The following is a 54,839-nucleotide window of genomic DNA, read 5'->3' on the forward strand; positions in this document are numbered from 1 at the left end:
CGAGCGCCCGACGCTTGCCGACTTCGACTGGCGCTTCAACCCCAAGCTGCCGCGCGCGGCCTGCTTCGAGCTGCACACCCTCAAGTTCCTCGGCGACGGCGCCAACGCGCTGATCATCGGCAAGCCCGGCACCGGCAAGAGCCATGTGGCCAAGGCCGTGGCCTACCAGGCCACGCTGCAGGGCTTCGACGTGCGCTACGTCGAGGCCGACACCGAGTTCGCCCACTACGCCCTGGCCAGCTCCCCGGAGCAGGCCACGCTGCTGCGCGCCTGGGCTGCGCGCGGCAAAAAGGGGTAGATGGGCAGCGACGCCTTGTGTGCCCGTCTGCTCATCCACTCGGCGATAGCCGGCTCTCTCCTTCTCATCGGTCATAGCCTGGGCAGGGCAACCCTCAGAGCGAATCAAGGCGACTGACTGGACCTCGGCCTGGCAGACGCTGGGCGCCATCTGGTCCGGCGGCGGCAATGCACGAAGCAGCGGCCGCGGCATGGCCTTCCAGAACCTCAGCGAGCGCGCACAGGGCAGTCACGTCCTGCGGACCAGCGAGATCGTAGCTGTCTTCGAGCTAGCGGGAAGGCCGGCGCCGGTGCATGCCTTCGCCCGGGGCGCCGAGACGGTGATCGTCGCCCGGCGCTGACGCCATGCTGCGCCCTCAGTCCGCTTTGCGATAGACCTGGGCGAAGCGCGACTGTGCGGCAAGACCGAAATCGCCGGGAGCGTACTGCAGCAGCCAATCGCCAGGCTTTCCCTGCAGGCGATCGCCGCCGGCGCAGCGGGCGATGCTGAAGGCGTGCTCGATGCGCTTGGCCAGCACCGGAATCGGGCGCGCCTGATAGGCCCCGTCCTGCCCCATCGCGGTCGGGGGCACGGGCTGGTACTTGTGCTCGAAACGCTCACGCGCGACGCTCCAGCGGTTTCCGCCCTGAGCGCTGACCAGGGCATCGCCTGCGCGGTATCGGTTCGGTCCCTCCAGGCTGAGCAACTCGCCGTCCTGCAGTGCGAATTGCACACCCACGACTTCCGTCTTGATGTACCTCGCTGCATCCGGGTCGGCGCGCAGATCGACGTCGTTCAGTTCCACCATCTTCCGTTCAACCATGAGGTTCTTCGCCACGCATCGCTGCACGACTCGATGCCCGAGGCCAAGCGTAACAGCCGACGATGCGGCCTTCTCCGGCCCTGCTACTGCGTCGCCACGATGGGCCGGATGGAGACACGAAGTGCCCGTATGCGCGCAGATGGTCGGCGGGAGTCAGCCCTGGGCGCGTGAAGAGCCCAGGCCGTCAGCGCGGCCCTCCGCCAGATCAGGTGACTGACCGGATATCGGCTCAACGGTCCATAGGCATGGCTTCCTGTGGCGACGGCTTTGCCACACGCAGCGGTCAACCGCACGTGAGCGGGTCTGAGCCGTTCGCCTGCGACGCGCAGCAATGGCCGCCAGGCCCGTCCCGTTGATTTCGCCTGGCAGTCTGCTCTCCTCGCTGAATGGAGCCTCAAGCGCAGGGCCCGTGTGTCAGCGCACGGTCGCCAGGGAGAGTGCCACCGCGTTGCAGTTTTATCTGTTGTGTGCAAGCATTCGACCTGTTATACGACGCAGGCCTCACGGAAGCCGCCCATGCACAAGACGATTGACACTCCCAACGCGCGCCGTCTGATGCAGGCCGGCGGCCTGCGGGGCGCCAGCCTGGTGGGGCAGCCAGGAGGCTGGTGCGTGCTGCTCAAGATCGGCATGCAGGAAACCCCGCTGGGCACCCAGCGCACGGACAAGCCCCGCACTTGGTCCAGCCTGGACACCTGCATCCAGTATCTGCGCGATGAACTCGGGATCGTCCGCATCGACAGCATCGATGCCAGCAACTACAGCGCGGCGGCGGCGCATCGACCACGGCGCCCGGATGCGGCCGCGCAGATGCGCCGCGCGCACGAGGCTGCGGGGCACGATGCCTGGTTCCGCGCGCAGGTGCAGGCCAGCATCGACGACCCGCGTCCGAGCGTGGGCGACGAGCAGGTGCGCGCCAGCTTCGCCGACCGCAAGGCAGCGCTGCGGCAGTCGGCGAAGTGACGCGAGTCGCGTGGCGTCCCATGGCGCTGGAAGATCGGGAAGCCATCCTCGAGCACATCGCCCAGGACAACCCGATCGCGGCCTGCGAGATCGACGATGAGATCGAGGCGAAGGCTGAGCAGGCTCGGCTGCATCCAACTCTCTACCGCGCCGGCCGCGTACGAGGCACCCGCGAGGCTGTCGTTCGACCGAACTATGTCCTGGTCTATCGCGTCGAGGGCGAGGAAGATGACTTGGTGATCGTTGTGCTGCGAGTGCTTCACGCTGCGCAGCAATGGCCGCCAGGCCCGTCCCACTGATTTCGCCTGGCAGTCCTGCACTCCTCGCTGAATGGAGGCCCAAGCGCAGGGCCCGTGTTTCAGCGCACGGTCGCCAGCAGCGCCTTGAGCTGCGCCGCGTCGTGCGGCGTGCCGAGGAACATCTGCGCGTGGCCGGCCTGGCCGCGCCAGACCATCATCGGGAACGCGAAATAGGCGCCGGCGGCCTGCAGGACCTTCAGGTTGCGCGCCAGTTCCTCGTGCGTGGCGGGGCGCACGCGCGCCGCCGGCACGAGGCCGCCTCCGGAGCCGGCACGCGGGTTCTGGCCATAGTCGTCCTCGTTGCGCGCCAGGGCCTTGCGGGGGTCGGCGGCCTGCAGCATGGCCGCCGCCTTGCCCTCGCTGCTGGGCGCGAGCACGGCCACCGGGATCCAGCGCAATCGCAGGCCCTGCCTGCCCACCGAGGGCTGCAGGTCCTCGTACAACTCGTGACAGTAGGGGCAGTTGGGGTCGAAGAACACGTCGACCACGCGTGGGCCAGCGCCCAGGCTGATGGCGGTGGTCCGGGCCATCTGTCCCAGCATGGCAGCGGCCAGTTGTTCAGGGCTCGGCGCGGCATGCGCCGAGGTCCAGGCCGCGCAGGCCGCGACGAGCGCCGCGGCTAGGGTCCGTCGGATCATGGTGGGTTCTCCAAGGCCTGGGGGCGATCGAAGCGGGACTCTTTCGGCGGCGCGCAGGGGTTGGCGCCCTTCTTGCCGCCGGGTGAGCAAGGATTGGCCGACACCTTCCTGGCCGGGACTCAGCCAGCGCGGGGGCCGTTCCAGGAACGAGCAGCGCCTGCCACATGGGAGAGGGCCGCCCCGGGCGCGCCCGCCGAGGCCAGGCTCATCGCGATGGGCGAAAGCGCGGTCAGCACGCCCGGGATGGAAAGAATCACGACGGCCGCGACCGCGATTCCCTGCTTCAAGGCCGTCGCCGGGTTGCCAAGGGTATTCATGAAAGTCTCCTCTGGATCGTAATGTCTCGATGGACGCGCGCAAGCGCCATCCATGCCCCTTGGTCGGCAGCGACGGCCATTCCTGACAAGCCGTACGGCGATGCGGCGGCGGTGTCGCCAGGGTGCCCGGCAGCGGGTAGCCGAGACGCGATCGGGGAGGCGGCCCGTGGCAATGCGGGCGTGCAGCGCAGCAGCGACGGGACCATGGCCAGCACGGTCCGACGCAAGCGCCAGATGTCACCTATGGACTGACGGAGACGAGGGCGGTGAGGGCCGCGAGGATGTCGGCGACCTCGGTGCGGGCGGTGTAGTCGGATTGGACGTCGACAAAGCGTACCGTCCGGCTACGGTCGACGATCAGCACGGTGGGGCGGGGCAAATAGGTAGACCCTTCGGCGTTGACCTTGGCGAGATCAAGGCCGAGCTGGCGCTGGGCGCCAAGAACCTCGTCAGACTGCTCGAAGGCGATTCCGATTGCCCGAGCGACCCGGCTACCCGGGTCCGAAAGCACCGTGAAGTCCAAGTTCGCCTTTTCAGCGGTCGAGAGGGACTGGCCAGGGCTCTGGGGGCTGATGGCGACCAGCTGGGTGCCGAAGGCATCGAGTAGCGGTAGCAGTTCCTGCTGGTAGGTACGCAGCGCCAGGTTGCAGTAGGGGCACCAACCGCCGCGATAGAACACGATCACCACGGGCCCGGCGTCGACCAGTCGATCAAGACTGACCTGCTTGCCGGAGGCGTCATCCAGCGTGAATGATGCAATCCGGTCGCCAGCCTTGACGGCCTCGGCCGGGACGCCCTCGGCCCGGAAGCCCATGACACTTCGATCGAATATCTCGAGGACCTCGGGCGGGAGTCGCTTGCCGGCAGCGGCTTTGAATTGATCGGATTGCTCGCGGATCGTGGGGGGCATCGAGGAACTCCAGGGGCGGAAGGCAGGGCTTGAATGGACTGTGTGGTCCAGTTCATTGAATCAGCCAAAGAGTGGACTGTCAAGTCCAGTTCGGCGACAATGTGCGGATGGGATCACTACCGACCACCGAACGAGGACGTCAGACCCGTCGGCGCATCGTGGACGCTGCGACACAAGTCGTGGCCGAGAAGGGTGCGCTGGCGGCCAGCTTGGACGATGTCGGGGAGCGAGCCAGGGCGTCACGCAGCCAGCTCTATCACTACTTCGACGACAAGACCGACCTGTTGCTGGCGGTGGCAGAGGCGACCAACGACGCCGTGCTCGGCGCCCAAGCCGATTTGTTCGCCGCTCTCGATACGTGGGGCGGTCTGGTGTCCTGGGCCGACGCGATCGTTTCTTTTCAGGAGAGCGCCGGTGGGCTGAAAGGTTGCCCCATTGCCAATCTCCTCGGCCAGATGGCTGAGCGTGACGACGGCATTCGCGCTCTTCTTGCCGAGGGTTTTGATCGATGGGAGGCGCACATTCGAACCGGCCTCGCCGTCATGGTGAGGTCTGGCGAACTCCGCGGCGACGCGGATCCGGAATGGTTGGCCACGTCGACCCTGGCAAGTCTTCAGGGCGGGCTCGTTCTCGCGCACGCGCGCCGCGATGCCCGGCCGCTCCGCGCAGCGCTGGACGGCGCGCTCGCGCTCATCGCCATGTATCGCACCTGACTCGGGCAAGGGGGCCATCCTGAGCGAGTGCAGACGCGCGTCTCGAACTCAAAGTCCAGGGTCATGACGGAGCCGAATCGCTACTGCAAGTGCGGCTTCAAGACATCTTCAATCCACTTCATGAACGCTCGGACGCGACGCGACAGGTTGCTCCGATGCGCTACGACCAGGGACACCGCAAGCGCACGCCGACGATGATCGGGCAAGACCTCCACCAGTGACCCGCTCGCCAGGTACTGGCCAATCCCCAGGACAGGCGCCTGAATCAGGCCAAGCCCGGCAAGGGCCGCGGCCTCGTAGGTCTGCGCGCTGTTGACATGCAATGGGCCGGGCAACTGGAGCGTCGCGAAGCTTTCCCCGTCTGGGTATTCCCATCCAAGCGGCTTTGCGCCCAGCATCGTGGAAAAGTGGATGATCCGATGCCCCTGGATCTGAAGGTCTTCCAGTGACCGAGGGGTCCCATGGCGTGCCAGGTAGCTCGGGGCCGCTGCATTGGCCATGCGCAACAGACCCAGTGGACGCGCAATCAGCGTCTCGTCCCGGATGGTGCCCAGTCGCAATACGCAGTCGAACCCCTCCTGGACCAGGTCGACTTGTCGATCCGTACTCGACATCTCCAGCTCGAGCTCAGGGTGCATCGCCAGGAATTCCGGCAAGGCCGGCACGATCGTCGAGCGGGCGATTTCGGTGGGCAGATCCACGCGTAAACGGCCACGAAGCGGAACCTGCCCGCCCGCGAACATCGAGTGCAGGTCATCCACCTCGGCCAGCAACGAGCGCGCCCGCGCTTGAAAGGCGCGTCCGTCATCCGTCAGTTGCACGGTTCGGGTGGTTCGGTGCAGCAGTCTGACACCGACGTCTTCTTCCAGCTTCCGCACGGCGGTCGATGCTCTTCCCTTCTGGATGCCAAGGCGACTCGCCGCGAGGGTGAAGCTGCCCATTTCCGCCACCGTGATGAAGATGAGGATGGGATCGAGGTTGCGCATCCATGCCCCTCACATTGTTTTGAATAAAGAGAACAGTTAGTTCACTTTAGCAGCCTTTATCTCGCCGGTAGGCAACAGTAGGCTTTACGCACTGGAAGCTCTCATCGGAGATTGAAAAGTGTCTGAAGCCATGACGTCTCGACCCGCCCTGTGGGCGGGAAGGATCGCGAGCGCGATCGTCGTCGCTGTCCTCGTGGCAGACGGTGCTGTTCAGCTGTTCGCCCCGGCACAGATCGCAGGACTGCTGAGGGAAACGGGGTTCGCAATGCAGCTGACGCGTGTCCTGGGGCCGATCGCCCTGGTCAGCGCCTTTCTTTACGCCTTTCCTCCAAGCGCCGCCCTCGGCGCGATCCTGGTGACTGGCTATTTGGGAGGGGCCGTCTGCGCTCACGTACGCATCGGCGAGTGGGGGTCACCGCCGGAAGTGATCTCGCTGTTCCTGGGTGTCATGACCTGGGGCGGTCTCTACGCGCGGGTGCTCCGTATCCGAACCATTCTTCCGTTCATTCGTTGAACCCCTGGGGCGCGGCTCTGCCCCTCAAAGTCAGGAGAAGACCATGTTTTTAGTTATGGGCATCACAGGCAAGGTTGGTGGCGCAACGGCACAGCATCTGTTGGCCCAAGGCAAAAAGGTGCGTGCACTCGTGCGCAATCGTGAGAAGGCGGCCGTCTGGGCGAACCAAGGCGTGGAACTTGTGGATGGCGACTGGAATGACGCTCTGGTCATGGAGCAAGCGCTGAAGGACGTGGAGGGCGCGTTGGTCATGCTGCCGTCTGTCTGGGCCCCCTCGCCCGATTTCCAGGAAGCGCGCGCCGTCATCGCAAACTATGTCCAGGCGCTCGCCAACACGCCGCCCGCACGCATCGTCGCTCTTTCGTCCATGGGGGCAAATCGCAGCAGCGGCATCGGCATGATCCGGGCCTTGTCGCTGCTGGAGGAAGGTCTTCGTGAGCTTCCGTCGCCCGTCGCATTTTTGCGCGCAGGTGGATTCTTCGAGAACTTTCTCTATGGCTTGCAGCTCGCCAGCAGCGGAACGCTACCCGTCTTTTACACGCCGACCCGCCGCAGATCGACCATGGTCGCGACCAGGGACGTCGGGAAGGCGGTTGCGAGCCTCTTCACGGGCTCGGCATGGTCGGGTCAGCGTGTCGTCGAGGTCGGCTCGATGGTCGCCGCAGACGAAGTCGCGCGGCAGTTGGGCGAGGTCATGAATCTCCCCGTGCAAGCCTTTGCAGTTCCTCGTGACGCTTGGGCGGCGACCTTCGAGCAGTTCGGCATTCCGAAGGGCCTCACTGGGCCTGCCGAGGAAATGTTTGATGCGGTGAACGCGGGATGGATGGATCTCGGAGGCGTGGGCACCGAGCACATCGTGGGCACAACTTCAGCCCGAGATGTTTTCGCTGCGGCTCAGGAGGCCTTGACGGCGTGACCCCGCTGGTCGGTCCGAGCACGCGGGGAGGCCAAAGGAGACTGACGGGACCTCGCCCAGAACGGCTATTGGCCACGGCTTGCGGCCGCGATCGCTCTGCTGTTGCCAACGGTCCCACATAGCGTCAGCCTCAGGCCGATCAGGTCAGGGCAGCAGCAGCCTGATCTTCGCGCCCACGTCGAGCGTTCAAGGGCGTCATTTCTTCAGTGCTTCCTTGGAACTTCTGCGCCTCGACTTACACAAGCTCAATCTGCACTTTGCGGCCGACAAGGGCCGCGGCGCGTTGTAGCGTGGATAGGGTGACATCGCGCGTGGGGTCAAGCAGTCGATCGACTTGCGAGCGGCTGGTCTTGAGCATCGTCGCCAACTGCGTCTTGGTCAGCGAGCGCTTCTGCATGGCCTCGGTTAGCTGCCAGACCACCACTTCTTTGACCGCGAGGGCCTGGGTTTCCTCGAAGACACCTTCGTCCTTCAGGAAATCATCGAGGCTCGATCCGTGATGCCTCTTGCTCATGACTTCAACTCCTTCTGGCGCTTGCGCGCCAATGCCAACTCGTCGTCCGGCGTCTTCTGCGTCTTCTTGATGAAGGCGTGCAGGGCGACGAGCATACCGTCATCGAGGTACAGGAACACTCGTGCAATCCGGTTGCTCGGCAACACGGTTCGTACTTCCCAAAGCCCCTGCCCCATCGGGCGACACAGCGGCATGCCGATCGGCCAGCGCCACTGCGCGCGCATCAAGTCCTGCCCGACGGCCAGCCTGTCGGGCGGGTCGAGCCCCTTGAGCCACTCGCGAACGGGTTCCTTGCCGCTGTCGCCTTGATAGAAGACCAGCGGTGTCTTCTTTGGGGTTTCTTTGCTCATGCCTTACCATGCGCTGAACGTACCATAAAAAGTGCGTCCATGCAGGAGCGTTCAGGGCGTCGCCGCCGTGGGCGCGAAGGTCCGGCTGCGGGCGCCGGCCACCGCATCCCTAATGCACCGCTAAGGGAGCGTTGGTAGGTTCGGCGGATCGAGTCGAGCGACCACTTCACAGAACCTGCGATGCGTACAACGAGTCTGGGCAAGATCCCCGCGATCGGCATGTCGTTCTGGCTGCTCAAGGTTCTCGTCACCACACTGGGCGACCTGTCGGGCGACCTCCTGTCCATCGCCCTGCACCTGGGCTATCGACTGGCACTGGCCGCCAGTGTGCTGGCCATGCTGGCCTTGCTGGTCGCGCAGCTTCGATCGACGCGACCGCGGGCATGGCTTTTCTGGGCCTTGATGCTGGCCAGTTCGACAGTCGGCGCGGAGGTCTCGGATGCCATGGCCCGGGCCGTTGGCTGGGGTACGGCGACCACCGCGCTCGTGCTGCTCGGGGGGCTCGTTGCCATCTTGCTGTCGTGGGCCATGTGCCGTGGTCTACCCGCGCCGGGGTTCATCGGCAGCCGGCGTGACGAAGTCTGGTTCTGGGCAGCCGCGCTGGCCGGCAATGGCCTCGGCTCGGTGCTCGGGGATCTGCTGGGTGACCGCTGGGGCCTGGGGCTGGCGGCGAGCAGCGCGCTGTACGCGGCCATGCTCGTCGCGCTCTGGGTGCTGGGCCGCGCGACACGGTTCGACCGACGCCTGCTGTTCTGGGCAGCCTTCGTGCCGAGCCGGATCCCGTTCTAGGGTTCGTCCGCGCCGATTGCGTGCCCGCCGGGCAGATCGACGCGCACGGCCAGTCCTTTGCGCTGGTCGTCTCGCTCATGCAGCGAGATCCGCGCGCCGATGCGCCAAGCCGCCTCGCGGGCAATGGCCAGTCCGAGGCCGGTACCCTCGACCTCCTGGCCCGCCATGCGGTGGAAGGGCTTGAAGGCCTCTTCACGCTCGCTCGGCTCCAACCCGGGGCCGCTGTCGATGATTTCGCAGCGCGCACCATCGCCGAGCGCCGCGATGCGCAGCGTGACCTCGCCCCCGGCAGGGGTGTACTTCAGGGCATTGTCGATCGCATTGCCCAGGATGGTGCGCAGCAGCCGCGCGGAGCTGCGCACCGACGGCACGTGGCCGGCCTCCATGCCCAGATCGATTCCGCGTTGTTCGGCGATCGGGAAATGCATCGCCAGCAACTCGCGCCCCAGGGCCGCGAGATCGACGCTTTCGCTTGGCGCATCGCCGCTTTCGATGCGGGCCAGGTCGAGCAACTGCTCGCTGAGCCTGCGCGCGCGCTCGATGCCCTGCTCGAGGGGAACCAGGCGCAGCCGGGCCTCGTCGAGGGACTTCGCATGACGCAGGTTGCGAGCCTGCAGCGCCAGCGCCGTCAAGGGCGAACGCAGTTCATGGGCGGCGTCGGCCACGAAGCGCTGCTGCTGGCGCATCAGCTCGCGCGTGCGTCCGAGCAGTCCTTCGATGGCATCGACAAAGGGCTGAATCTCGGCCGGCATGCCCCGCAACTCCACAGAGGGCTCCTGCAAGGTCTCGAGCGCCTCCAGGCGCCTTGCGGCTTGCACGACGGGCTCGAATTCCCGGCGCACGCCGCGGCCGATCAGCCAGATCAGCAAGGGCGCCAGCAGCAACGACGGCAGCAGCGCGCGCAGCGCCCCGTTCCAGGCCAGTTCGTCGCGCGCATCGGTGGCCTGCGCGACCACCGCGGTGTAGGGCCCCTGCCGCTGGACGAACACCCGCATGCGGCCCGCGCGGGTGTCGAGCGTGCGCAGCCCGGAAGTCATGACCGGGCCCAGCCATGCCGGGGGCGGATCGATGGGCAGCATCGCCACATGGATGAGCGAATCGTGGTCGTCGATGCCCCCGCGCCCCGGGGTGGACATCTCATGCCCGGGGTGCAGCAGCGCGAGCGTGGCGACCTGTCGCAGCATGTCGTCCTGCGACTCGCGCAGCTCGCGCCAGGCGAGCACGAACTGGGCCGCCGCAGCCAGCAGGCCGAGGCCGACGACGGCGACGCCCAGGTGCAGCACCAGTCGACGCTGGAAGGAACTGGTCATCGCGCCTTGTCCACCATCCAACCCGCCCCGCGCACGTTCTTGATCACGTCGGCCCCGAGCTTCCTGCGCACGCCGTGGATCAGAAAGTCGATCGCGCTGCTCTCGACCTCCTCGTTCCAGCCGTACAGCCGGTCCTCGAGCTGGGCGCGGGTGAGGATGGTTCCCGGGCGCAGCAGCAGCGCGTGCAGCAGCGCGAATTCCCGCGCGGTCAACACCACGCGCAGGTCGCCGCGCCGGGCCTCGCGGGTGGCGGGATCGAGCCGCACGTCGCCGTTGCCCAGTTCTGCCGCGGCCTGGCCGGACTGGCGGCGCACGACCGCGCGCATGCGCGCCAGCAGTTCGTCCATGTCGAAGGGCTTGACCACGTAATCGTCGGCGCCGAGGTCGAGCCCGCGCACCCGGTCGGCCGCCGCGTCGCGGGCCGTGATCAACATCACCGGCACGCGCTCGCCGCGCTCGCGCAGGCGCTGCAGCACACTGAGGCCGTCGCGCCCGGGCAATCCGATGTCGAGCAGCACGATCTGATGCTGGCCGTCGCGCAGCACATGGTCGGCGGTCTCGCCATCGCGCACGAGGTCGACCGCGTAGGCGGCGTCGCGCAGCGCGACTTCGATCGCCGCGGCGATCATCGGATCGTCCTCGATCAGCAGCGCGCGCATCGGGCTTGCCCTGCGGCTCAGTGCGCGGCTGCCGCGGCGCGCTGCGGCAGCAGGCGAAGCGCGATCACCATGCCCCCGAGCAGAACCGCCGAAGCCGCGAACCGGCTGAGCTCGAGCCCGCCGGCGGCGATCGGCTTGTCGAGGAAGTCCCCCAGCACGGCGCCCAGCGGGCGCGTCAGGATGAAGGCGGCCCAGAACAGCGCGGTGCGCGATGCGGCGGTGCGCCAGTACAGCCATGCCACCACGGCCAGCGCGGAGCCGAACACCAGGGCAGCGCCCTGGTAGCCCAGTCCCGCCGTGTCGGCGCTCCAGTCGCCCAGGGCGGTACCGAGGGTCTGCGAGAACATGATGGTTACCCAGTAGAACATTTCAGCCTTGCCCGATTGCACACTGCCCACCGCGACGCTTCCGGTGGAGCGCCGCCACAGCAGCAGCGAAGCGCCGAGCAGGAGCAGCAGCAGGCTGGTGCCGCCAGCGTAGCCGATGCCCAGCGAGCGGTCGGCGAAATCGGCCAGGGTCGTGCCCACCGTGGTCGTGGCGATGATGGTCGACCAGTACAGAACGGGGTGGAAGCGCATGGCGCGCATTTGCGCGAAGACCAGTGCGGCGAACAGGGCCGCGAAAACTCCCGTGGCCGCCAGGTAGCCCAGGTGCAGGGACATGGAGACCGCGTCCCCGGCGGTCTCGCCGAGGGTCGTGGCGGCGATCTTGACCAGCCAGAAGGCCAAAGTGGCTTCGGGGACCTTGGCAAGGACGGATTCAACGTTTGGTGTGTTCATGGAGCGACGAGTGATCGAGGCAGGGGGAGGGCCCCGGCCTTCGCCGGGGCCGCTTCGGGGTCAGTCCTTGTTGGGCCCATCGACGCTGTCCTCGAGCACCTTGCCCGTCCTGGCGTCGACGCCGAGTTCCCGCTCGCCCTGGGGCGTCTTGAGGTCGAAGGAATAGCGCAGTCCGCTACCGCCCTTTTCACGTTCGAGCTCGCGATCGGTGATGGTCGCGCCGGGAACGGCCTTGAGGGCGATCTGGGAAGCCTGCTCCATGGTGATGGCTGCGTCCTTCGCGTACTTCTGGCCGTCGTAGGCATGCGCCGCGGTGGCGGCCATCAGGGCTGCGCCCGCGGCGCCGGCGATGAGCAGGGTCTTTTGCAACTTCATGGAAACACTCCTGAGGATGATGGGCCCGACGACCCGTTGGCCGGGGGCAGCGCCGATGCAGCGCATGAGCAGGAGTGTGCTGGGGCAGATTTAGCCCACATTTAGCGCGGGGAGCGCGGTCGCCATGCGCGACGGTCCCGCGGGTACGGCCGGGCCTGCTATGTCTGCGCTAAGAATGGGCTGGGACACTCCGTGCGTCGCCTACCGTACTTGACGATGCACGCGATCCAGAACCTCAATCACACCCTGTTCCTGCTGGTCAATGCCGGCGCGACCACGCCACGCTGGTGGATCGACCTGGCGGTCTTCGTCGCCAATGACATCGTCTACGGCGTACCGGTGCTGCTGATCGCACTGTGGCTTGCAGGTGGTCCGTCGCGTCGCGGCGCCGCACTCCTGGCCTTTGCCATCGCCATGGTCGCCCTCGGAGCCAATCAGCTCATCGGGCTCGCCTGGTACCAGCCTCGCCCCTTCGTGATCGGGCTGGGCCACACCTGGACGTCCCACGTGCCTGACGCATCGTTTCCCAGCGACCATCTGACGCTTTTCACCTCCATCGGGCTGGGGCTGCTCTTCGGCGGGCTCCAACGCGTCGGCGCGGCGACCCTCGTCGTCGGACTGCTCGTCGGCTGGGCGCGGGTCTACGTCGGGCTGCACTTCCCGCTGGACATGGCGGGGTCGTTGCTTGTGGCCGCGGCCTGCAGCGCGGTCCTGGTGCCGCTGTGGCGCCACGTCGGGGCGGGCCTGACCGCCCGGGCGGAGGCAAGCTACCGATGGCTGTTCGCGCGTCCCATCCGCAGGGGAATTCTTCGCGCCTGATCAAGGCGTTGCCGCAAGGGCCCGAGGCACAATGCCAAGGGAGGGCATGATCTCGCGCCATCAACGCTCGATCGAGCGGTGCTCCACTCCAGGCGCGAGCCCATGATGTCGGCCTAAGCAGATGAAGCCATCATCCATGGCGGGTTGAGCGACGCGCAAGTCGCCGAGCGGATGGCACGCGGGCAGGTCAACCGCGTGCGTTCGCCGCTCAGCCGAAGGCTGCGGCAGATCGTCGGCGGGCGGGCCCGTTGTCGTGCCACCGCGGTGGGCGAGGCGGCATGGATCCAGGGCCTGCAGCGGCAGGCGAGGCGTTTCAACCTCGCCCATTCCGAGTTGCGCGCGGGAATCGACCGCATCCTGCGCGTCGTGGGCTGGGCGCTGTTGCCCACCGCCACCTTGCTGTTCGTCACCCGGTTCGCGCTCGGACTGCCCGCCGGCGCGGCGCTGTCGTACGGGGCGGCCGGGCTGGTCGCCATGGTGCCGCAGGGGCTGGTGCTGCTGACCAGCCTGGCGCTGGCGGTGGTGCGCAGAGCCGCGTTGTCCTCGGCACGCAAATGGAGCGGCGGCGTGCTCGAAGGGCTCGGCACCTGGCTGCTTGGCGCTCCCGACGTGCTGCTGGCGAAGCGCGGTTCGGTCGATTCGCCCCATCCCGTCCTGGCTCAAACGGCTCAATGGGCGTCGGACGGCTTTCGCGTGCTTTTGCTCGCGCGCGCTGCAGGTGAACCGGACGTGAGCCATCCGCCCATGGAAGTCCGGCCGGTGGCGTTGATTCTTCTGTCCGAACAGATCCGCGCCGACCGAGCGCCGCGGCACTGGCGGTCAGCGCTGCAGGATGTCTTCCAGGGTCTCGCCCGGCTGCCAGGGGCGGCCGAGTCGGTGCTCGATGTACTCCCGGATCAACTGACGCACCACCTGGGACGGCGTCTGGTCCTCCAGGGCGCAGAAATGCTCGAACACCGCCTTCTTCTGCGGATCGATCAGAACGGTGAGGCGGGATGTGCGCTGTTCCATCTGGATGCAAACGGGATTACCATCTACGCACATCTTATGCGAATCAAGCATTCATGCAAGCCTCCATGGATCACCTCGCCCTGTTGCCCGCGGCGCTGTGCGTGATCCTGCTCTGGATGGGCTTGGGTGCGGCCGGGCTGGCAGCGCCGCGCGCCACGCGTTTCGTCGCCCACGGGCTGTTTCCGATCGGTGCGGCCGGCTGCCTGGCCATGGCCGCCATCGGCCTGACGGCCTTGTTCGCCCCGGCGAGTGAACTGCTCCTGCCGATCGGGCTTCCCGGCCTGCCGATGCATTTCCGGCTGGACGCGCTTGCCGCCTTTTTCCTGCTCTTGCTGGGTGCCGCCGGCGCCGGCGTGTCGGTGTTTTCGGCGGGATACTTCCGGGAGGGCGAGGGCACCGCGCCGGGACTGCTCGGCATGCAGTACCACGTCTTCCTCGCGGCCATGGCCGCGGTGCTCCTGGCCGACGACGCCTACACCTTCATGGTGAGCTGGGAGGTCATGGCGCTGGCCTCGTATTTCCTGGTGGTCAGCCAGCACCGCATCGCCGAGATCCGTCGCGCGGGCTTCGTCTATCTGGTGCTCGCCCATCTCGGCGCGATCGCGCTGCTGTTGTGCTTCGGGGTCATGATGTCCGGGGGCGGCCCCGGCCTGAGCTTCGATGCCATGCGCGCCCACGCCCTGTCGCCGGCGTGGGCCAGCATCGCCTTCGGGCTCGCGGTGGTGGGCTTTGGCGCCAAGGCCGGCCTGGTGCCGCTGCACGTGTGGCTGCCCGATGCGCATCCGGCCGCTCCCTCCCCGGTGTCCGCCCTGATGAGCGGGGTGATGCTCAAGACCGCGCTCTATGGCTTGATGCGGGTCAGCCTGGACCTGCTGCACGCGCCGCTGTGGTGGTGGGGCCTGCCCTTGCTCGCGCTGGGCCTGTTCGGAGGCCTGTACGGCGTGCTCTTCGCCGCGGTGCAGACCGACATGAAGCGGCTGCTCGCCTATTCCTCGATCGAGAACATCGGCATTGCCTTCGCGGCGCTGGGTCTGGCGCTGGTGTTCCATGGTGTCGGCATGCCCGTGCTGGCGGCGCTGGCGCTGGCCGCGCTGCTGCTGCACCTGCTCAACCATGCGCTGGTGAAGAGCCTGCTGTTCCTGGCCACCGGTTCGGTGCTGCATACGACGCGCCAGCGCAGCCTGGGGCACCTGGGTGGGCTGCTGCGCCGCATGCCCTGGGTCGGATGGACGGCCTTGGTGGGGGCGCTGGCCATCGCCGGACTGCCGCCGCTGGGCGGCTTCGTCGCCGAGTGGATGCTGCTGCAAGCCTTCCTGTTCACGCCCGACATCCCGCTGCCCTTCGTCAACATGCTCGTCCCCCTGGGCGCGGCGTTGCTGGCGCTGACCGCGGCGCTGGCGGCCTACGTCATGGTCAAGTTCTACGGCGTGATCTTTCTGGGGCAGCACCGTGAGCCGGCCTTGGCGCATGCGCACGATGCGGGCCGTCTGGAGCGTCTCGGCCTGGGCTGGCTGGCCGCGGGGGCGGTGCTGATCGGGCTGGCTCCGGGCCTGGTGCTGCAGGCCCTCGAGCCCGTCGTCGCGCCGCTGGCGGGGGCCTCGCTGCCCATGCGAGGCTGGTTCCATCTCGCCCCGCTTTCGGAGCAACGGGCGGCCTACGCGCCGGTGGCCGTGCTGCTCGCAGCGGTCGGCATGGTGATGCTGGCCGCCCTGTTCGCGCGCCGGGTGTACCCCGGACGGATTCGCCGGGCCGACCCCTGGGACTGCGGCTCTCCCGGGCTGACCCCGCGCATGCAGGACACGGCCGAGGGATTCGGTCAGCCGATCCGCCGCCTTTTTGCGCCCTTTTTCGAGGCCCACACCGAACTTCCCCGCCCGGACGACGCTCTGCCGCGCTACCGCGTGGAGGTGGCCGACCGCTTCTGGCGCGCGGTGTACCTGCCGCTGGCCGCCGGCGTGCAGCGCCTGGCCCAGTGGGCAGGCCTGCTGCAACAGGGGCGCATCGCTGTGTACCTGCTGTACAGCTTCGCCACCCTGTTGGCCTTGCTGATGATGGTGATGCGGTGACCCCGTCCGCACTATTCACCCAGATCTTCGCCGTCCTGGTGGCGGTTGCGCTCGCGCCGCTTCTGTCCGGATGGGTGGCGCAGTGCCGTGCCTGGCTGTCCAACCGCAGCGCCCCGCCCATCTGGCTGCCCTATGCGCGGATTGCCAAGCTCATGCACAAGGACGCCGTGGTGGCGCGCGATGCGTCGCCGTTGTTCCGCGCGCTGCCCTATCTGCTGTTCGGCACGATGGCGACCGCGGCGGCCATCGTGCCCTCCTTGTCCACCGACTTGCCCTTTGCCGCGGTGGCGGACGCCATCGCCCTGGTCGGCCTGTTCGCGTTGGCGCGGGTGTGCATCGCTCTGGCGGGGATGGACATCGGCACCGCCTTCGGCACGATGGGGTCGCGACGGGAGATGATGGTGGGCTTCCTCGCCGAGCCGGCCTTGCTCATGGTGCTGTTCACCTCATCGCTGATTTCGGGAAGCACCCTGTTGCCCGAGATCAGCGCGGCCCTGCAGTCCGGCGCGCTGGCGATCCACGCCAGCCTGGCCTTCGCCGGCGTGGCCTTCGTGATGGTGCTGCTGGCCGAGAACGGTCGCATTCCGATCGACAATCCCACCACCCACCTCGAGCTGACGATGATCCACGAGGCCATGGTGCTGGAGTATTCGGCGCGCCACCTGGCGCTGGTGGAATGGGCCAGCAGTCTGAAGCTGTTCACCTACGCGTGTATCGGTTTCGCGCTTTTCCTGCCCTGGGGCATGGCCGGGCGCGCCGATGGCGTGCTGTGGCTGCTGCCGGCGCTGCCGCCCCTGCTGCTCAAGCTGGCGGCCGCGGGCGCGGGTATCGCGCTGATCGAGACCCTGAGCGCCAAGCTGCGCATCTTTCGCGCGCCGGAGTTCCTGGCCACCGCGTTTCTGCTCTCGGTGCTCGCGCTGCTGGTGCGGCTGATGCTGGGGACCTGAACATGCATGCGAGCATCTCCGTGGCCGCCGCGCTGCCGCTGACCGTGCAGCTCATCGACCTGTTCGCGGCATTGCTGCTGCTGCTGGCCTTCGCGATGCTCGCACAGCGGCGGGTGATGAACCTGGTCAACCTGTTCGCCGCACAGGGGGCGCTGCTGGCCGCCAGTGCCGCGCTCGTGGCCTATTCCACGGGCCATGGCGAGCTCTATGCATCGGCCGCGCTCACGCTGCTGCTCAAGGTCCTGGTGTTGCCCTACGTGCTGCAGGGCATGATCCGCCGCCTGCACGCCGAGTGGGACGCCGAAACCCTGGTCAACATCCCGACGCTGCAGATCATCGGCATCGTGCTGGTGATCTTCGCCTTCGTGCTGGCCCAGCCGATCTCCGGGTTCGCGGGTGCCGCCACGCGTAGCACGCTGGGCATCGCGGTCGCGCTCGTGCTGCTCGCCTTCCTGATGATGATCGTGCGGCGCAAGGCCATTGCCCAGGTGGTGGGTTTCCTGGCGATGGAAAACGGCCTGCTGTTCGCCGCAGTCACCGCCACTCAGGGCATGCCGATGGTGGTCGAGCTCGGCATCGCGCTGGATGTGCTCGTCGGGGTGTTCATCCTGGGGGTCTTCTTCTTCCAGATCCGCGAGCAGTTCGACAGCCTGGACCTGCAGCACCTGGAAACCATGAAGGACGAGTGAGGTGTTTCCCGCCATTCTGTTCGCCGTCATCGCACTGCCCGTGCTGGGAGGGGCGCTGCTGGCTCTGTGGGGCCACCGGCCCTGGGCGCCGCATCTCAACCTGGGCGTCGGCGTCGCGACCTTCCTGGCAGCGCTCGCGCTGACCCTGATCGTCGTCGCCGCCGGACCGGCCACGGCCTTTGCCGAAGCGTTTTTCGTGGATCCCTTCAACGCCTTTCTGGTGACCCTGACGGCCTTCGTGGGCATGACGACCGCCGCGTTCTCGCGGCCCTACATGCGCATCGAGCTGGAGCACGGCAGGGTCAACGCGTCCCGGTTGCGTCTGTATCACAGCATGTACCAGCTGTTCATGGCCACCATGCTGCTGGCGCTGACGACCAACAACATGGGGGTGCTCTGGGTGGCCATGGAGGCCGCGACGCTGACCACCGTGTTGCTGGTGTCGTTGTACCGAACGAAGGCCAGCCTGGAGGCCGCGTGGAAATACTTCATCCTGTGCGGCGTGGGCATCGCTCTGGCACTGTTCGGTACCGTGTTGCTGTATTTCGCCGCCCAGCGCGTGCCCGGCGTCGAGGGCATGCGCGCCTTGCTCTGGACCCATCTGGACGCGGTCAAGGGCCAGCTCGAGCCCAGCATCCTGGGCATCGCCTTCGTGTTCCTGCTGGTGGGCTACGGCACCAAGGTCGGACTGGTGCCCTTGCACAGCTGGCTTCCCGACGCGCATGCCGAAGGGCCCACGCCGGTGTCGGCGGTATTGTCCGGGCTGCTGCTCAATGTCGCGCTGTATGCGGTGATCCGCAGCAAGGTGCTGGTGGAGGGCAGTCTGCATGCAGCGTGGCCGGGTCGCATGCTCATGGGATTCGGGCTGCTTTCCGCGCTGATGGGCGCGCTGCTGCTGTGGCGCCAGAAGGACGTCAAGCGCATGTTCGCGTATTCGTCGATCGAACACATGGGCCTGATCACCTTCGCCTTCGGCATGGGCGGCCCGGTGGCGAATTTCGCCGGCCTGTTGCATATGACGGGCCATGCGCTGACCAAGAGTGCGATCTTCTTCACCAGCGGACATGCCTCGCAGAAGGCCGGCACGCAACGCATGGATGCGATCCACGGCCTGTACCAGCGAACCCCGCTGATGGGCTGGGGACTGATGCTCGGCTCCCTGGCCATCGTCGGCCTGCCGCCTTTCAGCATCTTCGCCAGCGAGTTCCTCATTCTCACTACCGCGATGCAGGTGCAGCCCTGGGCCACGCCGGTGCTGCTCGCGGCGCTGGGGATCGCCTTCGGCGCCATTTTCCTGCGGGTGCAGGGCATGGTTTTCGGCGACACGACGCTGCGCCGGCTGCCGCACCAGCCGGACATGTTGCCGGTGTATGTACACCTGGCTCTGGTGCTGATGCTCGGCTTGTGGGTGCCTTCGTTCCTCGCCGGCTGGTGGCACGGTGCGGCGCTCATGATCGGGGGCTGAGCGATGAATGCCGTGTGCTCCGTGTTCGCGCTCGACGTTCACGAGGTCGACGCGCTGCAATGGGATGCGCTGGCGCGCGCACTGCACGAGCGCGGTGCGCGGCTGTTGAGCCTGTGGGGCGAGGATGCGCGCGCCCATCGAGGCCGCTTCAGCGTGTATGCCTGTTGGCTGGATGCGGCCGGCGCGGCGCTGACACTGGTTCAGCATGATCTGCCGCAGGGCGCTCTGCATTACCCCGGCCTGCACGACTTCTTCCCTGTCGCCGAACGGCTGCAGCGAGCCGTGCGCGACTTGTTGGGATTGGAGGCGCAGGGCATGGACACGCGGCCATGGCTGCGCCATGCGCGTTGGGGAGAGCAGGAGTATCCCCTGCGCCGTGACAGTGACGTGGCGGTGCCGTTGGGGCCGCCACAGCCGCAGAGCTATGCCTTTGTTCCCGTCGACGGTGAGGGCGTGCACGAGGTCGCGGTCGGCCCCGTGCATGCCGGAGTGATCGAGCCGGGCCAGTTCCGGTTCTCGGTGGTCGGGGAGAAGATTCTTCGACTGGAAGCGCGCCTGGGCTTCACGCACAAGGGAGTGGCGCGGCGTTTCGAGCAGCTCGCGCCCGCCGAGGGCGTCCGGCTCGCGGCGCGGCTGAGCGGGGACAGTGCCGTCGCCAACGCCTGGGCCTACTGCATGGCGCTGGAGGCGCTCGCGGACGCGACGCCTCCGCCGCGCGCGCTGCACCTGCGCGCGCTGCTGCTCGAGCGCGAGCGCCTGGCCAACCACCTTGGCGACATCGGGGCCATCGTCAACGACGCCGGCTTCGGCTTCGGCCTGGCCCAGTTCTCGCGCCTGAAGGAGGACCTGCTGCGACTCAACGCTCAGGTGTTCGGCGCACGCTACCCCTTCGACGCGGTGCAGCCCGGGGGCGTGAGCGTCGATCCCGAGCCGGCCGCGCTCGCGCTGGTGCGACGGCAGACCGAGGTGTTGACCGGGGAGCTCGCGCGCCTGCGCGAGATTCTCGACGCGCACGAAGGCCTTCAGGACCGGCTGCAGAGCACCGGCCGCGTCGTGCCCGAGCTGGCCCGACGGCTGGGCATGCTGGGGCTTGCCGGGCGCGCCAGCGGGCAGTCGCTGGACCTGCGCGGCAACCCGGCCTTCGCGCCCTACGGCGAGCTGTCCCCCCGCATTGCGGTGGAGCAGGCCGGCGACGTCGCCGCACGCCTGACGCTCAGGCTGAGCGAGGCGCAGGAGTCGCTCAGGCTTTGCCGCGAGCTGTGCCTGGGCATGCCTGCGGGCGCCGTACGCGCCGAACTTCCCGAGGACATCGCGCCCGGACTCGCGTTGGGGTTGGTGGAGGGGTGGCGCGGTCCGATCCTGATCGCGTTGCGCGTCGACGCGCAGGGGCGCATCGCGCGCTGCCACGCGCACGACCCCTCCTGGCAGAACTGGCCGGCTGTCGAGTGGGCCGTCATCGGCGACATCGTTCCCGATTTTCCCTTGATCAACAAATCGTTCAACCTGTCGTACTCCGGGCACGACGGCTGAGGGAGCTGGATATGTGGAAGACGCTGCGTCAGATTGCGCGTGTGGGCCGCATCAGCGAGGCGCCCGTCGAAGCCCGCGAGGGTGTCGTCGAAGCGGACGCGGAGTCGCGTATCCGCATCGAAATGCTGCGCGTGCTCGGGCGCGCGCTGACGGTGCGCCTGGTCGACGCCGGATCGTGCAACGGCTGTGAACTGGAAATCAATGCGCTGTCCAACCCCTACTACAACCTCGAGGGCCTGGGCATTCAATTCGTCGCGAGTCCCCGGCACGCCGATGTGCTGCTGGTGACCGGGGCCGTATCGGCCAACATGGAACTCGCATTGCGCAGGACCTACGAGGCGATGCCCGAACCGCGACTCGTCGTGGCCGCCGGCGACTGTGCGGCGAACTGCGGAGTGTTCGCCTCGGGCTACGCCATCGTCGGGCCCGTGGCGCGCATTCTGCCCGTGGACGTCACCGTGCGCGGCTGTCCGCCCACACCTTCCGATTTGCTCTGGGGCCTGCTTCGGGCGGTGCGACGAGACCTGCCCGTCCTCGACTCCGCGCATCAGGGCGGCCAGCCCAGCTAATCCCGCCCGAGCCGGATCCCCCGCGCGGTCCGCACCCATCCGCCGGCGGGGGACTCACTGGATGTCGAAGCGAAACTCCTGGGTCACCGTGACGGCCCGCGTGCCCTGATCGCTGCAGCGGTAGTCCAGCATGGCGCGCCTGACGGCGGCACGGAACACCGAGGGGCCGGAGACGATGGTCACGCTTCGCACATGGCCGTGCTGCACCACGGCACGCGCCAGCACGGTGCCGCCCATGCCTTGTTCGATCGCCAGGTCCGGAATGCGCGGGCGCCTTTGCTGCGGGCAGAGCAGGCCCACGCTGGGGGGCGCGGAGGCGGGCATTTCGGCGCCCCGGGCCATGGATGGCGGCGTTGGGGTTGTCGGTGCCGGTGCCCGGGCCGGCCCAGGCGCGCTTGCGCGATCCGCCCGGGGCAGCGGCGCCGAGACCGCCGCAGCGGAGGCCGCCACGGGCAACGCGCGGGGTCGGGCTCGCGGCGCAGGTGGCGGCGGCGCGGCAGGTGTCGAATGCCGGAGCGCGTCAGCCCGGCGAGGGTGACGCGGTGGCGCGGGCGGCCGCCGGGCCGCCGGCACCGGCGCGGGCCGGGCGGACTGTTCGACGCGCTGCGGCACCAGGCGTGGGGCCGGCTCGGGCGGCGGCGCCGGCGCCGTCAGGATGGACAGAACCATCTCCGGCGGCAACCGTGGCGTCCGCTCCGGCATGCACAGTCCGCGCCCCAGTGCACACAGCAAGCCCAGGTGCAGCACAAGCACGCACACCAAGGCCAGCGCGCGCCGCGGCAGCGCATCGGCGAGGTACGGCGCTTCGCGGGCCGCGGGCGCAGCGGGGTGCATCAGCGCTCTCCATGGGCCGCCTGGACGATGCCCATGCGAGTCACACCCTCGCGCCGGGCCGTGACCAGTACGCGAGCGAAGGTGTCGTAGCTCGCGCGCGGATCCGGATGCAGGTCGAGCTGCGCCGGAGGATCCTCGGCCGCCGCGGCGTGCAGCAGCCCGCGCAGGCTCCGATCGGAGCTCACGGGAACGCCGTTCCAGCGCAGGAGCTGGCCCGGTCCGATGCTCAGGTCGACGATCCGCGAAGACCTCGGCGCGGCCGGCGCATCGTGCGGCATGCGCAGTACGACCGAGCCGAGTCGGATCGGGATGGTGACGATGAGCATGATCAGCAGCACCAGCATCACGTCGATCAGCGGCGTGGTGTTGATCTGCGGGCTCGCCACGTCGTCCTGGCGAGCCTCGCGGCGCATGCGTCGGAGCCTTGACTTCATGGCGTCGCGGTCCGGGTCCGGGTGAGAAAGCCCAGGCTGGTGATGCCGGCTTGCCGGCACGCGTCGACCACCCGGCCGACGGGGGCGTAGCTTGCCGCGCGGTCCGCGCTGATCTGCACGCGAGCCTGCGGCTTGCGCGCGGCCAGCGCGCGCAGGCGCAGGCGCATCTGGGCGCCGCCGGCCAGCGCTGTGCCGTTCCAGGCCATGCGGCCGTCGCGGGTGATGGTGATGACCACGTCGGCGGCTGCGGGCCGGGGCGACGCCTGCTGGCGCGGCAGGTCCACGCGGGTGGGATGGCGGATCACCGGAACGGTGATCAGGAAAATGATCAGCAGCACCAGCATCACGTCGACCAGCGGCGTGGTGTCGATGCCGGACAGCGCCTGCTGCGCGTCCGCGGGGTCGGGCAGGTGCAGGGCCATCGTGGCTCAGGCGGGCGGCGACGACAGCATCACCGCCTGCAGTTCGCTGGAGAAGTCGCGCACCTCGCCGAGCAGTACGGCGTTGCGGCGCAGCAAGGCGTTGTAGCCCAGCACCGCAGGCACCGCGGCCGCCAGCCCCAGCGCGGTCATGATGAGGGCCTCGCCGACCGGGCCGGCCACGCGGTCGATGCTGGCCTGGCCGCTGATGCCGATGGCGGTGAGGGCGTGATAGATGCCCCAGACGGTGCCGAACAGGCCGACGAAGGGCGCGGTCGATCCCACGGTGGCCAGCAGGCTCAGGCCGCTGGACAGCCGGCGCTGCACCTGGTCGGTGGCGCGGAGCAGGCACAGGTCCATCCAGTCGGCCAGCTCCACGCGCGCGTGCAGCCCCTGGTGGCGACTGCTGGCCTGCAGCGCGGCCTCGGCGATGCGGCGAAACGGGCTCGACGGCGCCAGTGCGGCCGTGGCGGCGGCCACGTCCGCGGCCTGCCAGAAGCCAGCCGCGGCCTGGCGTCCCTGGCGCCAGGTCCACGATTGCTCGAGCAGCTTGCAGACCATCACGTACCAGCTGGCCATGCTCATCAGCACCAGCAGCACGAGCACGGCGCGCGCCACGCCGTCGCCGTGCTCCCACATCGACCACAGGCCGTAGGGGTTCGAGGCGCCTTGGGGAGCGGCCTGGGAGAGGGTGGCCAGGGAGACGGCGGCCAGCGCGCCGCGGGGCAGCGCCGTGCCGAGCACGGCGGCGCGCGCCAGGCCGCGCGCCCAGGCGTGGATGCGGGATACGGGGAGATCGGGGGGGCTCATGCTGGGTCTCCTGCGTGGATGGCGTGGAGGGCGTGGAGGGAGCGCAAAGGCAAGGACATGCCGCCGGCCGGCTTCAGAACTCGCGCGTGATGCTCGCTCCGGCGCTGAAGGCGCGCCCGGGCGCGCCTTCGTAGTACTGGTTGCTCGAGCTGTTGACCACCACGGCGCCGACGTAGCCGCGGTCGGCCAGGTTGTCCACGCGAAGGAACTCGGACAGTTTCCAGGGGCCGCGTCGCTGTTCCACGCCGGCCGCCCAGTTCAGCGCCACCCAGCCGGCCGCCGGCGTGGCGTGGTTGCTCGAATCGACGTACACGTGGGAGCGCCCGAGCAGGGAGATGCGGGTGTAGAAGCCGCGCAGGGCGAGGGAGGACAGGAGCGGGCGCCAGGTCAGCGCGGCGTAGGCCTGCTCCTGCGGCGCGCCGGGCATGCTGGCGCCGTCGTAGGGGCCGCCGACGAAGCGGATGTGCATCAGGCTGAACCCGGCGCTGGCCTGCAGGTGGCCGGGCAGCCGCGCATCCAGGCTGAGCTCGGTGCCGTAGCGCCGCGTGCTGCCTGCGTTCATGTAGGTGGTGCGCCCGCCGGTGTTGGTGTCGACGACGATCTGGTTGTCGGCGGTGATGTCGTACAGCGCGGCCTGCGCGCGCAGGCGCCCGAAGTCGACGCGCCAGCCGAGCTCCCGGTTGTTCAGGTGCATGGGCTGCAGCCCCAGGTTCAGCCCCGGCTGGTTGCCGGGACGGTAGGCCAGCTGGTAGAAGGTGGGCGTGACGAAACCGCGGCCCCAGTCGGCGTACACCCGGTTGGCGGCGTCGAGCTTGTACAGCAGGCCCAGCACCGGATCGGTGGCGGCGTAGCGCGCGGTGCCGCCGGTGCCCGAAGCCAGCGGGGCATCGGCGCCGGGGGTGGACTCGAAGGCGACGCGGTCGTGGCGCAGCCCGCCGCTCAGCGACAGCGCCGGCGTGAGCTTCCAGTCCGCCTGCGCGAACACGGCCGTGTTGTCGACCACGTTGTACTGGTCGTTGCGCAAGGCGCCCTGGGTGCCGAGGTCGTTCACGTAGCCCTTGCGGAACTCGTTCTCGCGCCCGTAGTCCAGGCCCGCGGCCAGGGTGTAGGGACGCGATGCGAGCAGTCCCTGGTGCGAGTAGGTGGCGCGGGTGCCGCCGAAGGCGTCGTCCAGCGCCACGACCCCGCCCGCGGACTGGGCGAAGCTGCCGCTGAAGGCCAGGTACTGGGTGATCGAGCGGGATCCGCCATAGGCGCTGAGCTGCAGGGTGTCGGCGGCGTCGAAGCGATGCTCCCAGCTCAGGCCGCTCTGGCGTGCGCGCACGCTCTTGCGCGTGTCGTAGCTCAGCGACGACGCGGCGACGCCGCGCGGGTTCGCCTGGTACTCCGCCAGCGTTTGCCCTCCGGGGTCGAGCCCCTGCTGGTCCAGAGCGTTGAACACCAGCCGGTAGCGGTCGTCGCCGCCGTCGCCCCAGCGCAGCACGGTGTTGAACTGCTGCCGCGATGCGCTGGCGTGTTCGCGCCAGCCGTCGGTGCGGAAGTCGCTCAGCCCGGCCACGGCGCCGAGGTCGCCGCTGCGGGCGCCGCCGATGAGCGTGCTCTGGCGGCTGCCCCAGGGCCCCAGCCAGGCGGCCAGACTGGCCGCGGCGGGATCGGGGGCGTCCTCGGTGTAGGCCTCGATCACCCCGCCGGCGGAGTTGCCGTACAGCGCGGCGAAGGGGCCGCGGATGATCTTGATGGCGCCGATCATCGGCAGGTCGATGAGCTGCGACTGGCCCTGGCCGTCGGGCATGGTCAGCGGCACGCCGTCCAGGCTCATCTGCACGCCCTGCACGCCGAAGGGCGAGTCGGCGCCGAAGCCGCGGATCGAAAGCTGCATGTCCTGCGCGTAGTCCTGCCGGTTGTTGACCACCACGCCCGGCACCTGGTTGAGCGTCTCCGACAGGTTGACCTGCTGCTGGCCCTGGACCAGGCGCTCTCGATCGAGCACCGTGGCCGTCGACGGCAGGTGGACTGCCTGGGCGCCGTAGGCCATGCCCTGCACGGTCACGGTCTGCAAGGCCTGGGGCGCGCTGGCCGCCTCCGGCGGGGTTGCCCGCGCCGAGCTGCAGAGCGCCCACAGCGCCGCGCCGCACAGCACGAAGCCGGCTTGTCGTGAAGCCACGACGCGGCGGGGTAGGCGCATGTCTCGGGGGCGAATCATGTCTCAGCTCCAGGAGTAGCGCAGGCCCAGCCAGGCGCCACGCGGAGCGCCCGGCGCGACGAACTGCGCGCTTTGCCAATCGGCCGGGTTGGTCGCGTAGCTGCGGCCCGGGCCCGTGAAGACGTTCGTGCCGAGTTGGCCGAAGTCGTAGTAGCTGCGGTTGAACAGGTTGTGCACCGACACATCGAGCTTCCAGTGGCGATCGATGCGGTAGCGGGCACCGAGGTCGAGCACCGCGAAGGCGGGCAGGCTGCCGCGGGTGTCCTGGTTGTTCTCGTCGCCCTGCGCGTAGCGCCGGCCGAAGGCGGTCAGGCGCGTGCGCAGCGCCCAGCGCTGGTTGGGCGTGAAGCGCGCCGAGGCGGCGGCGGTCCAGGCCGGAATGTCGGGAATGCGGGCGCCCGGGTCGACCTGGATGGTGCCGTTCGCGTTCGCCGAGGAGTTGGCGGGGCTGGGCACGAGAAAGCCGGATTCGTAGGTGGCCAGGGTGCGGCTGATCGACGCCGTCCATTCCCAGCGCTCGGAGCCGCCGGCGAAGTCGACGGTCGCGCTGCGCATGAGCTCGCGCGGGATGTTGGCGTAGTAGCCCTGGCTCATGGTCGCCAGGCTGATGAACTGCAGGGCGTTCGCGAGATCGGTGTGGGTGAGCAGGGCGCGCACGCGCAGCCCCGCCAGGTGCCATGCCGCGCCGGCCTGTGTCGTGCGCGCGATCTCGGGCTGCAGCGCCGGGTCGGCGACCAGCACGTTGGGCAGCGTGCACGGCGCGGTGGGGCTGGCGCAGCTCAGCTCCACGGGCATGGGCACGCGCATGCCCTGCGCGTAGCGCAGGAAGTACGAGCCGGTGCGCGTGGGGTGCAGCTCCAGGCCCAGGCTCGGGTTCCAGCGCGAGAAGGCGTGCCGGCCGCCCAGCGGGCCGCCCAGCAGGTCCTGCATGTTCACGTCGGCGTGCTGGTAGCGCGCCGCCAGGTTCAGCCCGAGCCAGCGCGTGGGAGACAGCGCGTCCTGGACGTACGCGCCGGCGTAGGTGTTGGTCACGCCCAGGTTCACGGGCGCCTGGTCGAAGGGGCCGATGCCCACGGCGTAGCGCTGCGGCGTGAACGTGGCCGCCTGCTGGCGCTGCGCGAAATCGACCTGCTGATGCTGGGCGTCCACGCCCAGGTCCAGCACGTTGGGCAGCCCGGCCAGCGGTGAGGCGTCGCGCGCGGCCAGGCTCAGCCCGCGCGTGCGCTGGCGCAGCGTGCTGGCGGTGTTGGTGGCCACCGGGTCGGCCAGGCTCGGGGGGGCGCCGTCGTAGGCGTTGTTGACGTTGCTGTTGAACCCGCTCTGCTCGCTGTTGCGCAGGTAGGCGTGCGCGCTCAGGCGCCAGTGCCCGGCCAGGTCCTCGGTGTCGCCGAGCTGGAGGAAGCCGAGCTGGTTGTCGACGTAGTCGGGCGCGGAGTAGATCGCCGTGGGCGTGTCCATCCAGCCCAGGGGAAGGGTCTGCGAGCCCGAGAGGCGGCTTTGCGCGTAGGTGTAGCTCAGCCGCAGGTGGTGGCCGCCGTCGTCGCGGGTGACCTTGGCGAACAGGCTGCGCCGCGCACTCGGGGAGTAGGGGGCGAAGCCGTCGTCGTGCGCGTTGGCGGCGGCCACGAAATAGCTCCACGGCCCCTGGGTGCTCGCAATGCGGGCCTGCTCGGAGTCGCGGCCGAAGCTGCCGGCCCGCAACTCGATCTCGCCGCCCGGTGCGCTGCGTCCGTCGAGCGTGCGCACCAGCAGGCTGCCGCCCAGGGTGTTGAGCCCGTAGACGGGGTCGGCGTAGGGCACCAGGCTGATGGAGCGGATCGCGTTGGGGGGGATCAGGTCCCAGCTGAGCGTGTCGCCGAAGGCCTCGTTGACGCGCGCTCCATCCACGTAGGCCGAGAAGCCCTGCGGCGTGCCCAGCAGCGGCGAGGCGGCGAAGCCGTTGTAGCGCAGCGTGGGCTGCCAGTCGTTGCCCTGCTCGTGGGTCAGCGCGGCCCCAGGCAAGCGGGCGGCCAGCGCATCGGGCAGCGAGGTGGCGGACAGTTCGTGCAACTGCCGGGCGACCACCGTGTAGGAGCCCTTGGGAACCCTGCTGGATGCCGTGGTCGCTGGAGTCGCCACGGTCACCGTGGCCAGCCGCACCGTGGGCGAGGGTGCCGAGGCCCGCGCCGGAGCCTGCTCACCATGCGTCGCCCGCGCCGGCAGCAACTGCAGCAGCAGCGCCGCGCCGGTCGCGCAACGCAGCGCGGCGAACAAGAAGCGGCGGCGCGCAGGACTCATGGGACGAAGGAGTCGAAGGGCGAGGAGTCGTTGCCGGCGGCCTCCGGTGTCAGCGCCTTGCCCGAGGGCGCGTAGCCGTTGGCGTGCAGCAGGAAGGCCATCAGGTCGGCGTACTCGGCGGGCTTGAGCTGCCCGGGTTTGTCGGCGGGCATGTTGGTCTGCATGTACTGGTAGATGCCGCCGACCGTCATGCTCGATCCCTGCGAGGGAGCGAAGGCCGAGCCCGCCAGCGCCGGCGCGGTGCGTCCCTCGAGCTTGTCGCCGTGGCACCTGGCGCATTCGGCGGCGTACAGCTGCCTGCCGGGGCCGACCTGGTCGGCGGCGAAGGCCGCCGTCGGCGCGGCGGACGCGGCGGTGCCGGCGCTCTGTCCGGGCGTGGAGTCCGCGACCGGTTGTGCATGGGCCTCGGCGGGCTGCGCCGAGCCGGCGGGAACTTCCAGCGCGGCCGTCAGGGGCTGAAGCCGGCCCTCGCGGTTCAGGGCGCGGGTGGCGCCCGACATCCTGGCGATCAGGACGCGCTCGTGCCTGCCGGCGACGAAGTGAAGGGTCCAGTGCGCAAGACGCGTCTGTATCGGCCGCAAGTCGAAACGCGTGTCGGGGTGGGCCTCGGCATAGGCCCGCAGCGCCGGGTACCAGGCGATGCCGCGCGGCGAGCGCTGGGCGGCCACGTCGTCGATCACCGCGTCCGCGCTGTTGTCGATGGTGAAGTCCTGCATCCCGGCCTCGGCCGCGATCATCTGCGCGGGAGTCCTGTAGGCCACCGCGACCGAGCCATGGTCCGGCGCGCCGGAAAGCCTGAACTCGACGAAGTCGGCGGCCGCGTAGGAAGCGGATTCGAGCAGCGGCCCGGACGGGCGGTCGGCGGCCGAGCTCGCCACCCCGGCGAACACGTCGCAGGAGCTGTCGAGCAGGTGCGCCAGCCGGGCCGGGGCGACGGCGCCGCCGTCGAGCTGCCGGCGCAGGTCCACCTCGCGGTAGGGCTGGCCCAGACGGCCGAACACGGCGTGCGCGACGGCGGAGTCGACGGCCCGGGTGGGGCTGTGGGGGAAGGTGCAAAGCCGGACTTCCCGGCCTTGGGCGCAATGGGCGGCGAGCGCGAACGCGGCCGCGAACAGAAGATGGCTCTGCTTCATGGGAGGGACTTCGGCTGGAGTGGGAAGGCGGGCGCCGCGGGGCCGGGCCGGGCCCGGCCCCGAGAGCGCCTTAGAGCGAGAACACGTACAGCGTGCCGCCGCGCGGGACGTCCTTGGTCATCGTGGCCATCGGGCCGCCCCAGATCGGGTTGGCACCGCCGTAGCCGGTCAGGATGGCGACGTATTCCTTGCCGTCGACCTCGAACACCGAAGGCTGCGCGACGATGCCGCTGGCCAGCTTCGGGCTCTTCCACAGGACCTTGCCCGTCTTGGTGTCGAAGGCGTACAGGTGCCCTTGCAGCGAGCCGGTGAAGGCGATGCCGCCGGCGGTGGCGGTCACGCCGCCGTTCCAGGGCATCTTGCTCCAGTGGCCCCAGACCCGCTTGCCGGTGTCGACGTCGATGGCCTGCACTTCCCCATAGCCCTTGCTTCCCGGCTCGGGATGGATGCCGAAGCCCTCGCCCAGGTACGGCAGGCCCTGCATGTAGCTGACCTTGGTGCCGTTGTAGCTGCCGCAGGCATGCAGGGTGGGGATCACCACGATGTGCGAACGCGGGTCATAGGCCATCGACCACCAGTTCTTGCCGCCCAGGAACTGCGGGCAGGTACGGATCTCGGTGCCGACCGTCGGGTACTTCTTCGGGTCGTTGATCGACTCGCCGTTCTTGTCGTAGCCCACCACCGACTCGGTGCGCACGAAGGGCTTGGCGTAGATCAGCTTGCCGGTCTGGCGATCGATGGCGATGAAGAAGCCGTTGCGATCGGCGTGCAGCAGTGCGTCGTAGTCCTTGCCCTCGTAGTGGATCTTCGCCCGCAGCGCGGTGTTCACGCCGTCGTAGTCCCAGGTGTCGTGCTGGGTGTACTGGAAGTGCCACTTCAGCGAGCCGTTGTCACCGTCGAGGGCGAGCAGCGAGTCGGAATACAGGTTCTTGCCCGGGCGCAACTCGGCCAGCCAGGGGCCGGGATTGCCCACGCCCCAGTACAGGGTGTTGCTGGCCGGGTCATAGGTGCCGGTCAGCCAGGCCGGGGAGCCCGCGTGCAGGTACATGCCCTTCGGCCAGGTGTCTCCACCCTTCTCGTCGGGAGCGGGAACGTTGAAGCTCTTCCACACCTTGTCGCCGTTGTTCACGTCCAGCGCCTCGATGAAGCCGCGCGCGCCGTACTCGCCGCCGGCGCTGCCGAGGTAGAGCTTGTTGTTGGCCACCAGCGGCGCCAGCGTGAAGGCGTAGCCGATGCCCGGGTCGAACACCTGCTTGCGCCAGTCGACGTTGCCGGTCTGCGCATCCAGCGCGGCGACCTCGCCGCTGAGCATGGCCACGAACAGCTTGTCGCCGTACAGGGCCACGCCGCGGTTCACCACGTCGCAGCACACCGTCTTGTAGGCGATCTTCGGAAGATGGGGGTCGAAGTTCCACAGCTCCTTGCCCGAGCTGGCCTGGAAGGCGTAGACATGGTCCTTGGGCGTGGTCACGAACATGTAGTCGCCGTTGACCACCGGCACGGACTCGAAGCCCTGCGTGAGATCGGCGGGGAACTTGTAGGACCACACCATCTTCAGCTGGTGCACGTTGCCGGTGTCGACCTGCTGCGCCGGCGAATAGCTCTCGCCGCCGTAGGAGTGGTAGTAGGTCAGCCACTGGGTGCTGTCAGCGGCGGCGTCGAGGCGCTGCTGGGTCACCGCCGGATAGCCGGCGGCCAGCGCGCTGCCGGCCAGGCCGAGCCCCAGCGCGGAAAGCGCGAAGGCGCGTGCGTGGCGCGCGAGGTTGCGGGATGGATGCATCGTTGTCTCCTGTTCAGCGAGTCGTTGGGCTTGTTGTCGGCTGTGTCCAGCCAGTCGTCCTGGGTACTGCGTGGGAAGTCATCGGGGCGGTGGTCGTCTCCTGGTCGTTGCGTCGAAGGGGCTCAGACGCGGCCGGCGAGCTGCAGCGCCCGCCATTCGGCGTCGTCGTACAGGCGCGAACGAGTCAGGAAGCGCCGGCCCGTGGGCCCGTCCAGCGAGAACATGCCGCCGCGCCCGCCGACCACGTCGATGATCAGCTGGGTGTGTTTCCAGTACTCGAACTGCGCGGCGCTGATGTAGAAGGGCATGCCGCCGATGTGCCCGAGCAGGCGGTCGGCCTCGCCGACCAGGAACTCGCCCGCGGCGAAGCACATCGGCGCGCTGCCGTCGCAGCAGCCACCCGATTGGTGGAACATCAGCTCGCCATGCTCGGCCCGCAGGCGCTCGATCAGCTCCAGGGTCGCCGGCGTGGCCGTCACCTGCGGGGGCGGGGCATGGTTCAAGGTCGTCTCCACCGATCGGCCGCCGGCTTCAGAAGAAGCCCAGCTTGCTTTCGCTGTAGCTGACCAGCAGGTTCTTGGTCTGCTGGTAGTGGTCGAGCATCATCTTGTGGGTCTCGCGTCCGATGCCCGACTGCTTGTAGCCGCCGAAGGCCGCGTGCGCGGGATAGGCGTGATAGCAGTTGGTCCACACGCGCCCGGCCTGGATCGCGCGTCCCATGCGGAACGCGGTGTTCATGTCGCGGGTCCACACCCCGGCGCCCAGGCCGTACAGGGTGTCGTTGGCGATCTCCAGCGCCTCGGCCTCGTCCTTGAAGGTCGTCACCGACACGACCGGGCCGAAGATCTCCTCCTGGAAGATGCGCATCTTGTTGTGGCCCAGGAACACCGTGGGCTGCACGTAGTAGCCGCCGGCGAGCTCTCCAGCATGCTCGCCGCGCGCGCCCCCGGCGAGCACCTTCGCGCCTTCCTGGCGGCCGATGTCGAGATAGGACAGGATCTTCTCCATCTGCTCGCTGCTGGCCTGCGCGCCGATCATGGTCTGCGGGTCGAGCGGGTTGCCCTGCTTGATGGCCGCCACGCGCTGGAGCACACGTTCCATGAAGCGGTCGTAGATCGACTCCTGCACCAAGGCGCGCGAGGGACAGGTGCAGACCTCGCCCTGGTTGAGCGCGAACATCACGAAGCCCTCGACCGCCTTGTCGAGGAAGGAGTCGTCACGCGCCATCACGTCGTCGAAGAACACGTTGGGCGACTTGCCGCCCAGTTCCAGGGTCACCGGGATGATGTTCTGGGCGGCGTACTGCATGATCAGGCGCCCGGTGGTGGTCTCGCCGGTGAAGGCGATCTTGGCGATGCGCTTGTTCGACGCAAGCGGCTTGCCGGCCTCCAGCCCGAAGCCGTTGACCACGTTGAGGACCCCCGGCGGCAGCAGGTCCTCGATCATCTCCATCAGCACCAGGATGCTCACCGGCGTCTGTTCGGCCGGCTTGAGCACCACGCAGTTGCCCGCGGCCAGCGCCGGCGCGATCTTCCACGTTGCCATCAGGATGGGGAAGTTCCAGGGAATGATCTGGCCGACCACGCCCAGCGGCTCGTGGAAGTGGTAGGCGTAGGTCTCGTGGTCGATCTCGGCCACCGATCCCTCCTGGGCGCGGATGCACCCGGCGAAATAGCGAAAGTGGTCGATGGCCAGCGGAATGTCGGCCGCGGTGGTCTCGCGGATGGGCTTGCCGTTGTCCCAGGTCTCCGCCGCTGCCAGCGTGGCCAGGTTGGCCTGCATGCGGTCGGCGATGCGGTTGAGGATCCCGGCGCGATCGGCCGGCGAGGTGCGGCCCCAGGCCTGCTTGGCCGCGTGGGCGGCGTCGAGCGCTCGCTCGACGTCCTCGGCATTGGAGCGGGGCACCTCGCAGAAGACCTTGCCCGTCACCGGGGTGACGTTCTCGAAGTACTGACCGCTGGCGGGCTCCACCCACTTGCCGCCGATGAAGTTTCCGTAACGTCGCTTGAACGCCACGGGGCTGCCGAATTTGCCCGGTTCGAGCATGTCCATTGAGATCTCCTTGCAGGGTCAGTTGTCCGGAAAACGGGTCGAAGCCGCGAAGCCGCGGACTCGCTACTTGCAACGCAGGTTGCGTGCCAGCGCGCGGCGCCGCGCATCGGGAAAAACTTCCCTCGTAAAAACAAGGAGTTGCGCGGATGGCTAGGGTTTTTTCGGGGCCCGCGGCATGTCGCGGAGGAGCCCCTGCGCGACAAAGCGACTGTCGCAGTGCGCGACAGTCGACAACGGTGGTGTCGAGTGCGACACTTTGCCCAAGCAGGTGATCGAGCATGCGGCCGTGAGAGCTGCGGGGAGACAATTCGTGCACCATCAGCCAAGCGCCGACACAGGTGCGGCAAGCGCCGCCGACCAACTTCACAGGGCCCGCCGCCTGTTCTTCGAACGCGGCGACGATCCGGGTTCGCTGGTGCCGGAACCCATTCGCCGCAGTTGGAGGCGTTGCATCGAGGCCTCGCCGGGAAGCGATGCGGCCGAGCCTCTGCCTCGCCAGGAGTTGTTCTCCAGGCGCGACGCTCAGGCCAACCTCCGCCGGCACGCGCTGCCCGAGCTGGAGGCGCTGGCCGAGGCCCTGGTCCCGGCCCGGGTCATCGTGCTGCTGGCCGACCCCGAGGGGCTGATCCTCGATGCGGCGGGCTCGGACGCCTTCATGACCAAGGCTCAGCGCGTGGCCTTGATGCCCGGCGTCGATTGGTCCGAGCGCAGCCGCGGCACGAACGCCATCGGCACGGCGCTGACCGAGTGCTGCGCGGTGACTGTCGTCGGGCCGCAGCATTACCTCGAGCAGAACGCCGCCATCGGCTGCACCGGCGCCCCGCTGCTGGCGCCCGACGGCCGCGTGATGGGCCTGCTCGACGTTTCCGGCGATCCGCGGTGCATCCAGGCCCAGACGGTCGGACTGGTGCGCATGGCCGCGCAGATGATCGAGCACCGCATGGCGCTCGACGCGCGCGCCTTCGGCACCGAGATCCTGCGTTTCGCGCACGACCCCGCCCTGCTGGGAAGTCACCGCGAGGCCTTGCTGTGGACGCGCGACGGCATCGTCGTGGGCGCCAACCGCACCGCCCTGCGGGTGCTCGGCATGACCTTGGGCCAGTTGCGTGACCGCTACGTCGAGGACCTGTTCGCGGCCCTGCCGGGGGCGGGCGATGGCTGCAGCCTGGAGCTGCGCCCCCACCTGATGCAGCCGGGCCGCTACACCAGCTGGTACGCCAGCTGGGTGCGCACGCAGGCGGCCGGCGCGGGGATGGCGCCGCCGGTCTCGACGGAGCCGGTGCAGACGCAGCCGGTGCAGACGCAGCCGATCCCGGGGATTTCGACCTGTTCCGACCCGCGCGACGCCGATGCGCCGGCGATCATCGGCGATGCGGCGCGCGATGCGCAGCTGGCGCGCGCCGTGCGGGTGCTCAATTCCAACATCCCGATCCTGGTCACCGGAGAGTCCGGCGTCGGCAAGGAGGTGTTCGCGCGTCAGGCGCATCGCGCCAGCACGCGAGCGACGGGGCCTTTCATCGCGGTGAATTGCGCCGCGGTGCCGGAGGGGCTGATCGAGGCCGAGCTATTCGGCTACGAGGACGGCGCCTTCACCGGCGCGCGCAGGCGGGGCCAGGCGGGACTGGTGCGCGAGGCCGACGGCGGCGTGCTGTTCCTCGATGAGATCGGCGACATGCCGCTGCAGCTTCAGGCCCGCCTGTTGCGCGTGCTGCAGGATCGCGAGGTCAAGCCGCTGGGAGGAGGGCGCGCGCACGCCGTCGACTTCGCGCTGATCTGCGCGACCCACCGCAATCTCTCGGCGATGGCGGCCGAGGGAAGCTTTCGCACCGACCTGTACTACAGGCTGCAGCATTTCATGGTCGAGTTGCCCGCGCTGCGCACTCTCCCGGACCGCGCCGCGCGTATCGATGAAATGCTGCGCAATCTGCTGCTGCGGCGTGGAGTGCGCCTGAGCCCGCAGGCGCGCGACGTGCTGCTGGCCCATGACTGGCCGGGGAACTGGCGCCAGCTCACGGCGATGTGCCGGACGCTGGCCGCGCTGGCCGGACCGCAGGGTCGGGTCGACCTGGCCGACCTGCCGGACGAACTGCGCTACCGTGCCGGGTCGCGCGTACAGGACGTGATGCTGGTCGAGCCGGTCGCGCCGGTCGCGCCGGTCGCGCCCGGCGATCTGCGCAGCGTGACGGCGGCGGCGATCCAGGCCACGCTGCAGGCCTGCGGGGGCAACGTCAGCCGCGCCGCGCGCATGCTGGGCGTGCATCGCAGCACCTTGTATCGCCAGGCCGGCGGCCCACGCCGGGACGAGCCTGAGCGCTGATACCGGCTCCAGCCGCTCGGGCACCCCGTCAGAAAATCGAGCGGCCGGTGTAGGTGGTCATCAGTTCCAGGGCCTGTACCCCGGCGTGGGAGTTGCCGTTGGTGTCGAGTCCGGGGGACCAGACGCAGACCGCCATGTCTCCCGGAAGGACCGCGAGAATCCCGCCGCCGACCCCGCTTTTCGCGGGCAGTCCGACGCGGTAGACGAAATCCCCCGCGGCGTCGTAGGTGCCGCAGGTCAGCATCAGCGCCGACAGGCGCTTGGTCGAGCTGGGGTCGAGAATGCGCTCCCCGCTGATCGGGGCGACGCCGCCGTTGGCCAGGAACAGGCCGGCACGGGCAAGTTCCAGGCAGCTCATCGAAATCGCGCATTGGCGGCAATAGGCCTCGACCACGAGATCGGGGGGCATGCGCATGTTGCCGAAGCTGTCGATGAAATGAGCGATGGCGCGGTTGCGTTGCGCGTGCGCCATCTCCGACAGCGCGACGCGGGGGTCGTAGTCGACATCCGGCACCGCGATGAGCCTGCGGATGAACTCGACCACCGCGGTCTCGGCGCGCACGAAGCGCCGTGCCAGCACGTCGGTCACCACCAGCGCCCCCGCGTTGATGAAGGGGTTGCGGGGCTTGCCGCGCTCGGTCTCCAGCTGGATCAGGGAGTTGAAGGCCGTTCCCGAAGGCTCCCGCCCGACGCGCTGCCAGAGTTCGTTGCCGAGCAGCTGGAACGCCAGCGTGCAGGCAAACAGCTTCGAAATGCTCTGGATCGAAAAGCGCTCGTGCGCATCGCCCACCGCGTACGCCTGCCCGTCGATGGTGACCACCGCCATGCCGAACTTGTGCGGCGAGATCCGCGCCAGCTCGGGGATGTAGTGCGCGACCTCGCCGCCGCCGATCCAGGGCTGGATTTCTCGATGCACACGGTCTAGAACCGCTTGATAGCGCATATTCCGCCAAAAGTATCACCAGTGGCGAAGCATCATAAGGGTTGCGCCCGGCCCTACGATCTGGTCTCCGGGCCGGGGGCCGCGCCGAGGCCGAGCCGGTAGGCCAGCGCGGCGAACAGGCATTGCGCCAGGGCCATGGTGCCCGCCAGGGAGCGAAAGCCGAAGCGGCTGCTGTCCTGCACCAACAGGTGGCATTCGGCCGGCCCGGGCGAGCGGCCCAGGCGGGTGTCGGAAATCGCGATCAGTCCGGCGCCTCGGGCACGTGCGTCGTCCACGATCGCCAGCAGATCCGGCGCGTGCGGCGCGGAGGAAATCGCCACCAGCACGTCGTCGCGCCGGATCGAGCGCGCCTCGCCTTCCTGCATGCCTCCCAGTCCGGTAATCAGTCCGACGCGCTTGTCGGTGTGCCGAAAGGCATGGTCCAGGTAGGCGGCGATGGGGAACAGGCGTCGCGAGCCGAGCAGCCAGATCGCATCGGCCCGAGCCAGCATGAGCACCGCGCGGTCGAAGGCTTGCGCGTCGAGCGCGGATTGGAGCCCGTGCATGGCACCGATCGATTCGTCGAGGAAGCCGGTGGCGATCTGCGCATTGCTCAACTGCGCGGGCGCATCCCTCGAGGTGGAGCTGCCCATCGCCTCAGTGCCTCCGTCCCGCGCGGCGATCCGGCGCTGCGGCCAGGGCGATCGCGAATCCTTGCATGAAGTCGTCTCCTCGGCTGCGAACGGATCCAGCGCGTTCCCGGATGGCGAAGGTGGGGCGCTGGTGCGGAGTCCGCGGCTCGAAACGCGCGGTCTTCAGTCGCAACTGTAGAGCAAGACGAGAAAAAAATGAAAATGTTTTCTAGGGAATTTCCCTAAAATCCGGAAATTTTCACTTTGCCGGGCGAATCCCGACGGTGCCGCGCTCAGGAACCGGCGGCGCGCGCCTCGGCCGGATCCGCGGGCAGGGCGCTCAGGCTGCGCGCGATCTCCACCACCAGCGCCTGGCACACGAACATGGATGCGCTCAGCGAGCGAAAGCCCAGGATCTCGCCCTCGCGGATCTCGAAGCGGATCGCGCTGTCCTTGACGTGGCTGTGGGGCAGCGGATCGGAGATGGTCACGGTGGTGACGCCGCTGCGCTGGGCCGCCGCGATGACCTGGTCCGTCTCGGGGGCGTGGGGCGAGAAGGTGACCACCAGCAGGACGCCTCCGGCATGAAGGCGTCCGAGCGAGGGCGTGAGCAGGCCGGCGGACTGGTCGAGCATGCTGCAGCGCATGCCGACCTTCAGCAGCAGGTAGTGCAGGTAGGCGGCGACGGGAAAGGCCCTGCGCACGCCGTGCACCCAGATCTCGCTGGCGTTCCTGAGCAGCGCCGCGGTCTGGCGCAGGCGCTCGGGGGGCAACTCCATCGCGGTCGCGTGCACCGAGCGTTCGACCTCGCGTGCCAGCTCGGCCAGGAGGTTCGACGGGGCCGCGTGCAGCGGGTCCGCGGTCTGCGCGCTGCGGATTCTTTCCACGTAGTCGCGAGGGCGCGACACGTAGTGCTCGCGCAGCAGCGCCTGCACCTCCTTGAAGGTCGGGTAGCCCATGACCTTGGCGAACCGGGTCAGGGTGGACTGCGGAACGTGGAGCCGACTGGCCAGTTCGCGCGAGGTCTCGGAGGCCACCATCTGCGGCTCCCGCAGGAGCAGCTCGGCGACCTGGGCCAGCCTCGGGCTCAGCTTGCCCTGGTGCTGCTGCGTGGCGCTCCGCAGTCCTTCCACGGTAGCCGGCGCTGAGGTCAACAGGACTCGATTGGCCAAGACGATTCGCCTTCGTGGAAGCTGCCGCGAGAGTGGAAGTCAAAACTATTTCAATGCCGAATTCTACGCGGGTCCATGGCCTCGACCTGGATTTACTCTGAAAGGCCCCCGCTCCTAGTGAAAATATTTCAGCCGTAAGTGAAAGCCCGATTTCACTTCACGGCGTACCGACACTAAGCTGGGTTCCCAGTCCCACACCTCGCGGCGCTCGAACACGCCGGCGCTCCACGCACCATGTCGAAGATCCAACTGGCGATCAGCCCCCTCACCTGGTCCAACGACGACATGCCGGAACTGGGCGGAGAGATCGCGCTTGAGACCTGCCTCTCGGAAATGCGCCAGGCCGGCTTCACCGGAACCGAGATGGGCGCCAAGTACCCGCGGGACCCGCAGGTGCTGCTGCCGCTTCTGCAGCGCCACGGCCTGCGCCTGGCCTCGGGCTGGTGCAGCGGCAACCTGATGCGCGACGACGTGGAGACCGAGTGGAAGGCCATCGCGCCCCACGTGGCCCTGTTGCGCGCCGCGGGCGTCAAGGCCATGGTCTACGGTGAGGTCCGCAACACGGTGCATGGGGACATCCACAGGAAACTGTCCTCGCGGGTCGTGCTCGGCACCGAAGAGTTCCGGCGCTATGGCACGCGCCTGACGGCCCTGGCCGAGCGGCTGCTGTCCGAGCACGGCATCCGGCTGGCCTTTCACCACCATGTGGGCACCATCATCGAAACGCCGCAGGACGTGCTGCGTCTGCTGGAGTGCACCGGCGAGGCCGTGGGGCTGACCTTCGACAGCGGCCATGCCGCCTTCGGCGGCGCGGACCCGGCGGTCCTGCTGCGCGAGTTGGCCCCGCGCGTCGCCCATGTGCACTTCAAGGACGTGCGCCCGGCCGTCCTGCACCAGACGCGTGCCGCCGACAAATCCTTCCTCGACGCCGTGCTGGCCGGCGCCTTCACGGTGCCGGGCGACGGAGCCATCGCCTTCGAGCCGCTGCTGACCCTGCTCGGGCAGGCGGGCTATGAAGGCTGGATCGTGGTCGAGGCGGAGCAGGATCCGGCGCTGGCGCACCCGCTCACCTACGCCCGCCTGGCGCACAGGAATATCGCCGACCTGCTCGCCGCGGGCGGCTACAGCGCGCGCGACGGCGTCTGGGAGGCCTGAATGTCGGGCACCATCCGGCTGACCGTGGCCGAAGCGCTGGCGCGCTTCCTGCGCGCGCAGCGCATCGAGATCGACGGCCGTGCCGAGCCGCTGTTCGGCAGTGTGTTCGCGATCTTCGGCCATGGCAACGTGACCTGCCTTTCGCAGCCGCTGCTCGAAGGCGCCGACGAACTGCCGGTGTGGCGCGGCCAGAACGAGCAGTCGATGGCGCTGGCGGCGGTGGCCTACGCGAAGGCGAACCTGCGGCGGCGCATCGCCGTCGCCACCACCTCCATCGGTCCCGGCGCGAGCAATCTGCTGACGGCGGCCGGGGTGGCCCATACCAACCGCCTGCCGCTGCTGATGCTCTCGGGCGACGCGCATAGCAGCCGGCTGCCCGACCCGGTGCTCCAGCAGGTGGAGCATTTTCACGACCCGTCGCTCAGCGTCAACGACGCCTTCAAGCCCCTGGTGCGCTACTGGGACCGGGTGCTCACGCCCTCGCAGCTCGTGCAGACCCTGCCGCAGGCCGTGAGCGTGATGCTGGATCCGGAGACCTGCGGGCCTGCCTTCCTCGCGCTGCCGCAGGACGTGCAGGGCCGAAGCTACGACTTTCCCGAAGCCTTCCTGGCCACGAGGGTCCACCGCATCGCCCGTCCTCAGCCCGAGCCCGAACTCGTCGAGCAAGTGGCCGCGCTGCTTCGCCGCTCGGCGCGGCCGCTGATCATCAGCGGCGGCGGGGTCCATTACGCGCAGGCGACCGGCGCGCTCGAGCGCCTGGCCAGCGCGCACGGCATTCCGGTGGTGGAGACCATCGCCGGCCGGGCGGCGCTGCTGCAGTCGCACTCCATGAACGCCGGGCCGCTGGGCGTCACGGGCTCCGACTCGGCCAACGCGATGGCCGGACAGGCCGATCTGGTGCTGGCCGTGGGCACGCGCCTGCAGGACTTCAGCACCGGATCGTGGAGCGTGTTTCGCGATCCCTCGATGACCCTGGTGAGCATCAACGTCGGCCGCCACGACGCGGCCAAGCATTTCGCCGTGGCTTTGCGCGCGGACGCCCGCGCGGCGCTGGACGCGCTGCACGAGTCGCTGGGCGCCTGGCAGGCGCCGCGGTCGTGGGCGGAACAGGCCACGCAGCGCGCGGCGCAGTGGAAGCTGCAGGTCGCGCAGCGCACGCGCCCCACGCGCGCCACGCCCTCCTATGCCGAGATCGTCGGCGCGGTCAATCGCCTGATCCGGCCCGGGGACACGGTCGTGACGGCCGCGGGCGGCTTGCCCGCCGAGCTCAACATGAACTGGCTCAGCCCGCAGATCGGTTGCTTCGACATCGAATTCGGCTATTCCTGCATGGGCTACGAGATCGCCGCGGGTTGGGGCGTGAAAATCGCCCGCCCCGGGCACGAGGCCATCGTGCTGGTGGGCGACGGCAGCTACCTGATGCTCAATTCCGAGCTTTACAGTTCGGTGCTCAGCGGCCGCAAGCTCATCGTCGTGGTCTGCGACAACGGCGGCTTCGCGGTGATCGACAAGCTGCAGCGCAACACCGGCAACACCTCGTTCAACAACCTGCTCGAACACTGCCGCCGGCCAGGCAGCGAGGTGCCGCGGGTCGACTTCGTCCGGCACGCGAGCGCGCTGGGCGCCCGTGCCGAGAAGATTCGCGGCGCCGAGGACTTCGACGCCGCCTTCGCTCGCGCGCGAGAATCGGACATCAGCTACGTGATCGTGGTCGACGTCGACCCGGCGCGCTGGTCGGAGTGTGATTGCTGGTGGGAGGTGGGCCTTCCCGAGACCTCGCATTCGGCCGATCATGAGAAGGCGGTCAGGGAGTGGAACCAGGGGCGCGCGCACCAGCGTCGCGGCATCTGATCCAGGCCATCATTCACAACGGAGCGCGGTCCATGATGTTCGTCGAAGGTCGATTGCTGGAAAAGCCCCTGCGCTGGGGCATGGTCGGTGGTGGCAAGGGCAGCCAGATCGGTTACTCGCACCGCGATGCGGCCTCGCGCGACGGCCTCATGCAACTGCTCGCGGGCGCCTTCGACATCGACGCGACCCGCGGGCGCGAATTCGGTCAGGGCCTGGGCCTGGATGCCGGGCGCTGCTACGCCGACTACCAGGCCATGTTCGCGGCCGAGGCCACCCGGCCCGACGGCATCGAGGCCGTCACGGTCGCCACCCCCAACAACTCGCACTACACCATCTGCAAGGCGGCGCTGGAGGCCGGCCTGCACGTGATCTGCGAAAAGCCGATCACCATCGACGAGGCGCAGGCCGAGGAACTCCTGGCCTTGTCCCGGGCGCGCCAGCGCGTGTTCGCCGTGATGTACGGCTACACCGGCTACGAGATGGTGCACCAGGCACGCGCCATGGTGCGCAAGGGCGAACTGGGCGACATCCGCATCGTGCACATGCAGTTCGCGCACGGCTACCACGCGACCGAGGTCGAGGGCGCGGACCCCGGAACCCGCTGGCGGGTCACGCCGTCCACCTCGGGGCCGACCTACGTGATCGGCGACCTGGCCACCCACTGCTTCCAGCTGGGCAGACTGATCTCCGGGCTGGAGGTCGAATCCCTGAGCTGCATGCGCAGCAGTTTCGTGGCCTCGCGGGCTCCGCTCGAAGACGATGCGCACGTGCTGATGCGCCTGCGCGGTGGCGCCGTCGGCTCGCTGTGGGCCAGCGCCGTCAACGTCGGCAGCGCGCACGGCCTGAAGGTGCGCGTGGTCGGCTCCAAGGGCAGCGTGGAGTGGTGGGACGAGCATCCGAACCAGCTCAAGGTGGCCTTCGTGGGCCAGCCGGAGATGAGCTACGAGCGCGGGCATGGCTACCTCGATGCGTCCGCCCGCTTCGAGCGCGTCGGCGGCGGGCATCCCGCGGGCTACTTCGACTCCTGGGCCAATCTGTACCGCCGCTTCGCCCTGGCCATGTCCAGCGAGCCCGCGGCGCGCGAGGCGCTTGCCGGAGCGTGGATTCCCACGGTGGTCGATGGCCTGGAAGGCGTGCGCTTCATGGTGCGCTGCGCCCAGTCGGCCGATGCCGCCAGCCAGTGGATGCCCCTGGAGCGGATGCGGACATGAGCACCCCGTGCTTTCCCGCCGACCGTGCCACCGACCTGATCTGCCTCGGGCGGGCCGGAGTGGACCTGTACGCGCAGCAGGAGGGTACGCCGCTGGAGGAGGTGACGAGCTTTCGCAAGTCGGTCGGCGGATCGCCGGCCAACATCGCCACCGGCGCGGCCCGGCTCGGGCTGCGGGTGGCCATGCTCAGCGTGGTGTCCGACGACGGTTTCGGGCGCTACGTGCGCAAGTTCCTGGCCGACAACGCGGTGGACGTGCGCTGGCTGCGCACCGACACCAGCGGCGCGCTCAACAGCGTGGCCTTCACGGAGATGCGTCCCGAGGACTGCCGTGTGATCATCTACCGGCGCGATGCGGCCGACCTGCAACTGCGGCCGGCGGACGTCGACCGCGAGGCCATCGCCGGCGCGCGGACGTTGCTGGTCACGGGCACCGCGCTTTCGGCCAGCCCCAGCCGCGAGGCGGCGATCCACGCGATGCGCCTGGCACGGCAGGCGGGTGCCGTGGTGGTGCTGGACCTGGACTATCGGCCCTACGGCTGGAGCGGCGCGGACGAGGCCTCGGTCACGCTGGGCATGGCCTGCACCCTGTCGGACCTGGTCATCGGCAACCGCGAGGAATTCGCCGTGCTCGGCGAGGCAGGCTGCCGCGCTGGCGGGCAGCCCGATGCCGGGGTACGGGCCTTGCTCGACGCCGCGGCGCAGGCAGTCATCGTCAAGGACGGTCCGCGCGGCTGCCGCGTGCACCTGCGCGATGGCGCCATCTTCGAGCAGGGCATCTTCCCGGTGAAGTCGCGCAAGCCCTTCGGCTCCGGCGATGCCTTCGCTGCCGCCGTGCTGTGGGCGCTGATCGGCGGAGCTTCCTGGCAGGAAGCGCTGCGCTGGGGCGCCGCGGGCGCCGCGATCAACGTCAGCGGCGACGCCTGTGCCGAGGCCATGCCGACCCTGGCGCAACTGCGTGCCTTCGTCGAGTCGCGGGCGGCCGGCACGCCGCAAGCCGACCAGGCATTCATGGAGGATTCACGATGAGCCGACATATCCCGCCCCACGACAACCGCAACCAGCCCATCATCGGCGCCGGCGACCCGACGACCCCGCTGTGCTACTTCAACCACGTGCGGCTGCGGCGCGGCGAGCGCTTCGAGCATCAGGTTCCCGGCTACGAGACCATGTTGGTGCCCGCCACGGGCAGCTGCAACGTGAGCGTGGATGGGCACGCCTTCGTGGCCGTGGGCAAGCGTGCCCACCTGTGGGAGGGCGATCCGGAAGGCGTGTACGTGCCGGTCGGAGCCCGGGCCGAGATCGTCTGCGTCAGCGACAGCCTCGATCTGATGATCGGCGGCGGACGATTCGACCAGGCCCTGGAGCCCTTCGACGTGCGCCAGGGCGATGTGGACAGGATCCAGTACGGGTCGGACGACACCAAGACGCACCGCAAGATCAAGCACCTGCTCGGCCAGGCCAACTCCGGGCGCCGGGGCCGGCTTCTGGTCAGCGAACTGTTCACCGTGGGTGCGGGCGGCTGGTCGGGATTCCCTCCGCACAAGCACGATGCCGAGCGCGGTACGCAGGAGACTGAATTCCAGGAGGTCTATCAGTTCCGCTTCAACCCCGACCATGGCTTCGGCGCCCAGTTCGTCTACCCTCACGAGGACGACTACGGCCCGGTCTACCACGTGCGCAGCGGCAGCGTGATCGCGATCGACCGCGGCTACCACCCCAGTGTGGCGGCCCCCGGCTACGAGATGTACTACTTCACCGTCATCGTGGGCGCCCACTCGAAATCCCTGGTCCAGTATTTCGATCCCCACCATGCGTACCAGATCGAGACCATTCCCGGCATCAAGAACATGATCGCCAGGTTCAAGTGAGGGACCGGCCATGCTCGTGACGCTCAAGGAACTGCTGCCGGACGCGATCCAGGGCCGCTACGCCGTGCCCTCCTTCAACGTCTTCGGCAACGAGGAAGCGGTGGCCGTCATCGCGGCCGCCGAGCACCTGGGGCGCGGCGTCATCGTGGCCTGCAACAAGGACATGGCCGAGCACATGGGCGTGGCGGGTTTCGCCGGAATGATGCGCGGCCTCGCGCAGGAGGCGAGCGTCCCGGTGTGCCTGCACCTGGATCACTGCTACGAAGAGGACGTCGTGTTCGCCGCCCTGCGCGCGGGCTTCACCTCGGTCATGTTCGACGGCTCGCAAATGCCCCTGCAGGACAACATCTCGAGCACCGCGCGTGTCGCCACCGTCGCCCACGCCTTCGGCGCCACCATCGAGGGCGAAGTCGGCTCGGTTCCCTACACCGAGGGACGCGACCACATCCGGCACGAACTTACCGACCCGCAGGACGCCGCCCGCTTCGCCGAGCACAGCGGAGTCGACGCGGTGGCGGTCTCGGTCGGCAACGTGCACCGGATGACCACCGCCACCAGTGTCATCGACTTCGAGCGCCTCCAGCACATCGCCTCGCTGACCCGGCTGCCCCTGGTGATCCACGGCACCAGCGGGATTCGCGATGCCGACATGCGGCGCCTGAAGACCATGCGCGTGGCCAAGTTCAACATCGGCACGACCATGCGCATGACCTTCGCCCGAAGCCTGCGGCAGAGCCTGGCCGAGGACGATGCGCGCTTCGACCGGCTCACGCTGATGAAGCCGGTCGTGCGAGCCCTGCAGGCCGAGGCCACGCGCGTGATGCGGATGCTGGGCTGAGCCCGCCGGGCTCGCCCGGCCCTGCAAGCAACAGGAGGAAGACTCGTGATGATGGAACGCTTGGGCCGACGCTTGCGCATCGGTGTGATCGGCGGCGGTGCGGGCTCGTTCATCGGGCCGGTGCACCGGATCGCCGCCCGCCTGGACGGCAAGTACGACCTGGTCGCCGCGGCGCTGTCGTCGGACCCTCGGCGCGCGGCGGAGGAGGGCCGGCGGCTGGGCTTCGCGCCCGAGCGGGTGTACGGGTCGTGGCGGGAACTGCTCGCGCGCGAGGCCGGGCGCGAGGACGGAATCGACGTGGTGGCGGTGATGACCCCGAACGACAGCCATTTCGAGATCTGCATGGCCGCGCTGGACGCGGGCCTGCACATCCTCTGCGACAAGCCGCTGAGCACCGACGTGTCCAGCGCGCGCGAGCTTGCCGCCAGGGTGCGGACGGCGGGCGCCGAGTTCTGCGTCACCTATTGCTACAGCGGCTATCCCATGGTGCGGCAGGCCCGCGACATGGTGCGGGCCGGGGAACTGGGCGAGATCCGCCAGGTGCAGCTGCAATACGTGCAGGGCAACCTCGCGGAGCCCGGGCCTTCGAGCGGCTGGCGCATGCAGGGCGGCCGCGTGGGCGGCTCGCTCGTGCTGCTGGACATCGCCACCCATGCCTTTCACCTGGGCGCCTACGTCACCGGGCAGGACATCGCCAGCCTGTGCGCCGACGTCGGCGCCACGCGTCCGGGCGGGGAGGTGGACGATTACGTGGCCACGCTCATGCGCTACGCCAACGGCGCGCGCGGCTCGCTGTGGGTGACCAATGCCGCGGCGGGTTCCGAGCATGGACTGAGTTTTCGCATCCATGGCGACCTGGGGGGGCTCGAATGGCACCAGGAGGAGCCGAACCGGTTGTTGCACCGCCGCGCCGGCGGCTTCGACCAGGTGCTCACGCGGCGGCTCGATCCGGCGATGAGTCCGGGCGCGCTGCGTTCGACGCGTGTGGCGCTGGGCCACCCAGAGGGCTACCTTGAAGCCTTCGCCAACCTGTACGACGAATTCGCCGAGGTGGTGGCGGCGCGCCTGAAGGGCGATCGCCCGCCGGCCGAGGCCGACCTCTTTCCCGGCGTGCTCGACGGCGTGAAGGGGCTGCTGATCGTGGAGGCTGCGGCGCGAAGCGCCCGCAGCGGAGCCTGGGAGCGCGTGGAGGCGCCATGAGCCGGCGCGCCCGCCCCGCAGGGCGGGCGGCGATGCCCGGCCGGTCCGCGGCGGTTCGGGCCCGCGGGTTCAGGAACAGGCTTCGAGCGTGAAAACGCGGGCGGGCGGGACATTGGCCCAGACCAGGTGCGTGGAGCACTGCCTGAGGCCCGAGGGTTCGTAGTGCAGCCGGTTCCGCAGGTCGTAGGTGAACTGCACGGCGCATCCGCCCAGTCGAAGCACCTGCCCCCATTGCGCGACGATGGTTCTCGCATCGGCCTGCGGCAGCGAGCGCAAGGGCAGGCTGGACACGATGGCGTCGACCCGCGCGCGGGGCGGCACGAGTTCCGTGAGCCGGCGCGCATCGCCGTGCAGCACGGTCACCGAGGGAAACTTCCGGCGCAGGTGCCGGACGAAGTGCGGCGAGCGCTCGACCACCACGAGCCGCTCCGCGGCGATGCCATGCTCCAACAAGGCCTGGGTCACCGCACCCGTTCCCGCTCCCAGTTCGACCACCAGGCCATCGCCGCAGCGCGGGACGCAGGCGGCCATGCGGCGGGCGAGGCGACCTGAACTGGGCCATACGGCCCCGACCGCCGCGGGATGGTGGATCCACTCCCGCAGGAACATGGAGGGCACGATGCGGCGCATCCTGCGGCGCAGGCGCGCGACGGCCGGATGGGGCCGCAACTTCCTTCGACGAAGCCGGTCTTGAAGCGGTCCGAGATGGTTCATGAGTTCCCGAGCATGGATTCCAGGCCTGCCACGCGGCCAGCCGCATTATCGGCGGCAATTCTTAGGGCCGACATAGCCGACGCACGGGGGCAGCGCGCGCGCTCTTCCAGCGCGCCGGCGCCCATGCCATCACGGCGGGGAGCTTGCCGGCGCCGCGACGCTCGGGGCGGGGCGCCAGTAGGTCTTGTAGGGAAGGAACTTGCCCGACAGCGCGATGCGGGCGCGGTCGCCCGCGGGGTTGGGCTCGCGCTGCAGGTCCATGCTGAAGTCGATGGCGGACATGATCCCATCGCCGAACTCCTCGTGGATCAGTTCCTTCAACGTGGTGCCGTAGACGGAGATCACCTCGTAGAAGCGGTAGATCAGCGGGTCGCTCGGCACGGCCGTCGGCAGGCATCCCTTGTAGGGGACCACCTGCAGCAGCGCGACGGCCTCGGCGGGCAGGCCGAAGATCTCGCCCAGCACCGCCGCCTGCGCCGCGGCCGTGCGGCCGCGTCCGCGCTGGCCGCGGGGCCCATGGCCCTGGTGCGGCGAGGACCGCGGTGGTGCATGGACCCGGCTGCGGCGCACCGGGGCGGTGCGGGCCGGCCTGGGGCCGCGAGGCTCCAGCTAGGCGCGCGCCTGCATACCGGATTGCGTGGAGTTGGCACGCGGATTGCATGCAATCCCCGCGACGCCCTCGGCACGCCGGGCCGCGCCCAGACTTCCCGCAACTCCCGGAGCACCCGCCATGAATCGCCGCACTTTCGCCTTCGCCTTGCTGCAGCCCCTGTTCGCCGCCGCCGTGTTCGCGGCCCTTGCCACCCCGGCGAGCGCAGCCGACGACCTTGCCCGCATCCAGCACGACAAGGTCCTGCGCGTGGCGATCCCGACGGACTTTCCACCTTACGGCTTCGTCGACAGTTCCATGAAGCCCCAGGGCCTCGACGTGGCCATGGCCGAGTACGTGGCGCAGCAACTGCACGTGAAGGCCGAGCTCGTGCCCGCCACCAGTTCCAACCGCATTCCCTACCTGCAGTCCGGCAAGGTCGAGCTGGTGATCTCCACGCTGGGCAAGACCGCCGATCGGGAGAAGGTGATCGACTTCAGCCATGCCTATTCGCCGTTCTTCCTGGCGGTGTACGGGCCCGCATCGATGGGCCTGCACGACCCGGCCGAGCTGGCCGGCAAGAGCATCGCGGTGACCCGCGGCTCCGTGGAGGACATCCAGCTCAGCAAGGTCGCGCCGGCAAGCACGCAAATTCAGCGCTTCGGCGACAACGCCTCGACCATCTCGGCCTTCGTGTCCGGGCAGGTCCAGCTGGTCGCCACCGGGGTGTCCGTTGCCACGACCATGATCCAGAACAATCCCGCGCTGCACGCGCAGCTGAAGTTCGTGCTGAAGGACTCTCCGAACTTCATCGGCATGGCGAAAGGCCAGCCGGCGCTGCTGGCGCGCGTGAACGCGATCGTGGACCACGCCAAGGCCGACGGCGAACTCGACAAGCTGTCCGAGCACTGGCTGGGGCGCCCGGCCGGCAATCTGCCGCAGTGACCCCGGCGCTGGCTGCCTGAGGGATCCGCCATGAACCTCGACTTCGTCGCCGTGCTGCGCCAGTGGCCGCTGCTGGCCTCCGGGCTGGCCTGGACCGTCGCACTGACCCTGCTCAGCACCGTGTTCGGCATGGTGGCGGGCATCCTGCTGGGCTGGGCGCGTGCCGCACGCAGCCCCGCGCTGCGCGCGCTCACGGGGGTGTATGTCGAGGCGATCCGCAACACTCCGTTCATTGTCCAGCTTTTTTTCGTGTTCTTCGGCCTTCCCAGCCTGGGCCTGCGACTATCGCCGGCGCAGGCCTCGGTGCTGGCGATGGCGGCCAATCTCGCCGGCTACTCGGCCGAGATCGTGCGCGCGGGAATCCAGTCGATCCCGCGAGGCCAGCTCGAGGCGGCCGCGAGCCTGGCCCTGAGCACGCGCCAGTCCTTCGTGCACGTGGTGCTGCCGCCGGCCCTGCGGCGCGTGTGGCCGGCGCTGACCGGCCAGATCATCATCGTCATGCTGGGCTCGGCGGTGTGCAGCCAGATCTCGACCCCCGAGCTGTCCTACGCCACCTACCTGATCGCCTCGCGCAGCTTCCGCAGTTTCGAGGCCTACGCCATCGCGGCCGTCGCCTACCTGCTGCTGGCCATCGCCGTGCGCCAGTTGCTGGCCCGCATCGGCAAGACCCTGGCCTTCCGGAGCTGAACCATGGTGCACTTCACGCTGTGGGACATGGTGCGCGATCTGCTGCTGGCCGCGCGCTGGACCCTGGTGCTGTCCCTGATCGCGTTCTCGGGCGGCGGCCTGGCCGGCGCGCTGCTGCTGCTCGCGCGCATGCGAGGCGGGGCCGCGGCCCTGCGCCTGGTGCAGGGATACGTGCAGTTGTTCCAAGGTACGCCGCTGCTGATGCAGCTGTTCATCGTCTACTTCGGGCTCGGCGTGCTGGGCTTCGAGGTCTCCCAGTGGAGCGCCGCGGCGCTGGCGCTGGTGCTGTACTCCAGCGCCTACCTGACCGAGATCTGGCGGGGTTGCGTCGAAGGCGTGCCCCGAGGTCAATGGGAGGCCTCGGCCAGCCTGGGCCTGGGCTTCGCGCAGCAGTTGCGCCACGTCGTGCTGCCGCAGGCCCTGCGCGTGTCCATCGCGCCCACCGTGGGTTTCCTGGTGCAGGTGGTCAAGGGCACCGCGCTCGCCTCGGTGATCGGCTTCGTGGAGCTCACACGGGCCGGCTCGATGATCGCCAACGCCAGTTTCCGCCCCTTGCAGGTCTACGCCCTGGTGGCGGCGCTGTACTTTTGCATCTGCTACCCGATCTCGGCGGCCAGTCGCGCACTCGAAAGGAAATTCCATGCTCCCCGCTGAGACCTCCCCCGCCCGCGCGGCCGTGCGCATACGCGGACTGCACAAGCGCTTCGGCGACACCGAGGTGCTCAAGGGCATCGATCTCGACATCGCGCCCGGCGAGGTGGTGGCGATCATCGGCCGCAGCGGATCCGGCAAAAGCACCCTGTTGCGTTGCATCAACGGACTCGAAACCCTGGATACCGGAGAGCTGACCGTCGAGGGGCAGACCGTGCAGGCGCACGATGCCAAGTCACTGCGCGAGCTGCGCCGCCGGGTGGGGATGATCTTCCAGGGCTTCAACCTGTTTCCGCACCTGAGCGTGGGGCGCAACGTCATGCTGGCGCCCGGCCTGGTGCGCGGGACTCCTCGCGCCCAGGCCGAGAGCGAGGCGCGCGAGCTGCTCGCGCGCGTCGGACTGGAACACAAGTTCGACGCCGCGCCGGAGAAGCTCTCGGGCGGACAGCAGCAGCGCGTGGCGATCGCGCGCGCGCTGGCGATGCATCCGTCGGTTCTGCTGTGCGACGAGATCACTTCCGCGCTCGACCCCGAGCTGGTGGGCGAGGTGCTGCGGGTGATCGAATCCCTGGCGGTCGAGGGCATGACCCTGGCCATGGTGACCCACGAGATGGGATTCGCGCGCCGTGTGTCGGACCGCATCGTGTTCATGCACGAAGGGCGCATCCACGAGACAGGAGGCCCGCAGCAATTGTTCGAGTCTCCGCGTACGCCGGAGCTGGCGCAGTTCCTGGGGCACCTCGCATCATGAGCGCGACCGGGGCGCTGCATGCCAGGCCGGCTCCGCCAGGCCGCGCGGGCCGGCCGCCGGCGGTCCCCTCGAATCCGACGCGTGCGATCGTCGAGGCCATCACCACGGCGATCGTCGAGCATCGGCTGGCGCCCGGCGCGAAGCTGACCGAGCAGACCCTCGCCGGCATCTACGGGGTCTCGCGCACCATCGTGCGCCAGGCGCTGTTCCAGCTCGAGCGCGACCACCTGGTCACGCTCGAGCCGGCGCGCGGCGCCTTCATCGCCGCCCCGTCGGTGCAGGAGGCGCGCCAGGTGTTCGCCGTGCGCCGGCATATGGAGCAATACCTGGTCGGGGTGTTCTGCGAGCAGGCGACGCAGGCGGACTTCCGCGCGCTGCGCGAGCACATCGCCCAGGAGCAGGAGCTGGTGGTGCGCACCGACGTGCGCGGCCGCACGCGACTGCTGGGGGACTTCCACGTGCTGATGGCCCGCCGCGTCGGCCTGGACGTACTGGCGCAGTTGCTCTCGGAGCTGATTTCGCGTTGCGCCCTGATCACGCTGATGTACCAGTCCTCGCGTGCCGCGCAGCATTCCTCGGACGAGCATGTCGCCATCCTGCGTGCGCTGGAGATGCGCGATGCCCCACTGGCCCGCAGCCTGATGGAGCAGCACCTGGCGGCCACCGAGGATTCGCTGCTCTATCACCCCCGCACGCCCGGCGCCGATCTGCACGAGGCGCTCGGCCACGGCCGCCAGGGGCCGGGCCTCGTGGGGCCGCGCGCATCCCGAAGCTGAGTCAGGCGTGTCGCAAGCATCCATGCTCCAGCTTTTCACGCGCGCCGACGTCGCCGCGCTGGTGGGCGAGCTCTACGGCTGCGCGCCCTGGCTCGCCGAGCGCGCGTGGCAGGCGCTGCCCTTGAGCTCGCCGGCTGCGTGCAAGCTCCGCCTCGCGCAGATCGTGCGCGAGGCCACGCACGAGCAGCAGGTCTCGCTGCTGCTGGCCCATGGGGATTTCTCCGCGAGCGACTCCGGCACGGACGAGGCAGGCCCCGGTGGAGCCTGGCGCATGCAGGCCAGTGAGGGTGAGCTCCGGCGCATGCGTGAACTGGCCGCCGAATATGCCCGGCAATTCGGATGGCCCTTCGTGCCGGACCTCGCCGGGCCGCTTGCGCGGGGCCTGGGTGCGGCGCAGATCCTCGGCGCCCTGCAGCGCCGCCTGGAAAACCCCCCGGAGATGGAGCTCGCCGAGAGCCTGCGCCAGCTCCACCGCATCGCCGAGTTGCGCCTGAACGGCAAGCTGGGCCTGCGCCCGCTGCTCGGGGAGCAGGTGCTCGACTGGTGCGAGCGCCTGGCCCGGCACAGCGAGCCGCCGTGGCGGGAACAGGGCAGGCTAACGGTCACCTACCTGAGTGAGGCGCACCGTGCCTGCGCCGGGCAGTTGCGGGAATGGATGAACGAGTGCGGCTTCGATGAGGTGCACGTCGACGCGGTCGGCAACGTGGTCGGGCTGTACCACGCGGATCGTCGGGATGCTCCGCGCTTGCTGACGGGCAGTCATTACGACACGGTGCGCGACGCGGGCCGACTCGACGGCCGCGTGGGAATCTTCGTGCCGATGGCTTGCGTGCGCGAGCTGGCACGCGAGGGCAGGCGCCTGCCCTTCGGCATCGAGGTCGTGGGCTTCGCGGAGGAGGAGGGTCAACGCTTCGCGGCGGCCTTCCTGGGTTCGAGCGCGCTGATCGGGGCCTTCGACCCCGCGTGGCTGGATCTGCGCGACGCGCAGGGCATGCGCATGCGCGAGGCCATGCTCGAGGCCGGCCTGCCCGCGGATATGCAGGCGATCCATGCGCTGCGCCGGGATCCGGCGCGCTACCTGGGCTTCGTCGAGGTTCATATCGAGCAGGGGCCCGTACTCGAGGCGCTCGACCTGCCGCTGGGAGTCGTGCATTCCATCAACGCCAGCTGGCGTGCGCTCGGCGAGGTCGTCGGCGTGGCCAGCCATGCCGGAACGACACCCATGCAGGCGCGCCGCGATGCCGCCTGCGCGGTGGCCGAAGTGATGTTGCTGGCCGAGCGCAGCGCCGCGGCCGAGCCGGGTGCCGTGGCCACGGTCGGCCAGCTGGAGGTGCCCGGCGGGTCGGTCAACGTGGTGCCGGGACGCTGTCGCTTCAGCCTGGACGTGCGCGCCCCGGCGGACGCGCTGCGCGACCGCGTGCGCGCCGTGGTGGAGAAGGGGCTGCACGAGGTGTGCCGGCGCCGCGGGCTGCGCGCCCAGTTGCGCGAGACCCTGCGCGAGCCGGCGGCGCCGAGCGACGCGGGCCTGCAGGAGCGCTGGGAGCGAGCCGTGGCCGGCCTGGGAGTCGAGGCGCATGGCATGTCCAGCGGCGCCGGCCACGATTCCATGAAAATGCACCGCTTGCTCCCGCAGGCCATGCTGTTCGTGCGCGGAAGCCTCGGCGGGATCAGCCACAACGCGCTGGAGTCGAGCACCGCGGACGACCTGCAACTGGCGTGCCTGGCCTTTCAACGAATGATCGAGGACTTTTGCGTGTCATGCTGAGTACATCCCATCACGCGGCCCTGGATCGCTGGGTCGACGAGCATTTCCAGGAGCAGGTCCGCATGCTGCAGGAACTCGTGCGCGTGCCCTGCGACACGCCGCCCGGAGACAACGCGCCGCACGCCGAGAGGACCGCGCAACTGCTGGAGGCGTTCGGCCTGGCCGTGGAGCGCCATGCGGTGCCGAAGCAGCGGGTGCGCGAGCAAGGCCTGCGCTCGATCACCAACCTGATCGTGCGCAGGCGTTATGGACAGGGTGGGCCGGTGATCGCGCTCAACGCCCATGGCGACTCCGTGCCGGCGGGAGAAGGGTGGACCCACGATCCCTACGGTGGGGAGCTGGTCGACGCAAAGCTCTACGGCAGGGGCAGCGCGGTCAGCAAGAGCGATTTCAGCACCTACAGCTTCGCCCTGCGTGCCCTGGAGTCGCTGGGACTGCCACTGCGAGGGGGCGTCGAACTGCACTTCACCTACGACGAGGAATTCGGCGGCGAGCTGGGCCCGGGGTGGCTGCTGTCGCAGGGCCTGAGCCGCCCCGACCTGGAGATCGGCGCCGGTTTTTCCTACCAGGTGGTCACCGCCCACAACGGCTGCCTGCAACTGGAGGTCACGGTGCACGGCGTGATGGCGCACGCGGCGATTCCGCACAGCGGTGTCGACGCGCTGCAGGCCGCGGTGGCCATCCTCGGCAGGCTCTACGAGCTCAATCGCGGCCTGAGCGAGCTGCGTTCGAAGGTTCCGGGCATCGATCATCCCTACCTGAACGTGGGCACCATCGAAGGCGGGACCAACACCAACGTGGTCCCGGGCAAGGTCGTGTTCAAGCTGGACCGGCGCATGATTCCCGAGGAGGACCCGGCGCAGGTGGAGGCCTCGTTGCGCGCCGCCATCGCGGAGGTCGCGGCGCGCCAGCCGGGGATCCGCGTGGAAGTCCGGCGCATGCTGCTGGCGCATGCCCTGAGGCCGCTGGACGGCAATCGGGAACTCGTGCGGGCCTTGCAGCGCAACGCCGAGGAGATTTTCGGCCAAGCGATTCCCGTCACCGGCACGCCGTTGTACACGGACGTGCGCCTGTACAGCGAACGGGGCGTGCCCGCGGCCATCTACGGCGCCGGCCCGCGCACCGTGCGCGAGTCGAACGCCAAGCGCGCCGACGAGCACATCCGCCTGGAGGACCTGCGCGGTGCGACCAAGGTCGTGGCCCGCACCCTGCTGGACCTGCTGATCGCCGGCGCCGCGCGATCCTGACCTTGCGCCGGGATGCGCTGCGCCGGAGCGCCGAAGTCGCGAGCCAGCTACGCGGCTGGCGCCACACCCTGCGCGGCGACCCGGAAGCGCCCCACCTGGGTCTGCAGTCGCTGGGCCTGCGCCGTCATCTGCTCGGCGGTCGCGGCCAGCTGTTCGGAAGCGGAGGCGTTCTGCTGGGTCACCGAGCTCAGGCGGGCGACCGCCTGATTGATCTGCTGCATGCCGGCGGCCTGCTCCTCGGAGGCCGAGGCGATCTCCTGCACCAGCCCCGAGGTCTTCTCGATCGCCGGCACCATCGGCTCCAGCAGCGTTCCGGCAGCTTCGGCCTTCGCCACGGTGGTCGACGCGATGTGGCCGATCTCCTTGGCCCCGGCCT

General features: G+C 69.1%; 57 protein-coding genes and 2 pseudogenes (1 of these 59 running past the window's edge). 31 read left to right on the top strand and 28 right to left on the bottom strand.

The annotated features are described in order from the left end of the window. A pseudogene (locus tag D466_RS0105570) lies at positions 1–274 on the top strand (ATP-binding protein); the annotation flags it as partial. A gap of 214 nt (positions 275–488) precedes the next feature. Then, positions 489–638, top strand: a complete 150-nt coding sequence (locus D466_RS23835; RefSeq protein WP_018912726.1) for a hypothetical protein — start codon at positions 489–491, stop codon at positions 636–638. A gap of 15 nt (positions 639–653) precedes the next feature. Here the strand turns inward: D466_RS23835 and D466_RS0105580 are convergent, their stop codons facing one another. Next, the gene (locus D466_RS0105580) at positions 654–1,100 is read right to left on the bottom strand and encodes a PGDYG domain-containing protein (protein ID WP_196803434.1); all 447 of its coding nucleotides are present in this window, start codon (positions 1,098–1,100) and stop codon (positions 654–656) included. 516 nt (positions 1,101–1,616) lie between these two features. Here D466_RS0105580 and D466_RS0105585 point away from each other — a divergent pair. Together D466_RS0105585 and D466_RS0105590 are read left to right on the top strand one after the other, a co-directional pair. Further along, a complete protein-coding gene (locus D466_RS0105585) occupies positions 1,617–2,063 on the top strand; it encodes a hypothetical protein (RefSeq protein WP_018912728.1) in 447 nt (148 codons plus the stop codon). Continuing rightward, entirely contained in the window at positions 2,060–2,362 is a 303-nt protein-coding gene (locus D466_RS0105590; protein WP_255325919.1) for a type II toxin-antitoxin system RelE/ParE family toxin, read from the top strand. Before D466_RS0105585 ends, D466_RS0105590 begins: the two co-directional genes overlap by 4 nt. A 59-nt stretch (positions 2,363–2,421) precedes the next feature. Here the strand turns inward: D466_RS0105590 and D466_RS0105595 are convergent, their stop codons facing one another. From D466_RS0105595 to D466_RS0105605, 3 genes are all read right to left on the bottom strand, one after another. Next, positions 2,422–3,000, bottom strand: coding sequence for a thioredoxin fold domain-containing protein (locus D466_RS0105595; protein WP_026284930.1), 579 nt, complete (start codon positions 2,998–3,000; stop codon positions 2,422–2,424). A gap of 119 nt (positions 3,001–3,119) precedes the next feature. Next, entirely contained in the window at positions 3,120–3,317 is a 198-nt protein-coding gene (locus tag D466_RS20700) for a hypothetical protein (protein ID WP_018912731.1), read from the bottom strand. Between the two features lie 241 nt (positions 3,318–3,558). Next, positions 3,559–4,227 carry a peroxiredoxin-like family protein gene (locus D466_RS0105605; RefSeq protein ID WP_018912732.1) on the bottom strand — a complete coding sequence of 223 codons (669 nt, stop codon included), beginning with the start codon at positions 4,225–4,227 and terminating at the stop codon, positions 3,559–3,561. A 107-nt stretch (positions 4,228–4,334) separates the two neighbouring features. Here D466_RS0105605 and D466_RS0105610 point away from each other — a divergent pair, with 107 nt between their 5' ends. Next, complete coding sequence (locus tag D466_RS0105610) at positions 4,335–4,940, top strand: TetR/AcrR family transcriptional regulator (protein WP_026284932.1); 606 nt, start codon at positions 4,335–4,337, stop codon at positions 4,938–4,940. 80 nt (positions 4,941–5,020) lie between these two features. Here the strand turns inward: D466_RS0105610 and D466_RS0105615 are convergent, their stop codons facing one another. Continuing rightward, complete coding sequence (locus tag D466_RS0105615) at positions 5,021–5,926, bottom strand: LysR family transcriptional regulator (protein WP_018912734.1); 906 nt, start codon at positions 5,924–5,926, stop codon at positions 5,021–5,023. A 118-nt stretch (positions 5,927–6,044) separates the two neighbouring features. Here D466_RS0105615 and D466_RS0105620 point away from each other — a divergent pair, with 118 nt between their 5' ends. Both D466_RS0105620 and D466_RS0105625 read left to right on the top strand, forming a co-directional pair. Then, positions 6,045–6,440: a DoxX family protein gene (locus tag D466_RS0105620; protein ID WP_026284933.1), complete on the top strand. Its 396-nt coding sequence runs from the start codon at positions 6,045–6,047 to the stop codon at positions 6,438–6,440. Positions 6,441–6,483: 43 nt separating this feature from the next. Further along, a complete protein-coding gene (locus D466_RS0105625; RefSeq protein ID WP_026284934.1) occupies positions 6,484–7,356 on the top strand; it encodes an NmrA family NAD(P)-binding protein in 873 nt (290 codons plus the stop codon). Positions 7,357–7,591: 235 nt separating this feature from the next. On the opposite strand, the gene D466_RS0105630 is transcribed toward D466_RS0105625, so the two are convergent. Together D466_RS0105630 and D466_RS0105635 are read right to left on the bottom strand one after the other, a co-directional pair. Further along, on the bottom strand, positions 7,592–7,870 hold the full coding sequence (locus D466_RS0105630; protein ID WP_018912737.1) for an XRE family transcriptional regulator: 279 nt from the start codon (positions 7,868–7,870) through the stop codon (positions 7,592–7,594). Then, positions 7,867–8,220: a type II toxin-antitoxin system RelE/ParE family toxin gene (locus tag D466_RS0105635; protein WP_018912738.1), complete on the bottom strand. Its 354-nt coding sequence runs from the start codon at positions 8,218–8,220 to the stop codon at positions 7,867–7,869. Before D466_RS0105635 ends, D466_RS0105630 begins: the two co-directional genes overlap by 4 nt. Before the next feature lie 180 nt (positions 8,221–8,400). Here D466_RS0105635 and D466_RS20705 point away from each other — a divergent pair, with 180 nt between their 5' ends. Further along, positions 8,401–9,009: a hypothetical protein gene (locus D466_RS20705; protein ID WP_018912739.1), complete on the top strand. Its 609-nt coding sequence runs from the start codon at positions 8,401–8,403 to the stop codon at positions 9,007–9,009. On the opposite strand, the gene D466_RS20710 is transcribed toward D466_RS20705, so the two are convergent. From D466_RS20710 to D466_RS0105660, 4 genes are read right to left on the bottom strand one after another with little or no spacing between them, the layout of a single operon-like run. Continuing rightward, a complete protein-coding gene (locus D466_RS20710; protein WP_018912740.1) occupies positions 9,006–10,319 on the bottom strand; it encodes a HAMP domain-containing sensor histidine kinase in 1,314 nt (437 codons plus the stop codon). The genes D466_RS20705 and D466_RS20710 overlap by 4 nt on opposite strands. After that, entirely contained in the window at positions 10,316–10,978 is a 663-nt protein-coding gene (locus D466_RS0105650; RefSeq protein ID WP_018912741.1) for a response regulator transcription factor, read from the bottom strand. Before D466_RS0105650 ends, D466_RS20710 begins: the two co-directional genes overlap by 4 nt. A 17-nt stretch (positions 10,979–10,995) precedes the next feature. Beyond that, positions 10,996–11,757: a membrane protein gene (locus D466_RS0105655; RefSeq protein WP_026284935.1), complete on the bottom strand. Its 762-nt coding sequence runs from the start codon at positions 11,755–11,757 to the stop codon at positions 10,996–10,998. Positions 11,758–11,817: 60 nt separating this feature from the next. Continuing rightward, positions 11,818–12,132 carry a PepSY domain-containing protein gene (locus D466_RS0105660; RefSeq protein WP_018912743.1) on the bottom strand — a complete coding sequence of 105 codons (315 nt, stop codon included), beginning with the start codon at positions 12,130–12,132 and terminating at the stop codon, positions 11,818–11,820. 216 nt (positions 12,133–12,348) lie between these two features. Here D466_RS0105660 and D466_RS0105665 point away from each other — a divergent pair, with 216 nt between their 5' ends. Next, positions 12,349–12,951, top strand: coding sequence for a phosphatase PAP2 family protein (locus D466_RS0105665; RefSeq protein WP_018912744.1), 603 nt, complete (start codon positions 12,349–12,351; stop codon positions 12,949–12,951). 171 nt (positions 12,952–13,122) lie between these two features. Then, a pseudogene (locus D466_RS24670) lies at positions 13,123–13,467 on the top strand (hypothetical protein); the annotation flags it as partial. A gap of 303 nt (positions 13,468–13,770) precedes the next feature. On the opposite strand, the gene D466_RS24675 reads toward D466_RS24670, so the two are convergent. Then, the gene (locus D466_RS24675) at positions 13,771–13,962 is read right to left on the bottom strand and encodes a CopG family transcriptional regulator (RefSeq protein ID WP_231385670.1); all 192 of its coding nucleotides are present in this window, start codon (positions 13,960–13,962) and stop codon (positions 13,771–13,773) included. Positions 13,963–14,027: 65 nt separating this feature from the next. Between D466_RS24675 and hyfB the strand changes: the two genes are divergently transcribed. The 6 genes from hyfB to D466_RS0105700 are packed head-to-tail and all read left to right on the top strand — an operon-like array spanning position 14,028 to position 21,228. Then, a complete protein-coding gene (gene hyfB / locus D466_RS0105675) occupies positions 14,028–16,028 on the top strand; it encodes a hydrogenase 4 subunit B (RefSeq protein WP_018912745.1) in 2,001 nt (666 codons plus the stop codon). Then, positions 16,025–16,975 (top strand): respiratory chain complex I subunit 1 family protein, encoded by a 951-nt coding sequence (locus tag D466_RS0105680; RefSeq protein WP_018912746.1) that lies wholly within the window; start codon positions 16,025–16,027, stop codon positions 16,973–16,975. The genes hyfB and D466_RS0105680 overlap by 4 nt, the downstream gene beginning before the upstream one ends. A gap of 2 nt (positions 16,976–16,977) precedes the next feature. After that, entirely contained in the window at positions 16,978–17,664 is a 687-nt protein-coding gene (locus D466_RS0105685) for a hypothetical protein (RefSeq protein ID WP_018912747.1), read from the top strand. 1 nt (position 17,665) lies between these two features. Then, complete coding sequence (locus tag D466_RS0105690; RefSeq protein WP_018912748.1) at positions 17,666–19,129, top strand: hydrogenase 4 subunit F; 1,464 nt, start codon at positions 17,666–17,668, stop codon at positions 19,127–19,129. A gap of 21 nt (positions 19,130–19,150) precedes the next feature. Further along, positions 19,151–20,659 carry an NADH-quinone oxidoreductase subunit C gene (locus tag D466_RS0105695; protein ID WP_231385667.1) on the top strand — a complete coding sequence of 503 codons (1,509 nt, stop codon included), beginning with the start codon at positions 19,151–19,153 and terminating at the stop codon, positions 20,657–20,659. Between the two features lie 11 nt (positions 20,660–20,670). Then, positions 20,671–21,228, top strand: a complete 558-nt coding sequence (locus D466_RS0105700) for an NADH-quinone oxidoreductase subunit B family protein (protein ID WP_018912750.1) — start codon at positions 20,671–20,673, stop codon at positions 21,226–21,228. Between the two features lie 54 nt (positions 21,229–21,282). Here D466_RS0105700 and D466_RS20715 read toward each other — a convergent pair whose 3' ends face one another. From D466_RS20715 to adh, 10 genes are all read right to left on the bottom strand, one after another. Next, entirely contained in the window at positions 21,283–21,570 is a 288-nt protein-coding gene (locus D466_RS20715; protein ID WP_018912751.1) for an energy transducer TonB, read from the bottom strand. Positions 21,571–22,061: 491 nt separating this feature from the next. Further along, positions 22,062–22,496, bottom strand: a complete 435-nt coding sequence (locus D466_RS20720; protein ID WP_081629836.1) for a biopolymer transporter ExbD — start codon at positions 22,494–22,496, stop codon at positions 22,062–22,064. Continuing rightward, entirely contained in the window at positions 22,493–22,918 is a 426-nt protein-coding gene (locus tag D466_RS0105715) for a biopolymer transporter ExbD (protein WP_018912753.1), read from the bottom strand. The genes D466_RS20720 and D466_RS0105715 overlap by 4 nt, the downstream gene beginning before the upstream one ends. Before the next feature lie 6 nt (positions 22,919–22,924). Further along, positions 22,925–23,725, bottom strand: a complete 801-nt coding sequence (locus tag D466_RS0105720; protein ID WP_018912754.1) for a MotA/TolQ/ExbB proton channel family protein — start codon at positions 23,723–23,725, stop codon at positions 22,925–22,927. A 73-nt stretch (positions 23,726–23,798) separates the two neighbouring features. Beyond that, positions 23,799–25,928: a TonB-dependent receptor gene (locus D466_RS0105725; RefSeq protein WP_231385668.1), complete on the bottom strand. Its 2,130-nt coding sequence runs from the start codon at positions 25,926–25,928 to the stop codon at positions 23,799–23,801. A gap of 3 nt (positions 25,929–25,931) precedes the next feature. Further along, positions 25,932–28,205: a TonB-dependent receptor gene (locus D466_RS0105730; protein WP_018912756.1), complete on the bottom strand. Its 2,274-nt coding sequence runs from the start codon at positions 28,203–28,205 to the stop codon at positions 25,932–25,934. Continuing rightward, positions 28,202–29,338 (bottom strand): cytochrome c, encoded by a 1,137-nt coding sequence (locus D466_RS0105735; protein WP_018912757.1) that lies wholly within the window; start codon positions 29,336–29,338, stop codon positions 28,202–28,204. Before D466_RS0105735 ends, D466_RS0105730 begins: the two co-directional genes overlap by 4 nt. A gap of 70 nt (positions 29,339–29,408) precedes the next feature. Continuing rightward, positions 29,409–31,118, bottom strand: a complete 1,710-nt coding sequence (locus D466_RS0105740) for a PQQ-dependent dehydrogenase, methanol/ethanol family (RefSeq protein ID WP_018912758.1) — start codon at positions 31,116–31,118, stop codon at positions 29,409–29,411. A 122-nt stretch (positions 31,119–31,240) separates the two neighbouring features. After that, positions 31,241–31,621, bottom strand: coding sequence for a DUF779 domain-containing protein (locus D466_RS0105745; RefSeq protein ID WP_018912759.1), 381 nt, complete (start codon positions 31,619–31,621; stop codon positions 31,241–31,243). 28 nt (positions 31,622–31,649) lie between these two features. Continuing rightward, positions 31,650–33,170: an aldehyde dehydrogenase gene (gene adh, locus D466_RS0105750; RefSeq protein WP_018912760.1), complete on the bottom strand. Its 1,521-nt coding sequence runs from the start codon at positions 33,168–33,170 to the stop codon at positions 31,650–31,652. Positions 33,171–33,480: 310 nt separating this feature from the next. Here adh and D466_RS0105755 point away from each other — a divergent pair, with 310 nt between their 5' ends. Then, on the top strand, positions 33,481–35,487 hold the full coding sequence (locus D466_RS0105755; RefSeq protein ID WP_018912761.1) for a sigma-54-dependent Fis family transcriptional regulator: 2,007 nt from the start codon (positions 33,481–33,483) through the stop codon (positions 35,485–35,487). A 28-nt stretch (positions 35,488–35,515) separates the two neighbouring features. Here the strand turns inward: D466_RS0105755 and D466_RS0105760 are convergent, their stop codons facing one another. The 3 genes from D466_RS0105760 to D466_RS0105770 form a co-directional block, all read right to left on the bottom strand. Then, the gene (locus D466_RS0105760) at positions 35,516–36,430 is read right to left on the bottom strand and encodes a glutaminase (RefSeq protein ID WP_026284939.1); all 915 of its coding nucleotides are present in this window, start codon (positions 36,428–36,430) and stop codon (positions 35,516–35,518) included. 53 nt (positions 36,431–36,483) lie between these two features. Further along, positions 36,484–37,062 carry a MurR/RpiR family transcriptional regulator gene (locus D466_RS20725; RefSeq protein WP_018912763.1) on the bottom strand — a complete coding sequence of 193 codons (579 nt, stop codon included), beginning with the start codon at positions 37,060–37,062 and terminating at the stop codon, positions 36,484–36,486. A 272-nt stretch (positions 37,063–37,334) separates the two neighbouring features. After that, the gene (locus tag D466_RS0105770; RefSeq protein ID WP_018912764.1) at positions 37,335–38,174 is read right to left on the bottom strand and encodes a MurR/RpiR family transcriptional regulator; all 840 of its coding nucleotides are present in this window, start codon (positions 38,172–38,174) and stop codon (positions 37,335–37,337) included. 273 nt (positions 38,175–38,447) lie between these two features. Between D466_RS0105770 and iolE the strand changes: the two genes are divergently transcribed. From iolE to D466_RS0105805, 7 genes are read left to right on the top strand one after another with little or no spacing between them, the layout of a single operon-like run. Further along, a complete protein-coding gene (gene iolE / locus D466_RS0105775; protein WP_018912765.1) occupies positions 38,448–39,368 on the top strand; it encodes a myo-inosose-2 dehydratase in 921 nt (306 codons plus the stop codon). Continuing rightward, entirely contained in the window at positions 39,369–41,219 is a 1,851-nt protein-coding gene (gene iolD, locus D466_RS0105780; protein ID WP_018912766.1) for a 3D-(3,5/4)-trihydroxycyclohexane-1,2-dione acylhydrolase (decyclizing), read from the top strand. It abuts the gene before it with no gap. A gap of 32 nt (positions 41,220–41,251) precedes the next feature. Continuing rightward, entirely contained in the window at positions 41,252–42,430 is a 1,179-nt protein-coding gene (locus D466_RS0105785; RefSeq protein WP_018912767.1) for a Gfo/Idh/MocA family protein, read from the top strand. Further along, entirely contained in the window at positions 42,427–43,458 is a 1,032-nt protein-coding gene (iolC, locus tag D466_RS20730) for a 5-dehydro-2-deoxygluconokinase (protein WP_018912768.1), read from the top strand. Before D466_RS0105785 ends, iolC begins: the two co-directional genes overlap by 4 nt. Then, positions 43,455–44,300 (top strand): 5-deoxy-glucuronate isomerase, encoded by an 846-nt coding sequence (locus D466_RS0105795; protein ID WP_018912769.1) that lies wholly within the window; start codon positions 43,455–43,457, stop codon positions 44,298–44,300. The genes iolC and D466_RS0105795 overlap by 4 nt, the downstream gene beginning before the upstream one ends. Before the next feature lie 10 nt (positions 44,301–44,310). Beyond that, positions 44,311–45,138, top strand: a complete 828-nt coding sequence (locus D466_RS0105800; protein ID WP_018912770.1) for a class II fructose-bisphosphate aldolase — start codon at positions 44,311–44,313, stop codon at positions 45,136–45,138. Between the two features lie 48 nt (positions 45,139–45,186). After that, on the top strand, positions 45,187–46,338 hold the full coding sequence (locus tag D466_RS0105805; protein ID WP_018912771.1) for a Gfo/Idh/MocA family protein: 1,152 nt from the start codon (positions 45,187–45,189) through the stop codon (positions 46,336–46,338). Between the two features lie 69 nt (positions 46,339–46,407). Here D466_RS0105805 and D466_RS0105810 read toward each other — a convergent pair whose 3' ends face one another. Beyond that, a complete protein-coding gene (locus D466_RS0105810) occupies positions 46,408–46,947 on the bottom strand; it encodes a class I SAM-dependent methyltransferase (protein WP_231385671.1) in 540 nt (179 codons plus the stop codon). 234 nt (positions 46,948–47,181) lie between these two features. Continuing rightward, positions 47,182–47,622 (bottom strand): cyanase, encoded by a 441-nt coding sequence (gene cynS / locus D466_RS20735; RefSeq protein WP_231385669.1) that lies wholly within the window; start codon positions 47,620–47,622, stop codon positions 47,182–47,184. A gap of 160 nt (positions 47,623–47,782) precedes the next feature. Here cynS and D466_RS0105820 point away from each other — a divergent pair, with 160 nt between their 5' ends. Genes D466_RS0105820 through D466_RS0105850 form a run of 7 tightly spaced genes read left to right on the top strand, consistent with a single transcriptional unit; the run spans position 47,783 to position 54,463 of the window. Beyond that, positions 47,783–48,586, top strand: a complete 804-nt coding sequence (locus D466_RS0105820) for a transporter substrate-binding domain-containing protein (protein WP_018912774.1) — start codon at positions 47,783–47,785, stop codon at positions 48,584–48,586. Between the two features lie 30 nt (positions 48,587–48,616). Further along, a complete protein-coding gene (locus tag D466_RS0105825) occupies positions 48,617–49,273 on the top strand; it encodes an amino acid ABC transporter permease (protein WP_018912775.1) in 657 nt (218 codons plus the stop codon). A 3-nt stretch (positions 49,274–49,276) separates the two neighbouring features. Then, the gene (locus D466_RS0105830; protein WP_018912776.1) at positions 49,277–49,927 is read left to right on the top strand and encodes an amino acid ABC transporter permease; all 651 of its coding nucleotides are present in this window, start codon (positions 49,277–49,279) and stop codon (positions 49,925–49,927) included. Then, positions 49,914–50,675: an amino acid ABC transporter ATP-binding protein gene (locus tag D466_RS0105835; RefSeq protein ID WP_018912777.1), complete on the top strand. Its 762-nt coding sequence runs from the start codon at positions 49,914–49,916 to the stop codon at positions 50,673–50,675. The genes D466_RS0105830 and D466_RS0105835 overlap by 14 nt, the downstream gene beginning before the upstream one ends. Further along, positions 50,672–51,451 (top strand): GntR family transcriptional regulator, encoded by a 780-nt coding sequence (locus tag D466_RS20740; protein WP_018912778.1) that lies wholly within the window; start codon positions 50,672–50,674, stop codon positions 51,449–51,451. Before D466_RS0105835 ends, D466_RS20740 begins: the two co-directional genes overlap by 4 nt. Before the next feature lie 22 nt (positions 51,452–51,473). Further along, entirely contained in the window at positions 51,474–53,216 is a 1,743-nt protein-coding gene (locus D466_RS0105845; protein ID WP_018912779.1) for a hydantoinase/carbamoylase family amidase, read from the top strand. Then, entirely contained in the window at positions 53,210–54,463 is a 1,254-nt protein-coding gene (locus tag D466_RS0105850) for a M20/M25/M40 family metallo-hydrolase (RefSeq protein WP_018912780.1), read from the top strand. Before D466_RS0105845 ends, D466_RS0105850 begins: the two co-directional genes overlap by 7 nt. A 47-nt stretch (positions 54,464–54,510) precedes the next feature. On the opposite strand, the gene D466_RS23160 is transcribed toward D466_RS0105850, so the two are convergent. Next, positions 54,511–54,839 carry the end of a methyl-accepting chemotaxis protein gene (locus D466_RS23160; RefSeq protein ID WP_081629839.1) on the bottom strand. The gene runs 1,099 nt beyond the window's last position, so the window shows 329 of its 1,428 coding nt (coding positions 1,100–1,428); its start codon lies off the right edge, out of view; the stop codon is at positions 54,511–54,513.

It is taken from the genome of Thiomonas sp. FB-6 (assembly GCF_000377645.1).
In the GTDB taxonomy this organism is placed as follows: Bacteria; Pseudomonadota; Gammaproteobacteria; order Burkholderiales; family Burkholderiaceae_C; genus Thiomonas_A.

Bases quoted from the DNA above. Each gene is read 5' to 3' on its own strand.
- D466_RS0105630 (WP_018912737.1), bottom strand. From the start codon at position 7,870: ATGAGCAAGAGGCATCACGGATCGAGCCTCGATGATTTCCTGAAGGAC.
- D466_RS0105785 (WP_018912767.1), top strand. From the start codon at position 41,252: ATGATGTTCGTCGAAGGTCGATTGCTGGAAAAGCCCCTGCGCTGGGGC.
- hyfB (WP_018912745.1), top strand. From the start codon at position 14,028: ATGGATCACCTCGCCCTGTTGCCCGCGGCGCTGTGCGTGATCCTGCTC.
- D466_RS0105650 (WP_018912741.1), bottom strand. From the start codon at position 10,978: ATGCGCGCGCTGCTGATCGAGGACGATCCGATGATCGCCGCGGCGATC.
- D466_RS0105580 (WP_196803434.1), bottom strand. From the start codon at position 1,100: ATGGTTGAACGGAAGATGGTGGAACTGAACGACGTCGATCTGCGCGCC.
- D466_RS0105800 (WP_018912770.1), top strand. From the start codon at position 44,311: ATGCTCGTGACGCTCAAGGAACTGCTGCCGGACGCGATCCAGGGCCGC.
- D466_RS20710 (WP_018912740.1), bottom strand. From the start codon at position 10,319: ATGACCAGTTCCTTCCAGCGTCGACTGGTGCTGCACCTGGGCGTCGCC.
- D466_RS23835 (WP_018912726.1), top strand. From the start codon at position 489: ATGGCCTTCCAGAACCTCAGCGAGCGCGCACAGGGCAGTCACGTCCTG.
- D466_RS20705 (WP_018912739.1), top strand. From the start codon at position 8,401: ATGCGTACAACGAGTCTGGGCAAGATCCCCGCGATCGGCATGTCGTTC.
- D466_RS0105610 (WP_026284932.1), top strand. From the start codon at position 4,335: ATGGGATCACTACCGACCACCGAACGAGGACGTCAGACCCGTCGGCGC.
- iolE (WP_018912765.1), top strand. From the start codon at position 38,448: ATGTCGAAGATCCAACTGGCGATCAGCCCCCTCACCTGGTCCAACGAC.
- D466_RS20725 (WP_018912763.1), bottom strand. From the start codon at position 37,062: ATGGGCAGCTCCACCTCGAGGGATGCGCCCGCGCAGTTGAGCAATGCG.
- D466_RS0105720 (WP_018912754.1), bottom strand. From the start codon at position 23,725: ATGAGCCCCCCCGATCTCCCCGTATCCCGCATCCACGCCTGGGCGCGC.
- D466_RS0105615 (WP_018912734.1), bottom strand. From the start codon at position 5,926: ATGCGCAACCTCGATCCCATCCTCATCTTCATCACGGTGGCGGAAATG.
- D466_RS0105830 (WP_018912776.1), top strand. From the start codon at position 49,277: ATGGTGCACTTCACGCTGTGGGACATGGTGCGCGATCTGCTGCTGGCC.
- D466_RS0105740 (WP_018912758.1), bottom strand. From the start codon at position 31,118: ATGCATCCATCCCGCAACCTCGCGCGCCACGCACGCGCCTTCGCGCTT.
- D466_RS0105665 (WP_018912744.1), top strand. From the start codon at position 12,349: ATGCACGCGATCCAGAACCTCAATCACACCCTGTTCCTGCTGGTCAAT.
- D466_RS20715 (WP_018912751.1), bottom strand. From the start codon at position 21,570: ATGGCCCGGGGCGCCGAAATGCCCGCCTCCGCGCCCCCCAGCGTGGGC.
- iolD (WP_018912766.1), top strand. From the start codon at position 39,369: ATGTCGGGCACCATCCGGCTGACCGTGGCCGAAGCGCTGGCGCGCTTC.
- adh (WP_018912760.1), bottom strand. From the start codon at position 33,170: ATGGACATGCTCGAACCGGGCAAATTCGGCAGCCCCGTGGCGTTCAAG.
- D466_RS0105795 (WP_018912769.1), top strand. From the start codon at position 43,455: ATGAGCCGACATATCCCGCCCCACGACAACCGCAACCAGCCCATCATC.
- D466_RS0105605 (WP_018912732.1), bottom strand. From the start codon at position 4,227: ATGCCCCCCACGATCCGCGAGCAATCCGATCAATTCAAAGCCGCTGCC.
- D466_RS20720 (WP_081629836.1), bottom strand. From the start codon at position 22,496: ATGAAGTCAAGGCTCCGACGCATGCGCCGCGAGGCTCGCCAGGACGAC.
- D466_RS0105635 (WP_018912738.1), bottom strand. From the start codon at position 8,220: ATGAGCAAAGAAACCCCAAAGAAGACACCGCTGGTCTTCTATCAAGGC.
- D466_RS0105835 (WP_018912777.1), top strand. From the start codon at position 49,914: ATGCTCCCCGCTGAGACCTCCCCCGCCCGCGCGGCCGTGCGCATACGC.
- D466_RS0105700 (WP_018912750.1), top strand. From the start codon at position 20,671: ATGTGGAAGACGCTGCGTCAGATTGCGCGTGTGGGCCGCATCAGCGAG.
- D466_RS20740 (WP_018912778.1), top strand. From the start codon at position 50,672: ATGAGCGCGACCGGGGCGCTGCATGCCAGGCCGGCTCCGCCAGGCCGC.
- D466_RS0105725 (WP_231385668.1), bottom strand. From the start codon at position 25,928: ATGATTCGCCCCCGAGACATGCGCCTACCCCGCCGCGTCGTGGCTTCA.
- D466_RS0105685 (WP_018912747.1), top strand. From the start codon at position 16,978: ATGCATGCGAGCATCTCCGTGGCCGCCGCGCTGCCGCTGACCGTGCAG.
- D466_RS20700 (WP_018912731.1), bottom strand. From the start codon at position 3,317: ATGAATACCCTTGGCAACCCGGCGACGGCCTTGAAGCAGGGAATCGCG.
- D466_RS0105760 (WP_026284939.1), bottom strand. From the start codon at position 36,430: ATGCGCTATCAAGCGGTTCTAGACCGTGTGCATCGAGAAATCCAGCCC.
- D466_RS24675 (WP_231385670.1), bottom strand. From the start codon at position 13,962: ATGGAACAGCGCACATCCCGCCTCACCGTTCTGATCGATCCGCAGAAG.
- D466_RS0105655 (WP_026284935.1), bottom strand. From the start codon at position 11,757: ATGAACACACCAAACGTTGAATCCGTCCTTGCCAAGGTCCCCGAAGCC.
- D466_RS0105850 (WP_018912780.1), top strand. From the start codon at position 53,210: ATGCTGAGTACATCCCATCACGCGGCCCTGGATCGCTGGGTCGACGAG.
- D466_RS0105625 (WP_026284934.1), top strand. From the start codon at position 6,484: ATGTTTTTAGTTATGGGCATCACAGGCAAGGTTGGTGGCGCAACGGCA.
- D466_RS0105585 (WP_018912728.1), top strand. From the start codon at position 1,617: ATGCACAAGACGATTGACACTCCCAACGCGCGCCGTCTGATGCAGGCC.
- D466_RS0105730 (WP_018912756.1), bottom strand. From the start codon at position 28,205: ATGAGTCCTGCGCGCCGCCGCTTCTTGTTCGCCGCGCTGCGTTGCGCG.
- D466_RS0105825 (WP_018912775.1), top strand. From the start codon at position 48,617: ATGAACCTCGACTTCGTCGCCGTGCTGCGCCAGTGGCCGCTGCTGGCC.
- D466_RS0105715 (WP_018912753.1), bottom strand. From the start codon at position 22,918: ATGGCCCTGCACCTGCCCGACCCCGCGGACGCGCAGCAGGCGCTGTCC.
- D466_RS0105845 (WP_018912779.1), top strand. From the start codon at position 51,474: ATGCTCCAGCTTTTCACGCGCGCCGACGTCGCCGCGCTGGTGGGCGAG.
- D466_RS0105805 (WP_018912771.1), top strand. From the start codon at position 45,187: ATGATGGAACGCTTGGGCCGACGCTTGCGCATCGGTGTGATCGGCGGC.
- iolC (WP_018912768.1), top strand. From the start codon at position 42,427: ATGAGCACCCCGTGCTTTCCCGCCGACCGTGCCACCGACCTGATCTGC.
- D466_RS0105810 (WP_231385671.1), bottom strand. From the start codon at position 46,947: ATGTTCCTGCGGGAGTGGATCCACCATCCCGCGGCGGTCGGGGCCGTA.
- D466_RS0105735 (WP_018912757.1), bottom strand. From the start codon at position 29,338: ATGAAGCAGAGCCATCTTCTGTTCGCGGCCGCGTTCGCGCTCGCCGCC.
- D466_RS0105595 (WP_026284930.1), bottom strand. From the start codon at position 3,000: ATGATCCGACGGACCCTAGCCGCGGCGCTCGTCGCGGCCTGCGCGGCC.
- D466_RS0105660 (WP_018912743.1), bottom strand. From the start codon at position 12,132: ATGAAGTTGCAAAAGACCCTGCTCATCGCCGGCGCCGCGGGCGCAGCC.
- D466_RS0105820 (WP_018912774.1), top strand. From the start codon at position 47,783: ATGAATCGCCGCACTTTCGCCTTCGCCTTGCTGCAGCCCCTGTTCGCC.